The organism is Dickeya sp. MK7, assembly GCF_000406305.1.
Classification (GTDB): domain Bacteria; phylum Pseudomonadota; class Gammaproteobacteria; order Enterobacterales; family Enterobacteriaceae; genus Dickeya; species Dickeya fangzhongdai.
The window spans coordinates 4,664,942-4,720,619 of record NZ_CM001984.1 but is presented as its reverse complement, the minus strand read 5'-3'; the positions used below and the strand labels follow the sequence as shown (position 1 = coordinate 4,720,619).

Below are 55,678 nucleotides of genomic sequence, written 5' to 3'. Positions count from 1 at the left end.
AGCCGGGCGATCGGGGTGCGGCGACTGGCGCTGCAGCTCACTGAGCAGCCGGTGGAACACCGAGGCCAGCGACACGTCGCTACCCAGCGCCGCTACCTGCCGAAAGCCGAACAGTTGCGAGAAAACCCGCGCTTCCGAGGCGCTGGCGCCCGCGGCGCGAATAATCTCGCTGGCGTTCAGTCTCTGCTCCGGCACCCAGGTCACAAAACGGGTCAGACGCACTGTTACTCTACTCCCTGCAATTACTTAACCCCTTAGCAATTACTTAACCCCTTGCAATTACTCCATTCCCTGCAATGCGACGGCGCTGAGCTTGTCCTGATAATGAACCAGCAGCAGATAATCGCAGCCTGGCTGGTAATTTTCCGCCAGCGCTACAAACGGCGCGGCGCACACCAGATGCGGATTGGTGGCGATGCCGGTCAGCGCCGGCGGCAGCGCCGCCAACAGCAGCGGCTCCGCCACTACGCATAAGCGGTCTTGCCGCAGCGTAAAGCGTTGGCATAACTGGGCTACGGTTTGCGCCAGAGTGTCGGCCGCGGGTTGAGGATGGCGACAGAAACCCTGATAGCGCAGCGGCTGCTCATGGCAACTGACGGAAAACAGGCAGGCGTTGTTTTCCGGGGCGAGTGATTCAAGCAGGGAAGAGTGATACGGCAGGCTGCTCTGGTCGGCGATCAGCAACAGCGAATCATGGTCGTCTTCCTGCTGGCAATTGGCGATGCTGGAGAGCGCGAATAGCGCCGCGTCCGGCCCGCGATCGCTGATGGTCAGCGCCAGACAGGCCGGCAGCCTGAGCGATTCGATCACATAGTTGATCACCGAACTACCAAGATGTAAGTCCGGCGTCCAGTGCGCCATCAGCACGCTGTCGATATGCGACAGATCGTTTCTGGCCCGATAAACGGGCAGCAACTGACCGATCATGTTGATGAACGATGTCAGGTCGCTGGTCCGGCTGCCGCATTGCAGGTTGGCCATCCTCTCATGCCAGTCAAGACCGTTGCTGTCGAAGAACCGGGTGGCGTAGCTGTGCCAGTAATACTCCTGCGCCGGGCTGATCGCCTGCCGCGGCATGCTGGCGGGCGACGTAAAGCGGCGGTGCAGTATCGACCGTGGGTCAAGATACGTGGGCACAGACGCCTCCCCTGGCAGTGTAGCAACGGAAACTGTTCATCAGATGGATATTGGCGGTGCCTTCCATGTATTCGAACGCCAGCGCGTCGCGACAGCGGCGGCGTAACGGCGCGTCTTCCAGCCACGCCTGCTCGCCCAGCAGATGCGGCATACGGTGCGCCACCGTTTCCACGAACAGGGTACAGCGCCGTTTCAACTGGCTGGTGGCGTGGTATTGCGGCTGACCGGACTGGTAGCGCCCGGCGATTTCCGACAGCTGCTGTCGCAGCAGATGGTAAGTGCGCCACTGCTGGGCGCGCCAGCGTTGCTGTTCAGCGTTCAGCGTAGTGTCGTCCAGCACGCGCAGCAGCCCGTAGGCGGTGCCGAGCGCCATTGCGCTGACCATCGGGCGGTGGCGTTCAAACACTTCTCCCAGCGCGGTCAGCCCCTGATTCAGTCCTTTGCGGTCATAACCCAGAATGCGATCCGGCGTGATCGGTAGCCCGTTGATCTCGATTTCCGTCAGGTTAGAACCCTGTAGCCCGAACTGCTCAAGCGGCGTGATCGTCATATGGGCGGTGGCCTGTTCCGGTTCCACCATCACCAGCCGCTGGAGGTTGCCTTCGCGGGCGAAAACCAGCCCGACGGACGCCAGTTGAGCGCCGCCGATGAATTTCTTGCGGGCGTTAAGTAAGTAGCCGTTGTCGGTCGGCGTCAGCGAGGAAGTGATCGATTGCGTATCGGAGCCGACTTCAGGCTCGGTGACGGCAAAAAACGCCCAGCAAGGCGGCTGGTTAAAGCGGGAGAAGAAGAACGCCTGTTGTTCCGGCGTGCCCAGCACCGTGACCGCTCGCGCCGACAGCGAAGCGCCGGGCAACATCATCAGACCGCTGGCGTCAAAGCGGCTAAGGTACTCCAGCATGTCGATGTGATCGCTATAGTGGCAGGCCTGATAGTCCCAGCCCCGGAACGGAATGAATTCGGGCGGAATGCCAATGTAGGCGATGGTATAAAGCAACTCATCCTCAAGACAGGATAACGCCCGGCTACGATCGGATTCTACCTGACTGGCCGCCTGCCGTAATTTTTCGCCCAGTGCATCCAATTCTTTTAATACATTACTGAACGTAAGAGCCTTCATGTTCTGTCCTGTTAGTCGAGTCGCAAAAAATACCATTCGCACGATAATTATGTACCTTATCGGGAATAGCAGTGGTGTATTGCCCGATATTGCGTTTTGGTTAAATCTTGATCAGTAACGATGAGTAGGTCGCGCCCAGCCCCACGCTGACCAGCAGCACGGTATCGCCTTTGCGCAGCAGCTGCTGTTGCTGCAACTGGCGCAGGTTGATAAACGGGTCGGCGCCAAAGCAGTGACCATAGCGCGGGATGTTTTCCAGAAAGATTTTCTCCCGTGGAAAATTCATCAACTGCGCCAGACGATGCCACGACGAGAGATTGACGTTATGAGGTGCGATCCAGTCAATACAATCAATGGTTACGCCGGCTTTGTCCAGCGCTGCCTGCAGGTGTTGGCAGGTAAAATCAATATAATGCTGCCCAAAGTCGGAGGTCTCGTGCTCGTCAGCGCCTTTCTGAATACTGAAGCGTCCGTCCTGACCGGTATAACGGCTCAGGATCGCCGGGCCGTCGCCCTGGCGGCTCAACAGCACCGCGCAGGCGGCTTCGCCCATCAGGGTGGTGTCTTTGATCAGCCTGACTCTGGGGTGAAAGGCTTTCTCGCCGATCAGTATCAGGCCGAAGCCGCCGGGCGAAAGTTGTTTCAGCAGCCATTCCGCCGCGGTGAGCGGGGTGGCGCAGTGGCCCATGGTCAGGCTGGCGAATTCGGTCTGGGGTGAAAAGCGATCCAGCCAGGACGGCGTCTGGCTCACGGTTTCAAACACCCGCACGCAAGGTACGGTATGGCAGTGCACGACATGGCTGATGGCGGCGAAAGCCTGCGGTCGGCTGTGCTGCATCTGGTCGATCACCGGCGTCAGCAGTTCGTCCAGCGTGCCGGGGCCGCCGTGAAAACGGCGTAACCCGTAAAAACGGTCAAACATGCGGACATCAAGCCGGGTCAGGCCGACTTCCTGCGCGACCTCGTCCAGTGATTGTATTTCGGGCGGAAACGCGACTTCTATCGCCTCAAGGTGTCCTAGCACAAGCGCACTCCTGGCGTTTAGCGGGGGGAAAAAGGGCGAACAGCGTGTCCGGCGTCATGATATGGAGCGTGTCATGGTAGCGGCGCGACGGGGCTAGCGCGGGTAAAGCCGGCAGTAACGGTAGACGACCGGCTCGGCGTCGGCGCACGGGCTGATGCGGCGCAGCGGATCGCTCAGATAAAGCACGGCGCCGTCGTGGTCCAGCAGCGTACCGGCCAAATCACGCTCGGCCTGTATCCGCCCTTGCGCCTTGATCCCCAGACTGTGATGAAAACCCGGCGCGGCATAGAGCAGGCTTTGCAGCAGCGGGGTACGGAACTGGAGCGGCGCGCCGTAATACTCGTACAGCAGGACGCTGTTGGCATGGCTGGCGCAAAAATGACGGCAGAGCGCGATGACGTTGGCGGCATGCAGGCCGAATTCGTCGCTGTGGACGGGCTCATGCAGAAACCAGGGAATAGCGGGGTCGGCATGATTGAGGGCAAACCAGGGAGACAGCAGGGCATGCTGCTCCGCCGTCAATGGGGTGGCGCGGGTTTCCACCGCCAGACTACCGGTCTCCTGCACTATCGAACGGCTAACGGGGACCAACGCCGGGTATGCCATGCTATGCCCCCCGATAACCGTGGTTAATCAGGTGGATAAAGGTGGTGCCTTCGGTGTACTCGAAGGCTTTCACGTCACGCCAGGCTTTCGCCAGACGCGGATATTCGCCCAGCGCGGCGGGCGGCGCATGATGAATGACCGCCATGACCACCTGCTCGGCCACCCGGGTGGCGGTGATTTTCGCCAGCCCGGCGTCGCGCCCGCAGGTTTCCCCCAGTTCGAAACGTTTGCAGACCATTCGTGCCTGCGACATAGCCGCCTGCAACTGCCGCCGGGCTTTCAGCAACCAGGCGGAGCGGGGCGTGGCCCAGCGTTGCTGCAGGGCGAGGTCGAGCGTGGAGCGGGCGACGCCGAGCGCAATCGCGCCGACGCAAGGACGCAGCGAGTCGAAGGTTACCATCGCGGAGCGGGCAAAACGCTCGGTCGGTCTTAGGTGTTGCCCCAGCAACGCGTTGTCCGGTACGAACAGATCCCGGAAGGTCAGGTGCGACACGTTGCAGCCCGGTACGCCGTTGATCGGGATACGTTCGGCGAACACGCCATCCTGATGGCGCGGCGCAAAGGTGAAAACATTGATGCCGAGTGGACCGGATGCGGTGCGGGCAAACAGCACTCCGGTGTCGGCAATGACGCCATTGCCGATCAGATACTTCTCGCCGTTGATCAGCCAGCCGCCGTCTACCTTGATGGCGCTGGTCTGGATTTGCTGCGCATCGCTGCCCACTTCCGGCTCGGTCATGGCAAAGCAGCTCCAGGTCAACTCGCGGCTAAACTGGGAAAAGAACGCATCCTGCTGTTCCTGGCTGCCCATGTTTTCCACCACCAGCGCCGCCATGCCGGGCCCCGGCGCGGCGAACAGCAGGTTGGGGTCGATGTAGCCAAACGATTCATAGGCTTCGCACCGTAGCGGCAACGGCAGCGTTCGCAGGGCGACGCCATCATTTTCCAGCCAACAGGCTGGCCGGTAGTCGGCCGGCACGCCCAGCGTATTGAGCATCGGCGCCAGCGAATACTGCGCAGTAAGGCGCGCTTTCTCCGGGGCGATATCTATTTGCCCGCCAAGATGGCGCCCCTCGGGTAGGGTGTCTTCAATCAGGCGTTTTAGCGGCTCAAGGAAAAGGGCGTAATCATTCACGCGGTTTCTCCTTGTGCGATCAGATTGGTACTGCCGGACATGATCTCCATGATGCCAGCCTCCGGTTTATACAGGTGGCTGGCCAGCGGCCCCTGCGGATAGGCATGAAACGGGCGCGTCAGCGCCAGCCAGCCATCGTCGCGCAACTGCTGATATTTTTTATCGAAATCATCCACTTCAAAGCAGATGTGGTAGGGCAGGCACGCTTTGTTTTCCTTGTCCAGCATGCCGCTCAGCAGCCGGTTTTCCGGCAGCGGTTCCACCAGTTCAATCTGCATATCGTGGCGGGTGGTATTCATGAAGGTGACGTAAATCTGCTGCGCGCTGACTTTTTTGCGGTGCACGGTGATATGCGGGAAAAAAGTCGCCATTGCCGCAATAGTGGTATCACTATTTCTGACGATGTATCCAAGATGGCTGAATTTCATGACTTTTCCCCCGTCAATACCGTTTGTACCAGACTACCGGCGACAGAGGTTTTTTTTTATGCCTGCTTGCAGGTCGTACCGCTATTTTGGCGACGTGTTACTTCGGCAGGGTTTCCGCGTCGGTTTCGAATTGCCGCATCAGCGCCTGGCGATCGGTTTTGCCGTGCAGCGTCAGTGGAAACGGACCGGTGAACCGGATGATGCGCGGCACCATGTAAGCGGGCAGCCGCTGCGCCAGCTCGCGTCGCAGGCTGTCGCGCCGCTCGTTGGTGTCGATGCTCAAGTGGACGCATAACACCAGTTCAGTTACGACGTTATTGTTTTTTTCTATGATCACCGCTGCTTGTTTTACCTGATCGCATTGGCTGGCGGCTTTCTCTATTTCGGCCAGATCGATTCGATTACCGCGCCATTTGATTTGGCTGTCATTGCGCCCCTGAATGAACAATTGTCCCTGCTCGTCCAGATAGCCGATATCGCCGGTACGGTAATAACGTTCATTATCCTGATAACCAAATGCCTGATTAGCAGGTAGATCACTTGGTAAATAACCTGCCCCGACCTGAGGACCCAGAATGACGATTTCGCCATAGCGACCAGCTGGGAGTGGTTTTTCCCACTCATCACAGACCACAATGCGGTTTTTGCCTTGTGGTCGCCCCAATGGCAACGCGTTTATCGCTTTGGCGTCAATAATGGGAGGTAAGCATAAGGCGTGGGTGACGCAGGTAGTTTCGGTAGGACCATATGCGTGCCGTACCTCTGCCTGAGGAAACCGGGTTTGTAATGTTTGCACCAATGAGGGAGAAACCGGCTCCCCACCAACGAAAATCACGCGTAGTTCAGGCAGGCTTTTGGCGTTGAATTGGCGATCCATACACATAATGTCTAAAAAGCTGGGCGTGGAAAACCAACTGCTGGCTTTTACTGCGGATTCGGTGAGCAACTGCAGGTTCTTGCGGGGGCGGATATTATTAGCATGATTGAGCATCAAGACCGGCTTACCGGCAGCCAGTGAAGGGAAAAGATCCATAACACCCATATCAAAAGACAAACAGGCATGATTAACGTGACTGCCTGGGAAGCGTTCCGCGTCAAGACTGGGAATGTACCAGTCAGAAAATACAGCAAAATTCCCATAACTGATTTTCACCCCCTTCGGTTCGCCGGTGCTGCCAGAGGTGGTCAGGATATAAAAGAGTTGTTCTGATGTCGGTATAACCGCCGGGAGTAGCGGGCTACCGTCCGCCAGGCTGGTCGTGATGATGGTCGGCGCTGACAATAAGGGAAATGAGGTTCGCGGTTCGCACGCAATCAGTACCAGATCTACCTGAACCATCGCAGCGATACGTTCGATACGGGCGGCCGGGTTGGCGATATCGGCAAAGGTGAAGGGAATGGCTTCAAACGCGCAGGCCAGCATGGCGGCGGCGGCGTCCAACTGCTTGTGGCCGTAAATCATCACGTAGCGCGGCGTGTGTCGGCGCAGCGCCTGACGAATGCCTTCCACCCGACGTCCCAGTTGCGCAAAGGTATAGCTGCCGCTGTCGTTGACGATAGCGAGATGCTGCGGGTTTTCCCGCATCTGTGTCTGAATCGGATTAAGAACTGACGAAAACATAGCGTTTGCCTTTGTCGAGCGCCTGCCGGGCGACGCGCTGGCGATCCAGCTTGCTGTTGTGATTGAGCGTGGCGTCGTCCACCGGATACCAGAATTTGGGCACCATATAGAGCGGAAAATAGCGGCGCAGATAAGCCGCCAGCGCCGGGAAAATATCCGTCTGGCCGGACAGGATAAACGCCTGCAGTCCCTGGGGCGTGTCGTGCAACAGCCAGGGCGTGACGATCGCGTCCTGTACCTGCGGGTGTTCCCGCAGCGCGTTTTCGATGTCGCTGAGGACGATGCGGTAACCCTGAATTTTCAGTTCGCTGTCTTCCCGACCGTGAAAGTAGAGCAGGTTATTTCGCAGCGAACCGATGTCGCCGGTGCGGTAACTGCGGGTACCGTCGGGTTCGATGACGAAACGTGCCTGCTGGACGGGCGGCGCGTTCAGGTAGCCTTCGCCGACCGCCGGGCCGGCGATGACGATTTCCCCGCGTTCGCTGTTCGCCGGGGCGTTGATGCGCAGTTCGACGCCGGGGCGTACATAGCCCAGCGGCAGCGGCGCGTCGTCATCCAGCATGCCGGGGGTAATGTCGCAGGCGGTGACGGCGACCGTGCACTCCGTCGGGCCGTAGGTATTGACGATGCGACAACCGGGAAACGCCCGCCACAGGGCGCTGACGATCTCTTTCGTCAGCACCTCGCCGCAAAAGATAAAGGTGTTCAGCCGCGGCAGGTTATCCTGACGAAACTCCCGGTCTCTCAGATAATTACGGGTCAGCGACGGGGTGCTGACCCAGGTTTGTACCCCGGCGTCGGCATGGCGGGCGATCATCTTGCGGGTATTGATGAAGTCGCGGTAATCCAGCACCGAAAGCGGCTGACGATAATGCCACGCCAGCCACAGCTCATATTGGGACACGTCGAAGCAGTAGCGAATGTTGCCGCTGATCGGGCCGGGAGCGGGAAACGCATCCGCCGCCCAGCGAACGAAATGCGCCAGATTGGCGTAGCTCACCCGGATGCCTTTAGGGGCGCCGGTGGTGCCGGAAGAAAACATGATGTAGGCAATGCCGCCAATCGCGTCCCGACCAAACGCCAGCCCCATCTGGCGGCAGTGCTCGGCCAGCCGGGCGGCGGGCATATCGCATACTGCCGTTGAAACCGCCAGCGCGGGAATGCCGATATCTGGCGCCGCCTGCCCGGTGGCGTTGAGCAACAGTGCGGCCTGAATGCTGCCGGCGATAAAGCGCAGGCGCTCGTCGGTGTTGTCGGTTTCCACCGGAACTACCGGATGACCGGCCAGCAGGCAGGCCCACCAGGCGATCAGGCAGGCTGGGTGTTTGTGGCCGTACAGCAGCAGCGGCGCGCGCTGGCGATGCCCGCCGGCTTCATGCAACGCCTGCAACCGCTCCGCCAGCGCCAGTGCGCCCTGATAAAGCTGGTGATAGGTCAGGTCGCCTTCGGTGTGATGGCAGGCAGGAGTGTGTACGCCGTCAAAGCGGGCGAACACGGTAGTCAGGTACTGCCACGACGCGATCATGCACAAGGGACGCCGTGCTCCAGCTGTGAGTGAATGAAACGGCCGAGCGAGTCGATGGTGCTGATCTGCTGGCTGTCCAGCGTCACCGGGTCGATGGACAAGCCTTCGATCATCTCTTCCAGATACATCATCAGTTCGATGAAGATGCCGCTTTCGAAGCCTAAATCCCGCTCCAGATCGGTGTGCGGATGCAGTTCCGACAGGTCGTCGGTTTCCAGCACCATGCCGATCGCCGTGACGATTTTCTGGTAGTAAAAATCCGGGCTGTGGCCGGTTTGGGGCGCGTAATCCGTGTTGAATGACATCGGCGTTACTCCATCAGGCCGGGTTGCGGGCAAACCTGAGCCGTTGCGTCCGCCGTCAGTTGTTCCTGCAGCAGCGAACGGTTGATTTTGCCATTATGGTTTAGGGGCAACTGCGACATCAGCCGGAAGCGGCGCGGCACCATGTGCGACTCCATCTGGGTTTTGCTCCAGCGCGACAGCGCCTTTTCATTGAGGTCGCCGCGAGTCACCACGCAGGCGATGATTTCGTCGCCGTAAATCGGGTGCGGCACGCCGAGCACCACCGCCTGTATCACCTGCGGATGGCGGTTGAGCACCGCTTCCACCTCTTTCGGCGACACTTTTTCGCCGCAGCTTTTCAGCATTTCGTCCCGGCGGCCGACAAAATAGAGCAGCCCCTGCTCATCCAGCCGGCAGATATCGCCGGTGTACAGCACCCGCTCGCCCGGCAGCAGACCGGGGCGCAGCTTTTCGGCGCTCTTCTCTTCATTGCGCCAGTAGCCGCACATGACGGTCGCGCCGCGGATCACCAGTTCGCCGGTGGCGTTGCGGGTATGGCGCTGGCCGTTGTCGTCCACCACCCATAGTTCGGTGTTGGGAATAGCGATGCCGACGCTCTGCGGATGGGTGGCGAGGTATTCCGGCGGCAGGTAGGTGCAGCGGTGGCACTCGGTCAGCCCGTACATCGAGTAGATGCGCGCCTGCGGAAAGATGGTATGCAACTGATCGATATCACCGGCATGCAGCGCGGCGGCGGTGTTGGTCACGGTGCGGATGGCGCCGAAGTTATAGCGGGACGCCAGCGGCGCGATCAGCCGCAGCATGGTCGGCACGATCGGCAATACGGTGGCGCGCAGGGTGACCATGCGCTGCAACGACAGCAGCGGACGCCGGAAATCCGGCTCCACGATCAGCGTACACTGCGCCAGCGCCGACATAATCACCTGATACAGGCCGTAATCGAAGCTCATCGGGATCATCGACATGATGCGGTCGTCACCGCGCAGTTGCAGGTAGCTGGCCACCGAGCCGGCGGCGGTAATCATATTGCGCCGGCTAAGCATCACCCCTTTAGGATGGCCGGTAGAGCCGGATGTGTAGATGATACAGGCCAGATCGAGATCGATGCCCGCCACCTGCCGGTCGCGTTCAACGGAGATGCGGTACGGTTCTTCCGCCAGCACAGCCGCTATATCGTTGCTGAAGCAGACGCGGGTGTGGCGATTGTATTGCTGCCAATGCTCGCTGGCCTGAGCGATGCCGATTTCCTCTTTCAGGGCGCGATCGGCAATCAGCAACCGGCAACCGGCGTTGTCCACCAGCCAGCTCAGTTTGCCGGCTTTGGTGTCCGGATTCAGCGGAATAAAGATCGCCCCCAGATACTGCAACGCCCAGAAATAGAGTACGAACGTCAGTGAATTCGGCATGCAGACGATCACCCGGTCGCCTTTTTCCACTCCGTTTTCACGCAGGTGGTCCGCCAATTGCCGGGCCTGCAGGCGCAGCATAAACCAGCTGACCTCGCGGTCGGTGTCGATGACCGCGGTTTTGTTGGCGGCTTCTTTGGCTGCCCGGTCAAGCCAGGTGGTCAGGTGGGTAATATTGGTCATGGAGCATCCTTATCAGGTACGGGAAGGGCGGGTGAACGGCCCGTCGTGGCAAGGTTGGTAGCGCAACACACCGGCGGTAAGGTGACGCGATTCCGGCACCGCCAGCAGATAACGCCGGCCCGGCTGCGCATGGTGTTTCAGGTAGACGAACGGAGCAGCGCACAGTAACGATTCCGCCACGGCCGCAGTCTGGTGTTCGGGGAATGCGCCCTGCAACGCCGCCGCCAGCGACGGGTTGCCCAGCAGCGTCAGCGTGTCTGCCGCGGGCAGGCGCGAAAGCAATTGCCGCATGGTGTCGATCGGGTCGCCGTTTTCGGCGTAAGGCTGGCGATAATACCCTTCAAATATCAGCCCGCTGGCCTGATGGGGCGGACGTTTTTCTATCCGTATCAGACAACAGTTCTTTTGGGGACGCAACTGCGCCAGCCGCTCGCTGGGATAAGGCGCCAGATCCTGATCGGCGATCATCAGCAACGCCTCGCGCCGGTTTTCATCACTGGTCAGATAGTCGTCGATGGCGCTTAGCGCGAACAACGGCGCCGCCAGCCCGCGATCCGACACCGACAGCCCGAACGCCTGTCGGGCGTCGCAGGCGTGGATCAACGCGTTGGATACCGCGCAGCCGAGATCGCTATCCGGCGTCCAGTGGGCGAACATCACCAGATCAAGCCGTTGCAGCGTATGACGCGCCTGCAATTCGGGCAGCAGCGCCTGCATCATCGCGGTAAAAGTATGACGGCTGTTGAGCCAACGGGTCAGCAGGGCGTCGTCCGGTTCCTGCGGTTCGTCGTGGGAACGGAAAAAAGCACGCAGATAATCCGCCATCAATGCCTGACTGGGATGCGGGGCCAGTAACGCGGCCTCGTTCTCGGGCGCAAAAGCGCGCCATACCAGGTCATCCGGCTGGATACACAACGTCATGGCGTATCCCCGCGCCAGATCTCGACCGGCTGTTGCCGGGCCAGCAACTGCTCGGTGGTTTCCGGCTGGCGAATCAGGGTCAGGCGGCGACCGTCCACCATCACTTCCGCCGGGTAACCGAAGCTAAGGAACGAGCCCGGCGACGCGGTCAGCCCGTAAGCGCCGGAGTGGGTGATGCCGATCAGATCGTCGACCGCCAGCGTCGGCAGCAGCACATTGTCGCCCAGCAGATCGGTTGGCGTGCAAAGCGGCCCGCTGACCTGATAAGGCTGCAACGGCCGCTCCAGATTGTCGCCCAGCCGCAACAACGGAAAGTTTTTGCGCAGCATGCTGTTCAGGCCGGCCGCCGCACTGTGGCAATTAGCGCCGCCATCGCAGATAGCGAACGTTTTCCCGCCGGCGGTTTTCAGGGTGTTGACCCGGGTGACGAACAGGCCGGCTTCCGCTACCAGATAACGCCCCAGTTCGATGATGATCTGCGTGGCGGCGGCCTGGCGGCGGAAGTCCGCCACGATTGACGCGATGGCCTCGGTTAACGCCGGCAGATCCAACGGCGTTTCCTTCGCAAAATAGGGGACGCCGAAACCGCCGCCGACATCGACAAAATCCAGCGTTAACTGGTGCGTATCGCGCAGATTTAGCGCCAGTTGCAGGATATTTCGGGTGTTGTCGGCGATAGACTGGGCGTTGAGGATCCGGGTGCCCAGATAAACATGAAAACCGCGCAGAGAAACCGAGGGCCAACGGTGCAGGCTGGTCAGCACGGTATGCAGGGTATCCAGCGTCATGCCGAACTGGGTGGGTTTGCCGCTCATCACCAGCCGGGCGTGTTCGCTGCTGAAATCCGGATTGATGCGCAGCGCCACCGTCTGCACGGTATTGGCCTGCGCGGCCAGCCGGTTGAGGTTATCCAGCTCCGCTACCGATTCCACCACAATCGCCCGGATGCCGCAGTCAATAGCGAATTTCAGCGCGGGCAGGGATTTGCCCGGCCCGACATACAGGATGTGCTGCGGCGAGACGCCCGCCGCCAGCGCGGTTTTAAGCTCGGCAGGCGAGCAGACCTCACATCCCGCTCCTTGTTCCGCCAGCACGCTGACCACCGAAAGATTGGGATTGGCTTTCAGAGAATAGTAAATCGCGGTTCCGGTTGGCAGTTGCTGGCGGAGTTGCTGGAACTGGCCGCGCAACTGACGGGCGCTATAAACATAGAAAGGCGTACCGATGCGGTCGGCAATATCGGCGACAGGCACCTCTTCTATATAGCCGTTGGCGAACAGCGAGTCAGCCTCGGAACGGGCAACGGGATGGGCGGGGTCAGCCATGATGAAGCCGCTCGCGCAGGAAGCGCGTCAGACTGGTCAGATTCTGGAAGGCATCAAAAACGCGGTCGTTCGTCAGGTCGAACAGATCGCCGCTCAGGTTGTAGGCCGCTTCGCAGTGGTCGCTGAGCACGGCAATCAGGGTGACGATGTTGATGGAGTCCAGACGCCCTTCTTCGCCGAACAGGGGGGCTCCCTGAAAGATCTCGGCAATACGGCCTTTATCGACGCCAATCGCGGTGAGTTTGTCACGCAGGAGGGTATGCAAGGTGTCATCATCATGATGAGTCATTACCGGATAATCCATTCTACTCCCCTTATCTGTCTCTTTGACGGGAGTATAACCAGCGTTATTCAGGCGTTTTGTTTGAAATTGCACGCTCGCTGATATGAAGGGATTAATGTCGTCAGATCGGCGGTAAAATCGGCATAATTTATTCTGATAGCTACGTTATCGCGTTTTTTGTCCGAATGTTTCCATCATCGATATTCTGCGGGGAGCGCGTACGGGATATAACAGGATGCGGTCGGCATTCCGTCACAGACAGGCAGGCTGAAGGGAGAGTTGGGCAATATCGGGATACAGAGCGAAAATAATAGAGAGGGAGAAAATGACCTTTCTCTCTCCTGCGAGCCTTGTGGGATAACAAGAGAGAGAAGGGCTAACAATATAGCATTATTGCCTGCCATACTCCGGATTACAGAGAGGTGACCGCCTGCATTCATCCCCGTCGCTGGCTCATGCCAGTTTCCGGTGATTCACTGGGTTGCCGCCTTTCTGCCGCCCGAATTATTTAGGGCATATACCCGTCATACTTCAAGTTGCAGGTGTGTTGGCTGCGTTACTCGGCCCATTTCATGGGCCTTGCCCCTTCGGGGCCGCTGCCAGCAGCGTTCAAATCGGCTTACGCCAATTTGTCACTCACCCCAGTCACTTACTTATGTAAGCTCCTGGGGATTTACTCGGTTGCCGCCTTCCTGCAACTCGAATTATTTAGGGTAGAGAATTAATAAACTAACAGATATTTCCCTGGTGTGCGCCAATTTGGCTTTCCGATCTTTAAAACGGATCAGATGTTTTTATTTTGGTACTTGATGTTATTTTTTGAAAATTCTAAGGATTTTGTACCGGGAAAGATAGTTAGACTTAGGTATAGGTTGATACTATACTTTCGTGCCGTTATGGTCAGGCTGGGCTGTCGCACGCGATTTTGGGAGAGTTGGATGTCTATATCATTCTCTAACGTTGACTTCATCAATAGCACAATACAAACCTATCTTAACAGAAAGTTAAAAAGCTATGGCGACCCCAAGTACGCCTATTTGATCATGAACAAGAAGAAACCGACGGATGTTGTGATCATCTCCAACTATCCGACGGAATGGGTTGATATTTACAGAAATAACAATTATCAGCATATTGACCCGGTAATCCTGACCGCCATCAACAAGATTTCTCCTTTTTCCTGGGATGATGATCTGGTCATCAGTTCAAAGTTGAAATTTTCCAGAATATTCAATCTCTCCAAAGAATACGACATTGTTAATGGCTATACCTTTGTGTTGCACGACCCGGGCAACAATTTGGCCGCCTTGTCTTTTATGATTGAAGAGCATCGCAGCGAAGAACTGGAAGAAATTATTCAGAACAATAAAGATAAATTGCAAATGCTGTTGATTTCAGCTCATGAGAAACTCACCTCTCTTTACCGAGAGATGAGCAGAAACAGAAACAACAGCAAGTCGCAGGAAGCCGATCTTTTCTCACAAAGAGAAAACGAAATTCTCTACTGGGCAAGCATGGGGAAAACCTATCAGGAGATTGCGCTTATTCTTGGTATCACCACCAGTACAGTAAAATTTCATATCGGCAACGTTGTAAAAAAACTGGGTGTGCTGAATGCCAAGCATGCAATCAGGCTCGGCGTTGAAATGAATCTGATCAAGCCAGTGGGACCAGCAAAGGCAAGGTCTTAAGCTGCTCGGATTCGGCCGTTGTTATCTGTGTAATGCGTTCGATCAGCGCGTATCGGCTCTCATCGTCTGTGGGCAGGTGCAGCAGATAAATTTTCTCCTGCTTTTCCGACAACCCCTGCTGAATGATGGAAATGCGCCAGCCTGAACGTTTTAACAAGGTCAGCATCGGGTGGCTGACAATCGTGAGTATCCCGTCATAATGGCATTTTCTGGCGTAATTAATCATGGCAAGAAATAACGTCAGGCAAGCTGGGTTACGGGTGCCAATCAAATTTCTCACTCGGTCACGGTCGACGAAAAACCGGCTGGACTCAATGTAATTTCCTTCGGGGATGTTGAGACCGTCGAAATAAGAGAAAAACGTGCCAGTAATCATGTTGGGATATTTCATTTCTATAAATCTGACACTGCAAATGATTTTTCCTTCCTTGACGCCTAACAAGTAGGTCGTGTGTTCATTATCGTACTCGTCAAATTCCATCCCGTTAATACAGTTGACGGTCCAGTCCAGACGGTCCTTAAATGTCTCTTTGCGTAGTGTAAACACCTCGTCCAGCTTGTTATTTGACATTAAGCTAAAACTCACATCAAATATTTCTAACATATTTCCCCCTGTCATCAATTTTATGTCTTTTTACGCAAAAACTCACCTGGTGGGGATATATGTTAACGTTTTTACCGCTTGCTTTTCCAGCGTGATTATTTGCGTCCATTTAAGGAAAGTTTATTTTCATTAGTTGACATATTATTTCCTTTTCTATCCTCATTGTGGCATCTGCCAGCCGGACAATCTCCCTCCTTGTTGCCGTGATAAAGTCGCCTGGACTTAGCGGTGGTCCGATGTGGTTAACGGTCACGTGCCATCTGGTCGGTGTTTTTCAGGCATAGAGCGGCGATAAGATTAATTGGCGGGCAGGGCTGTCATCAATACCGATGCGAGTTCGGCCGTGGGAAATGATGTGCCGTAATCCCGGTTTTCCGGCCTGCTGTTTCCATCTGAATGGAAGGCGGCTTGGGGTATTTAGACGATCGGCGAGAGGACGATACAGAAAAAGTATCAATAGCGACGAGAAGTTGTGATTAATTAATGGAAATAATAGCGTGGTAATGATGTGGGTTCCGTCACTGCCATCTGATATGGCTGCACGGATGATAGCAAACTGAAAAAAAGGGACTGACATATGCAGAAAAACACAACGTTCAGACAGGCGTGGCTGGTTGCGCTGGCGCTGGCGGCCACAACGGTAAGCCATGCGGCCGTTGCCGCGGAAAGTTCGGGTTCAGGGGCCGCTTCGTCATCGGCCGCGGCGATTGCAGTGGGGACGATTGATCAGGTTTCGTTTGGTGACAGCGCGTCGGAGAAAAGCCATAGCCTGGTAGAAAACAACAGCCAGACACTCTCCGGCGGGCTGGGCGAATCTGCCCGCAGATTACTGCCGCTCAGCCCGGCAGGCGTTTATGGCGGTAGTCTGACGGTTACCCTGCGGGTGGATCCGCTGCGCCGTAACTACGTTTCCGTCAAACTGTGGGGAGAGGATGACGGCAACTATGATACCGGCCGCCTTTATCTGTACATCGTCAAAGATGGTGTGGAATATCAGGTCGGCTACCGTCATGAGGGCGACTATATGCCACTCAGCGTGACCCACTGGAGTAAACCGTTGCCCGGGCGTTTCTTCTATTCGACCACCTTGCTGCCTTATGCGATGACCAAAGGCAGCAGCACCGTTACCCTGAAAATCGTTTCCACCGGCCGTCTCTATCCGTTCGGCAGCGGCGGTCCGGATGCCAGCAATCCGTATCAATATGCGATGAACGTGCCGAGTCGCGGAATTTACCGGGCTTATACCCATGTCGATCCGTTCCTCGACGTTTCGGGCGAAAGGCAGGGCAGTGCGCCGGCGGTCACCACCCGTCCTGCTCCGGGCGATGAGATTCTGGGCGCGAATGGCTCGTTCCGCGTCGCCATCAATAACCGAATCGCCAGCCTGCTTGGCAAGGCGCCGACAACGGCGAATCTCTCCGGCGGCGATTTGCGCTATCTTGCCCGCGCATATTCCGTTGCGGAACTGAGCAGTTATCAGAACCCGGCGGTAGTGAGCCAGGTTGTCGCCGCGCTGGATGCTTACGCCGCGCAGTACTATGACGACAACAATACAGTGAAAAACTGGGGCGGGAGTTTTGGCTCGCAGGGACAGGCGATCTATTACCTGCGAGATCAGCTGACTGGCGATATTCTCAATGCCTCTGTCAGCTATGGCGCTGCCGGCAAGAAAACGCGCCGCGCCGCCTGGGCCGATATGCTGTTTGCCAGCCGTGAATACGGCCGATTGCAAAATCGTCTTAGATTGAGCAACCAGAACCTGATTGCCAATACCAGTATCTATTTCGCCAACAAAGGTATGTTGGTGTTGAAAGATTCGCGCGCTTTCCCAGAGGAAACCGCGCAGCGCTATATTAAGGAAGCCGTCGGACTCTTACCCTGGAGCGGCGATGATAAGGCGGACAGTAATGGTAATGGCCTGCCGGATGATGGCGGTTGGAAACCGTTTGGCGGCAGCTATTATCAGGTCACCGATAAAGGCCAGACCCGTGAGTGGGGCTATGTTGGCGCAGGTTACGGCGAAGTGCAGTCATACCTTGCCGAATTCTACCGGGTTACCGGTAATGAGGATTTCCGCACGCAGATGGTGAAAATGACCAAAGCGCGTGCGCCGTTCCGCCGCCCGGCGATTGAAATCAGCAATAGCGCCAACTACCGTTCGATGGAAGCGATTGGCCTGCTGGCCTGGCGCGGTGCGCATGAAAGCGACGGCAACTTCGCCGGCTACATCGCTTATGCCGACGCGGTGAATACCAATGAACGCGCCAAAGCGTTGCGTGTCGCCGCCGCCAGCAAGGACGCGGCGCTTATTGGTTACGCCAGACAAATGCTGGAAGACAATCAGTTCTTCGCCAACCTGGCCGGTTCGGAGTCCGCATTTGAGGCGTTGGACGTGTTCGCCGATTATCGGACAGTCAAAATGGCGAGCGACAACGGTGTGCGCCTGCCGATGACCGATGGACAGCCTGACTTTGCCTGGGTGGATGAAGAGAACGCCATCGCGGCGATCAAAAAAGGGGACGAACGCCTGTGGCTGAGCGCTTACTGGCAGGCCAAGGCGGGGACGGGCATCAACGGTCTGGCGCGTTTCCACTTCAGTACTTCCGGCTATGACCAATACGGCATACTGGAAACCACGCCGATCTTCCGATCCACCGCGGTGTATGCGCGCCCCAACCTGATCGATATGCCGGAGAAGACTCCTTACACGCCGCCTAATCCGCCGGGCAACGCCTATGCCGGAGAGCTGCTGCCGCTGGGTCCGGTGCCTGCCGATGCGTCCAGCGACGATCCATTCCGGGGTAAGGCCGATTTTTACGCCTTGCGCTTCGGCCGCTATCTGATGGGGATTAACGCCAGCATTAGCAACAGTTATGCGCTGAAAACGCCGGTTGGCTTCAACGCGGCGGAAGACCTGGTGTCACAGCGAACGCAATCGGGCGGTGTGACCGTGGGGCCACGCGCCAGCGTGGTGCTCTATCTGGATGGAACCCGTGATGCCAAACCGGTACCCGGCACGCCGCTGTACCTGAAAGCGCAGCGCAGCAATGATGTAACCGGGCTATCCTGGACGGCGGCATCCGGCGCCGAGCGCTACAAAATACTGCGTGCCGCCAGTGAAAACGGTGATTACCAGACGGTCGCCACCGTTACCGCCAACGCCTACAGCGACAGTTCAAAAGTACCGACCGGCGGCTACTACTACCGGGTCGTCGCCGTGAACGGCAATGGCGAAAGTTATCCGTCCATGTGGAGCCATCCCTGATAGGACGGCGCCGGCGACGGCTGCCTGACGGGGTTTGAACTCCTCGCCACACGTGTCTGGTCTGACGGCTGGCGCGTGTGGCGTTTTACTTTTTTCGCCGGCTCATCCTGCATGCTCATGCGTATCCCGCTGATTTCCTTCACTTCCCGGCGTATTTCATAAGCTGGATGATTTTGCTGGATGGTTTTCCTGCGCAGACTTCTTCGTGATACCGCCAGAATGCGCCTGCCGACCCACCTAAAAAAGTTCGTGATAATGAAAGTTGGTAATCCGTTGAATGTCTTGTTCTTTCATATTCATGACATAAGAGTGTGATATGGATCGCACTTTTTGTGAAGTGGGGTATAGTTACTATAGTGATAATTGACTTGTCATTTACGAGCATCATCAACAACGAAAACGTAAAAAAGGAAGCAATCATGAATATGAAAACTGTCTTTACCGCCATCGCACTGAGCACACTGTCTGTAGGCGCTTTTGCTGCAACGGAAATCCAGTACCCGCAGGGTCAGGAAATCGGCAGCATCTCCGCCAGTGCCAACACGCTTGATAGCCTGCAGGCTAAACTGGCCGCCAAAGCGGATGCCGCCGGTGCAAAAACGTTCCAGATCACGTCCGTTCAGGGTGACGACACGCTGCACGGCAACGCTGTTCTGTTCAAATAAAATCAATCAATGAGGCAGGGGAGCGTACCCCTCTCCCATCCCTGACATCATTGATAACCCTCCCTTTGTGTCTGTCTTGATACCTATTTTAACCGGGCCTTGCGCCCGGTTTTTTTATGCCGTGTGCATGACTGACGGATACTATTCAATCCGGAATACCTGGGGATATTTATCGCTGGCGGCTTCGTGAAATATATCGTCCAGCCAGACAGGGATTTCCTCTTCCGTCGCATCGTCTGGTATAACAACGCCGTGAAGCGGAGAGTGCTTTCGTTCATTTAGATCGATGCGGAATACCTGCCACTGTTGTTGGTGTCGTTTTACGCCGATAATTCTGCCAAATACGTTATAAATCAGCACAAGCTTCTCCTGTGATATTATTGATTCAAAGAGCGATAAGTTCGTGTTGTACTGGTGATATTTTTAACAAGGAGAACCGGGTAATGAAAGGAATGGCGATTATTTTGTTTTCATGTGTCTCATTTTCATGTTTTGCGAGAAGTGATTATGACATGACGATGTGCCGCAATGGCGCGTTTCCCGGTTATCCCGGCCAATATTCTGTCGCCAGAATCAACGCGCCTAATGGCGCTAAAGTGCATTTTTACGATGATGACAGTGACAAAGGATGCCCGGAGAATCAGGCGCTTTGCCAGCAGAAAGCCTATCTGATTAATGGTGACGGCGTGATAGTGGCGCAGGAAAAAAGCGGCTGGTCTTGTGTGTGGTATTTTGGCCGGAAGTCTGAATTTGTCGGCTGGCTGCAATCGACTTATCTTGAAAAACAGGCTATCGAAACGGTTGGAGTCAATGCCTGGATCGGTTCGTGGAGTGATGGTTACAGTAAGATAAATATTACCCGCGGGAAAAATAGCACGCTTCATATAAAAGGTAATGCCACCTGGAATGGTGGGGTATCCGGTTATGGTGAATCGATTGTTCATATCGGTAGCATTTCTGCCTCGGCGACACCGAATGGTAATACGCTTCAATGGGGTGATACGCGTGAAGAGTTTGAATGTAGCGGTGTGATGCAGCTAATTAACGGTAATTTGATCGTTGAAGATAATGGCGAATGTGGTGGAGCAAATGTCAGCTTCAGCAGTATTTATCGTTTGAAAAAATAATGCGCTGACTAATATATCATTGCTTTATTCACTGGACTATACAAAGTCAGTTAATCCGACGGGAAATATTTGCTCGTGCTGCCAAAGGGAATACTATGACCGAACCGATGTGTTGGACCGCATTTTAGATTGGATATTATTCAATCAAATGAAATAAGGAGAGTGGTATGCCAGGAGCGGCTCGCTTAAATGATATTGGAAGCGGACATGAGTGCTTTCCAGATACTCCGATAATAGAAGGCAGTTCCGACGTATTGATTAATGGTCTGCCGGCGGCGCGGGTTGGCGATACGGTTCAGATGCACGGATGCCCTTGTCCCCAGGCGCCTCATGGCGTGCATGGTAGAAAAATATCGTCAGGATCCGCTACGGTATTGGTTAATGGGAAATCCGCCGCGCGGATTGGTGATGATATTGACTGCGGCGGTCTGATTGTTTCAGGCAGCGGCAATGTGATTATTGGTGATACGCCCTATCAATCTCCGGTACAACATTGTGTGGAAGCGGCGGTAAAAAGACGCGATCCGTTGATCTCTTTTTCGGATATCATGAAAAATATAACCCCTCCACCCCGATGGAGTCGATAGTTGATTAAATAAAATCCCTGATACAGGTGGTATCAGGGACTATCATATTGTCATCTATATAGAAAATAGTGACATTTAATCGTAGACAGGCTTGAGTCGATGGATAATATCAGATTACTTCTCATCTAATGAGAAATCATCAGAGTTAATCCATGCTGTTAAGATCTTACCTGATTTCATTTGATAGCTTATTTTATAAAATTCGCCGTTATCGCTCATATCTAGCAGCTTAAAATGATCGCCAGCAATCAGGTATGAATTTTTCCGGTCTGTCATTATTGGTGAGTTTAACAATACGGTTTTCTCTACCGATACGGTGCCAAAAATTGGCGCTCTTTTCGTATAGATACTTTCATCTTTTAGGAGTGCCGTTTCGGTAGCTACACCTTCTTTAAAATAGGTGCGTTTAACTATGCCGCAGCCTACGCATGCATCACGAAACATCAGCGTCCATTTTTCATCTGAGACCTGATAAATGTCTTCATTCCATTTTCCTTCATCCTTCCATGAGCTAATCACATTGTTTTTATTGATAGAGTAATTACATATTGGATTCTTTTCTGGAAGAACAGGTTTTTCCTTTATTCCGGTTGCTGTTATCTGAAAGAGAGTAGAACATTTGTTAATGTCGTTTCCCGTCGTTATCATTAGGTATTTTTTTCCTAATATGATATCTGATTTTATTTTTTCATAGCCATCTTTTGCTATTTTTTTTATAGAGTCAGGGACCGGGAAACCCTCACAATAGCTATTATCGCATAGCTCATTTTCTGCAAGTGTTGAATTTGAAAAAAATAGTAAAAAACTTAATGCGAAAATGTTGAGATAATATTTCATTTACACTAACTCCCATTTTTTCTTAATCTTCTCGAAATGGCTTATTCTTTCATCAAGACCATTGTAACCACCATTAACAGCGAGTGTTATTAGTCTTACATTATTTTTTTCATTGTCTATAAGGACATTTATATCACCCATCGCAGCATATTTGACGTGGATGCCACCATTGTGTCGCCAAAACCAGCATGATGCCCTAATTGCATTTTCCATGTCTGATGCTATTGATTCAGGATTGGAAATAAAATCAATCCCTGAGTATTCTGAAAAAAGGCGATAGTTTTTCTTCCAGGTTAATTGTATTAGTCCTCTTCCTTTATATTTTTGACCATCTCCGATAGTTATATTCTCATATTTTACAGCATCTTTGTGCCTGTCAGGATCGTAATTTCTGCCAGAACCAAACTCTAGTGTTGTGTCAAGATGCGATGACTCATGAAGACATTGTGATAAAAAATGAGCTTTGTAATATGGTTTGTTAATTCCATACTCGCTCATGATAGCATTAAGAGACTTAACGAAAGCTTGCTTGTCATAATGATATACGTTTGAATATTTCATCTTAAAGTTTGCTTCAAAAATTTTATTTCCACTTTTTCCTGTAAACCAAGGTCTGGTGTGACCTAATAGAAATTCAATCAGCTCAACTGTTATTTCGTAATCAGATGATTTATTTAAGTAGTATGGAAATAATAAAGGATGAAAATGCCAAACAGGTTTGCCCGATTTAAACTCGGGAACCTCACTCATCCACGCCATATCATCCCGCCACTTTTTCAGATACGGCATCATCTCAGGGTAACTGTCGTTGTTAAGGAAAGATTGCCAGTGTTTATGTTTGCTGTCGCCAAACCATTCGCTATCATGTTTGACTATCAGCCGACGCACCAGGTCTGGTACGTTATTTTCTCCGGAATGTAAATTTTCGAAGATACGTTTTTCAAATGCAGCCAGTTCGTACTGTGATAAATTCCCGTCATTGTTCTGGTCTATGACTTTCACCAGCTTCTTATACGTCTCGGATCCCTGTTGGCCTTCGAACTCGGTATCTCCCCGCAGGGATTTTGATACCCAGTCAAAAATGCCTTTGAGAAAATTCTCTTTTAGCAGAGAACCGAAATCCTCCGTCGAGGCTTCTTCCAGCGTAATAAAGCCAAGTTCAGACAAATCATGTTGGCTCAACACGTCCACATCATGGCCTTTCACCCAGTTATCCGGCGCAATTTGAAACCACGTTGTTCCCTGCGCGTCTATCGGGCTGGCTTTATCACGAGGCAGAATTCTTCCGTCATCCGTACTTTTGGTCACCGTATTTGTTGGCGTAAATGTTGTTTCGTCACCTTCACCGGATTTCTGATATAACGGCTTTCCTGCTTTTATCTTCACAAAGGTTCGGCCGGTTTTAATCTGTTTGGGATTAGAGAGAAAACCGGGCATATTGTTATCGACACTGATGACTTCAATGTGCGAATAAAAGTCTATATCCACACCACCAGAACCGGATTTGGCGGGGGAGTTATCTTCTGCTAAAAAGCCGATCGCGTCTCCGGCGTTGATCGTCAGTTTCTCTCCGGGGATGACCACCGCATTATATTCCCCATGCTCAACAGCTTTAGTCATCCATTCCGGCATACGGTGATAGCGAGGGGTAACCGGCTCGACAAATCGATCCTCCAGGGAAACCCAGAATTTTTTTTCACTCACACTCCCATCTTTCAGGCGTTGGGCCAACCCGAAAACACCGTTAGTAGTTTCGTGCCCTATTTTGAATGTTTCCTGTTTTGAAACCACCAGTAAATCATTTTCTTTGAGTGTGATATTTCCCGCTTTAGGCAATTTTTGCCCGCTGATTTCCCGGCCGTTGTATTCGCTTGTCGATAAGTTATTTATATTGGGTTTGACACGATAACAATTCATCAGCGTTGGGTAAGCAGAAACTGGGGCGAGGTGCATATACAGCGTGTAAAACGTCAGCCAGGTGCTCTGGTCGTCCGGATTCGGTTGATGTTCCGAACGCACCAGCAAAAACGTGCTGGAATAGCGCAGCTGATATTTGTCATACGGCGCGGTGCAGTAGTTTTTGTTGATGCGCCATGCCGCCACTTCCCCGCTGACGATACACTGAAGTGGAACCGCTCTGTCGGCGTTCGTTGAGGTCAGCACTGATTCCGGGGCGCTACGACGGCTGATATGGATGCCTCCATGCCACTGTCGGTTACTACTCGCCAGCCACCAGCCGTCCGGTTCATTCCGCAAGACGTTCAGTAACGTATCCAGACTGTCGTAATCCTTTCCATCCGCTTTCCGTATCGGATAACGCGTGTCCATCCTGCTCTCCCTTGCACCGTCAGTGCGATCGGCCTGATCGTAAACGGTTTCTTCCTGAATGCAGACGGTAACATACGCCTTATCCACACATCATGCCAGATGATTGCGGTGTGGGCTGGGGTTCCTGAATCGCTGGTGATAAGTGTGATTCTATCCCTGTCAGTGTAGAAAAACTGAGCGCTGATTTACTACCCAACCGTTTTCACTAACGCCAAAATCTCTGCCCGTTTCTCTGGTGACAGCCCCAAAAACGCCAGCATCAATTCTGCCAGTTCATCATCAGCGGTGTAGAAGAATGCCAGCGGGACGTCGAGCGCGTCCGCGAGTTGTTGAGCAGTGTCAATGCTGGCTTCGTGCACGCCCTTTTCATAACGGTTAATACGGGGGCTTGCCACAAATTCATCGATCCCGGCAGCGATGCCGAGTTTTTTTTGTGACAGGCCTTTCGCGAGCCGGGCTTGCTTAAGTCGTTGACAGAAAACGTCATGGTAGTTTGGTCTTGATTTCATGACTACGAGAATCGTAGTTTTTGCTTGAGTGAGATACTACGAATAACGTAGTATTTGCTGTGTATGTTCCTTTAACAGTGACGAGTTAGGAGGCTGGATGAAAAAGGATTGGCATCAGGCGGACATTATCGCCGCTTTACACAAGCAGCGTACCTCAATGGCGGCGCTTTCCCGTTCTGCCGGTTTGAGTGCGTCAACATTGGCAAATGCATTGGTCAGGCCCTGGCCCAAAGGTGAATGGCTGATTGCGGAAGCATTGGGAATTCATCCGGCCGAAATATGGCCGAGTCGATATTACGATCGGAGTGGTGAATTGATTGATCGTAAAATCAGGATAAGAGCGAAGTCGCGTTAAGCGAGTTTTACTTTGTCTCGGGTTGGTTATTGTCTAACGATGCAAGCAACCTAGCTTGCTGTTCTCTGGGCAAGTCGGCGAACAGTAGGATCATTTTTGCCAGATTGTCATCGTCAGCGTAAAAATAGGCCAGAGGGACATTCAATGCATCCGCCAGACGGCTGGCCGTCACGATATTCGCTTCATGCACGCCTTTTTCATAGCGATTAATACGTGCGCTGGCAACAAACTCATCAATCCCGGCTGCGATACCCAGCCCTTTCTGGGACAGCCCCCGCAGTAAGCGAGCATCCTTGAGGCGTTGACTGAAAATATCATGGCGTTGTTGGCGAGTGTTCATGGCTACGATATTCGTAGTCATGGTGAGTTTTAGATACTACGATTATCGTAGTTATGGTCGACATTGCTGTTTAGCGTCGATGCGATCAGGCGGAAAACGGAGTATAGTAAGCAGCAAAAACGCCCTGAAAACAGGGCGTTGTAATAGTCGGTAGCGCAGTACAGAAATCACTCGATATTCTGAATCTGCTCCCGCATCTGCTCAATCAGCACTTTCAGTTCGATGGCGGAGGCGGTGACGTCGGCGTTGATGGATTTGGAACCCAGCGTGTTCGATTCGCGGTTGAATTCCTGCATCATGAAGTCCAGACGGCGGCCGACGGCTTCCTGCTTGTTGAGGATTTTGTAGGTTTCCCGCACGTGGGCTTCCAGCCGGTCGAGTTCTTCGGCTACGTCGATGCGCTGCGCCAGCAGCACCAGTTCCTGCTCCAGCCGGTTGCCGTCGAGCTGCACCTGCGCTTCATCCAGCTTGCTTTGCAGCTTTTCCCGCTGCCATTGCAGAATGTTCGGCATGTGGGCGCGAACCTTGGCGACTTCGGCGCTGACGCCCACCAGCCGCTGTTCAATCAGCGCTTTGAGCGCGTTGCCTTCGCTTTCGCGGGCGAGGATGAAGTCGTCCAGCGCGGCTTCCAGCGCCTGCATCAGTTCGGCGCTGATGGCGTCCAGATCCTGCTCCTGCGCCGACATCACCCCCGGCCAGCGCAGGATGTCGAGCGGGTTGACCTCGCCTTCGTCGCTCTGCATTTTCACCCAGTTCGCCGCCGTCACCAGCTGTTTGGCCAGTTGCTCGTTGAGGATGAGTTGCCCTTGTGCGCGCGGGTCCAGCTCAAAACGCAGGCCGCACTCGATTTTGCCGCGGGTCAGGCGGTTGCGGATGCGTTCGCGGATTACCGGCTCTAAGCTGCGGAACTGCTCGGGTAAACGGATGTAGGTTTCCAGATAACGCTGGTTTACGGAGCGAAGCTCCCAGGCGGCGCTACCCCAGTCACCCTTGATTTCTCGCCGGGCGTAAGCGGTCATGCTACGAATCATCGGTGCATACCTGTTAAGAAGTGATGGGGTAATTATAACGGGCGACCGGCTAAAAGCGACAGCGGTAACGGACTGACAAATCACGGCTTCCGGCCAAACCACGCGATGGCCGAAAGCGTACGGCGGCGGTTATGCCGCTTCCAGCAGCGGCAGACACTGGCTGGCGAGTTCGCGGCACTTGCTTTTCAGCACCTGTTTGAGCTGCAAGATCTCGCGGGATTGCGGGATGTCGCGGCGGCTGATCAGCATCACCTCAAACGGCAGCGGCTGGCTGATGGGCACGATTTTGAGTTGATCGGCATAACGGCGCGCGGTGAACAGGTCGACGATGCCGGTGCCGCCGCCCGCCAGCACCATATCGGCGATCACCGAGTAGGTCTTGATGTACAGCGAAGCCGCCGGTTTGAGGCGACGATCGCGCAGCGCGCGGTGCACCACCTGGCCCAGCGGGTCCTGCTGCTGCATCATCAGCAGGTTGTTGTGGCACAGCCATTCCAGCGACACCGGCCCCTGTTGCGGGCTGTCTTTCGGCAGAATCGCCACCATCCGCGACTGGCACAGCGGCTCGGCCAGCAAATCCGGCGGCACCTGTTGGCCGAACACCAGCGCCAGGTCGAGCTGATGCTGCTGAATATTCTGACACAGGGTGCTGAAATGCTCGGTGACCAGCTCCATATTCACCAGCGGCGCCTGCTGCTGAAACTCCACCATCGCCGGGGCGACAATCATCTGGCCAAAGGCGTGCGCCGCACCGAGCCGCACCGCCTCGCGCTGGCCTTTGCGGATCTGTTCGGTCAGGCGGGAAATACTCTGTAATTGGCTGTAAAGCTGTTCGATTTCCGGCATCAGCCGTTGCCCTTCCACCGTAGGCACCAATCCTTGCGAACGGCGTTCGAACAGCGCGAAACCCAGTTGCTGTTCGGCGTGATTCAGCACCCGGCTGACGTTGGGCTGGGAAACGTTGAGTAACCGCGCCGCGCCGCTGATGGTGCCGGCCTGAACGATCGCCTGAAAGACTTCGATGTGGCGTAAACGCATAACCTGAGTCCTGTTGTGTGATGTGTGCCCGACCGGCCCGATGGAGCACGATCCAACGCATAAACAAGCAAGATCCACGCCATGTTATTGAAAAACGCGGCCGGATGGCGGCAGGCCGCGTCCGCTGGCTATTCGCCCCAGGTGGCTTCCAGCACCCGCAGCCAGTTGCCGTAACAGATTTTCTCCAACAGAGTGCGTGAGTAGCCGCGATCGGCCAGCGCCTGCACCAAAATGGGGAAACCCGCCACATCCTTCAGGTCGCCCGGGATGGTGGTGCCGTCCAGATCGGAACCGAAGCCGACGCCATTTTCGCCCAGTTTTTCCAGCAGATACTCCACATGACGCACGATCTCCTGCACCGTGGCGGACGGGTCTTTCTGGCCGTCGGCACGCAGGAAGGAGGTACCGAAATTGACGCCGACAAAGCCGTCGCGCTCGCGGATAGCCGCCAGCTGGCGGTCGGTGAGGTTGCGCGACTGGGCGCACAGCGCGTGGGCGTTGGAGTGGCTGGCTACCAGCGGCGCGTCGGAAACCGCCGCCGTCTGCCAGAAGCCTTTTTCATCCATGTGGGAGAGGTCCACCAGAATGCGTTTGGCGTTGCAGGCGCGCACCAGCCGCAGCCCGGCGTCGGTCAGGCCATCGCCGGTGTCGGGCGAGGAAGGGAAACGGAACGGCACGCCTTGTCCGAAGATATTCGGCCGGCTCCACAGCGGCCCCAGGCTGCGAAGCCCGGCGGCGTAGAGAATATCCAGCAGCTCCAGGTCGGCATCCAGCATCTCGGCGCCTTCGATGTGCATTACCGCCGCCACTACGCCGTCCGCCATGCAGCGGCGGATATCGGCCGCACTGCGGCACACCCGCAGTTGCCCGGCGGATGCCGCTTCAAGGCGCAGCAGGGTGGCGAGCATCCAGAAGCTGACGTCGCGCGCCTGCGCCATGGACGGGGTGGTTAATAAAACGTTGCCATCTGGTATGGATGTTGCATCACTCTGGTTCGAGGGAACGTAGGTGGCGAACAGGCCGCCGGCGAATCCGCCCTGCCGGATCCGGGGCAGGTCAATATGACCCTGCGACGGCCCGTTCAGAAAGGCATCGGTCGGATTATCGCGATGAAGTCGCCACAGGCGTGACAGCACGTCGTTGTGGCCATCGAAGACAGGGAGAGTATGTACAAGCGGCTTGTCTGACATGGGCGAATCTGACATGGAAGAAAGTACCGATACTGGATTGAAAGAAAAATGATTTTCTGAAATGGAACCTGCTCTGCACCATGCTGGTGCGGTTCATTCAGGCGGAGAAATTTTGTTCGCCGCAGCACCATTTAAGCCAGCGCCTGTGATATCTGTCAAGCCGCAGACAGAAAAAATATATTTTATTTTATTTTAAAATCAGACACTTGGGGGATTAATGGTCACCAGAAGACGTTTTCTTGCCGGTTGCGCTACCGTGCCTTTCCTGTCCTGGCTCAATCTGAACACCGCGTTTGCCGATACGCCGCCGTCCATGCTGGTGATGGCGATGCAGCTCGATAACATGACCAGTCTCGACCCGCAGGAAGGGTTTGAGGCGGTAGGGACCGAAATCATCGGCAACCTGTACCAGCGTCTGGTGATGCCAAACCCGGCCAACCCGCAAGAGGTGATTGGCGATCTGGCCGTCAGTTGGGAGGTTGGCAACGACAGCAAAACCTTCACCTTCCACCTCAATCCGAAAGCCAAATTCGCCGACGGTTCGCCGGTTACCGCCGACGATGCCGCCTTCTCGTTGCAGCGCGCGGTCAAGTTGGACAAGAGCCCGGCGTTCATCATCAACCAGTTCGGTTTTACCAAAGACAACGTGGAGCAGCGCATCACCGCGCTGGATGAAAAAACGCTGGTGATAAGCCTGGATAAGCCGGCGGCGGAAACCTTCCTGCTGTACTGCCTGTCTGCGCCGGTGGGCAGCATCGTGCAGAAAAAGGCGGCGCTGGCTAATCAGCAGAACAACGATCTGGGCAACCAATGGCTGAAACAGAACAGCGCCGGCTCCGGCCCGTTCTCGCTGGTGAGCTGGAAAGCCAGCGAAAGCATCATCCTGCAGAAGAACGATCACTTCCCGACCGACAACGCCTTTAAGCGCGTCCTGCTCAAGCACATCGTCGACCCGTCCGCCCAGTTGCTGATGCTGCAGAAAGGGGACGTGGATATCGCCCGCAACCTGACCACCGAGCAGATTCGCCCGCTGGTGAACGACAGTAACTACCATCTGGTGCGTCAGAGCATCGCCAGCGTGATGCTGCTGTCCTGTAACACCGCCAACGAATTCCTGAAAAAACCGCAGGTGTGGCAGGCCATCAAGTGGGCGCTGGACTACGACAGCATCCAGAAAAACATTCTGCCGCTGACGCACAAGGTGCATCAGAGCTTCCTGCCGGGCGGTTTTCCGGCGGCGCTGGACGACACCCCGTTCCATCTGGATGTCGCCAAAGCCAAAGCGTTGCTGAAAGACGCCGGTTATCCGGACGGCTTTGAGATTACGATGGATCACTACTCCGCCCAGCCGCATCCGGATATTGCGCAGGCGATCCAGACCCAGCTTGGCGCTATCGGCATCAAGGTGAAGCTGATTGCGGCGGAAAACCGTCAGGTACTCACTAAAATGCGCGCCCGCCAGCAGCAACTGGCGCTGACGGTGTGGGGCGCGGACTATTTCGACCCGAACTCCAACGCCGAAGCCTTCTGCGTCAATACCGACAACAGCGACGGCGCCCGCAATCGCACGCTGGCCTGGCGTTGCGGCTGGTCGGATGAAAAATTCAACCAGTTGACCGAACAGGCGCTGCATGAGCAGGACCCGGCCAAACGCATCGCGCTGTACGAAACCCTGCAACGCAACCACCGCGAACTGAGCCCGTTCACGCTGATGATGCAGGATGAGAAAACGCTGGCCTGCCGTAAGAACCTCAGCGGCGTCACCATGACGGTATTGAGCAAAGTGCCTTACCAGCAGGTGAAGAAAGCCTGATGCAGATACTGATCCGTTTTTGCAGTACGCTCGGCAGCCTGTTGCTGACCCTGCTGGGGTTATCGGTGCTGACCTTCTTCATCGGTCGTATCATGCCGACCGACCCGGTGCTCGCCGCCGTCGGGGACAATGCGCCCCAGGCGGTGGTGGAGCGGGTACGTCAGGAAATGGGGCTGGATCAGCCCCTGTGGATGCAGTACGGCCACTACCTGAACCAACTGCTGCACGGCGATCTGGGTCGCTCGGTGCTGACCTCTAATCCGGTGACCACCGATATCGCCCGCTACTTCCCCGCCACGCTGGAACTGGCGACCGCCGCGATCATCGTCGCGGCGTTGGTCGGCATTCCGCTCGGGGTGTGGGCGGCGGTGCGACAAGGACGCTGGGTGGATCAAACCATCCGCGTCGTCTGTCTGGCCGGGCATTCGCTGCCGGTGTTTGTGCTGGCGCTGCTGAGCCTGCTGATTTTCTACGCGGTGCTGGGCATTGCGCCGGGGCCGGGGCGGCAGGACATCATCTTTCAGGACATGGTGCCGCACGTCACCGGGCTGCTGACGGTGGACTCGCTGCTGGCGGGCGACTATGACGCGTTGCGCGATGCGCTGGCGCACATGGTGCAGCCGGTGCTGATTCTGGCGTATTTCAGTATGGCCTACATCACCCGCATGACCCGTACTTTCATGCTCAATGCGCTCGGCGGCGAGTTCGTGATCACCGCCCGCGCCAAAGGGCTGTCGTCCCGTCGGGTCGTCTGGCGGCATGCTTTCCCCACGGTGGCGGTGCAACTGGTGACGGTGCTGGCGCTGACCTACGCCGGGCTGCTGGAAGGCGCGGTGGTGACGGAAAACGTCTTCTCCTGGCCGGGACTGGGCCAGTACCTCACTACCGCGCTGCTCAATGCGGACATGAACCCGGTGGTGGGCGCCACATTGCTGGTGGGCGCGACCTACGTGCTGCTGAACCTGCTGGCTGACATTCTCTATCGACTTTTGGATCCCCGCGTAACATGAGTTTTCTTGTCTCACGAGCCTGGTTGCTCGACGAAACGCCCAGCACACGCCGTCAGGCGGTGTGGGGGCAGCGTTACCGCCTGTGGCTGGGGTTTCGCACCAATCCGATGGCGATGCTGGGGTTGATCATCATCGCCGCAGTCATGCTGTTGTCGCTGGCCGCGCCCTGGCTGACGCCGTACGACCCCGGTTTTCAGAACTTGTCCAACCGGCTGGCGGCGCCGTCCGCTGCGCATTGGCTGGGTACTGATGAACTGGGGCGCGATGTATTCAGCCGTATTTTATATGGCGGTCGCACCACGCTGGGCATGGTGATCGCGGTGGTGGCGCTGACCGCGCCGATCGGTCTGCTGGTCGGCTGTATCGCCGGTTACGCCGGTGGGTTACTTGATAAAATCCTGATGCGGCTGACCGATATCTTTCTGGCGTTTCCGCGGCTGGTGCTGGCGCTGGCGTTTGTGGCGGCGCTGAAACCGGGGGTGGAAAGCGCCATTCTGGCGATCGCGCTCACCGCCTGGCCGCCGTATGCGCGGCTGGCGCGGGCGGAGACGCTGCAGTTTCGCCACACCGATTTTATCGCCGCCTGCCGCCTGACCGGCGCCGCGCCGCTGCGCATTATTCTGCGCCACATCATGCCGCTGTGCGTGCCGAGCCTGATTGTGCGGGTGACGCTGGACATGAGCTCCATCATCATCACCGCCGCCAGCCTGGGTTTCCTCGGCATGGGCGCGCAGCCGCCGTCGCCGGAATGGGGCACCATGATCGCCACCGCGCGCCGTTTCCTGTTCAACGCCTGGTGGGTGCCGCTGGTGCCCTGTATCGCCATTTTCCTCACCTCGCTGGCCTTCAACTTTCTCGGCGACGGCCTGCGCGATCTGCTGGACCCGAAGGAGCGCTAAATGCTGGTGGAAATTGAGAACCTCCGTATCGCGTTCGCCAACCGGACGGAAACTTTTGAGGCGGTGCGCGGCGTCAGCTTCAGCGTCGGCAAGGAGAAGTTCGCCATCGTCGGCGAAAGCGGCTCCGGCAAGTCGCTGACCGCACGCAGCCTGATGCAGTTACTGCCGGGCAGCGCCCGCATTCAGGCCGACAAACTGAGTTTTGACGGCATCGACCTGCGCGGCGCCAGCGAGAAAACGTTACGCCAGATTCGCGGCAAGCGGGTCGGCTTTATCCTGCAAGACCCGAAGTACTCGCTGAATCCGGTGATGACCATCGGCCAGCAGGTGGCGGAAGCCTGGCGCGAGCACAAAGGCGGCAGCCGCCGCGCGGCGATGGACGCCGCCATTGACCTGCTGAATCAGGTGCGCATCCGCGATCCGCAGCGGGTGGCGACGTGTTACCCGCACGAAGTGTCGGGCGGCATGGGGCAGAGGGTGATGATCGCCATGATGCTGGCGCCCGACCCGGAACTGCTGATCGCCGATGAACCGACCTCGGCGCTGGACGCCACGGTGCAGGCGGAGATCCTGTGTCTGATCGACGATCTGGTGTCGCAGCGCGGCATGGGATTGATCCTGATCAGTCACGATCTGCCGCTGGTGTCGCATTTCTGCGATCGGGTGGCGGTGATGTACGCCGGGCGGATCGTCGAGATGCTGCAGGCCAGCGAACTGTTGCAGGCGCAGCATCCGTATACCCAGGGGCTGCTGGCCTGCCTGCCGTCGCTGAAACATCCGCGCGATCGACTGCCGGTGTTGCAGCGTGACCCGGCCTGGAGAAACGCATGATGGGTGGAGTGCATGACGGGTGTAACGCATGATTAAAGTAGAAAACCTGCGCATCGCCTTCGGCGGCGTCGAGGTAGTGAAAGGGGTGTCCTTCGCGCTGGAAAGCGGCGACAGCTTCGGTATGGTCGGCGAAAGCGGCTCCGGCAAGTCCACCATTTTGCGCGCGCTGGCCGGGTTAAATACCCAGTGGCGCGGGCGCATCGAGTTTGGCGGCATGGCGCAGTCGGCGCGGCGGGATCGCAGCTTTTTCCGTCAGGTGCAGATGGTGTTTCAGGATCCGTACGGATCGTTGCATCCGCGCCAGACCATCGATCGCATTTTGCATGAGCCGCTGCTGGTGCACCGCTTCGATCGCGCCGAGCAGCGTATTACCCGGGCGCTGGAAGAGGTGGGCCTGCCCGCCGCGGCGCGCTTTCGCTTTCCCCACCAGCTCTCCGGCGGCCAGCGACAGCGGGTGGCGATTGCCCGCGCGCTGATCGCCGAGCCGGAAGTGCTGCTGCTGGATGAACCGACCTCGGCGCTGGATGTGTCGGTGCAGGCGGAAATCCTCAATCTGCTGACAGACCTGCGTCAGGAGCGTAGGCTCACCTACATCATGGTCAGCCATAATCTGGCGGTGGTGTCCCATCTGTGTCAGCGCGTCGGCGTGATGCAGCATGGCGAGATGGTGGAACAGCTCAGCGTGGAGCATTTGCGCTCGCGCAACCTGCATCATCCGCACACGGCGGAGCTGTATGATTTAAGCATGACGCTGGAGGAACCGGCATGAGATTACACTGGCAGCGTGCCGTCGATGAGGCGCACGCAATCACCCAGTCCTGGAATCAGCCCGGCCAGCCGGGCGGCGCCATCACGCTGTTCGACGGCGAGCAGATTCGCGCCGCCTGCTGTGGCGGGCTGGCGGATCTGGCGCAGCAAACGCCATTCACCACCCAGAGCGTGGTGCGTTTCGCCTCGGTCACCAAGCATCTGTTCGCCTCGCTGGTGACAGGGGCCGCCAGCTCGCAGCTTGCGCTGACCGACCCGCTCAGCCGGCATCTGCCGCAACTGACCGGCGAGAATGGCAAGGTGACGGTCGGGCAGGCGCTGGACATGACCTCCGGCCTGCCGGATGTGCGTGAAAGCCTGTCGCTGCTGGGGTTGTCGGTGTACAACGCCACCTCGGCCGACAGTCTGCTGGCGTTTCTGGCGGACAATGGCCGTCTGAATTACCCGGCAGGCAGCGAGATCTCCTACACCAACACCGGCTACCGGCTGGTGGAGGAAGCGCTGAAAGCCAAAGGCATCTATTTCGCCGACCTGCTGCGCCAGCACATCAACCAGCCGCTGGGGATTGCGCTCAGCGCGCCGGAAACCTGGTTTGATATCGTGCCCGGACTGGTGCCGGGCTACTGGCCATCGCCGCAGGGCTGGCAGTTGTCCTGCGCCGGGCTGCACCTGTCCACGTCCGGTTGCGTTACCGGCAATGTGCGCGATTTAACGGTCTGGCTGCAGTCGCTGCTGATGAATCAGGGGCCGGGCGAAGGCGTGCTGGCGCGCCTGTCTCAGCCGCGTTGCCTGAGCGACGGCCGCGTCACCGGTTACGGGCTGGGCGTGGCGCACAGTCGCATCGGCGATGCGTTGCTGGTGGGGCATGGCGGCTCTCACGCGGGTTATAAGAGTTACTTCCTGCTCGACCCGGTATTGCAGGTCGGGGTGGCGCTGGTCGCCAACCGGGAAGATGTCGCCACCTACGACAGCGTGCTGCGGGTGATGTCCGCCTTGCTGGACCAGCCGCTGCCGGCGCGCGGGCATGACCTGACGCCGGGGCTGTACGCGGCGGAGCAGGGTGGCCACTGGCTGGAGGTGAAAGGCCCGGGCGCCTGCTGGCTGGGCGCGACCGAAACGCTGTATCGCAGTGAGACGCCGGGTGTGACGGTGTCGCTGTCCAGCCATCTGCCGATGAAACTGCGGCAGCACGGCATGGCGATCGAAGGGGAAATCGGTCACGCGCCGTGCCGCTTTCTGCCGGTGGAGGCCGACAACAGCATGGCGCAACTGCAAGGCCGCTGGTACTGGCCGGACACGCGCAGCGAACTGGTGATTGACGGCGATAGTATCGTGATGGGACTCGGCCCGGCGGCGATCGCCGGCTCTCTGCAATCGCTCGGCAACGGCCGCGCGCTCGCCACGGTACAGGACGGCCCGTGGGAAAAACGCTTCTCGCTGCTGGTACAAGACGGCTATCTGACTTTATTGCTTAATCGCAGCCGGGTGGTGCGGTATCAGCGCGGGTGACGCGGTTTTTTGATGGCTATTTAGCCGTGGTCTGGCTTTTTTTCTGCGACCAACCCCCTAATCAGCAAAGACGATGATTAACCTACTGCCCAATGGCGGAGGGGGAGAGCTCTCCCCTCCGCCATGATGATGATCACTTCATCAAAAACGATATCAGCTGATTGCAAAAGCCGCGTTCAAATCTGTTTCAGGCCGATTTACCCGGCTGTCGCTTTCCCTTTTCTGAACCCGAACTAGTTAAAGTATCGGTTCTGAGTAATTTTTTTCCGAGCATATTTCCCGGCACCTCAATAAATCGATATGTTCCCGCAGAAATTAAGGTGACAACGATGGCCACAGCTACTAACAATAATCGCCGCCAACAATAAATATTGATTCTCATTACATATATTAGCCTCGAAAAAATGAGAGGCGAACGATCGGCAGTTTCTAACTTGATAATCAAACGACTGATTGCCTGCTTTTAATTAGCATATTCAGGCTATTCAAAAAGAATGGGTCAAATAACGGCAGGCAATCCGCTTGTTGAAGCGGCAGCCATGCTGTGGCCTTCCATAGGGTGGAAGGGCCGACAGCATGGATGTTGGGGTTTACGTTGGTGTGAAGGCGTTATTGCATCAATCGTTTCTGCTGGTTGATATTCCCCGCAGACCGCGCGCGTTAGCAGGCGTACCCGGTGACTGGAGTATGAAGGCATCCGATGGACCGACTTCAATCTCACAGATCTCAAGGCCGAGCTGACGACCATCGCTTGACGTGTCCATGGTAATTGTTTCGGCGCAGTCAATCGTCAGCCGCAGAATGTCGTTAGCTTGGTTTAGTTCTTGCTGCGGTATAAGCGCATCAAAAACCACAACGAACGTACTTTCTGACCACCGATGCAGGGGCGCGGCATAGTCATCGACCTTCAATGTAAGTTCGTCGACCTGGCGTGTAGACAGTATGTTCGTGACCCTAAATCGCACCAGAATATCCCGGTCCTTGCGGAATGGAATATCGATTGTCGCAGCCGGCGTCGGGCCAATCCAGCGGCTGAATTTGCGGTCATTCTGCTCACGGCAATGCCACCCTGTGCCATTCAATGGTTGCGACATGTCCACCACAGTCCAGCCAGCCGGGCGAATCAAGGCTTTGCGGTAGTTATCCTCAACGGCGCTCGCAAAATCCACGCCATAGGTCGCCTGGAAACGCGCCATTTGCTCGTCGTAAAGTTCGCGGGCAATAGCAACGATTTCCTGATCAATATCAATCATCCGATTGGCAGCTGCTATCGCCTCTTCGCTTAAGTTCGGCTTTTGCTGGTCACTGGCGTGTATATTGAGCGGCTGCGGCCGATCGAGAGGGAGCGCCAGCCATAATTGCAGCGCGGAGAGCGAGCGCCCAAAGTCCTCTTTGAAGCCAATAAAGGAAAGCGAGCGCAGCGTTTTCTCTGCCCGCTGCCGGACGAACGCCCGAAAATCCTTACTATCGAGAGAACCCGCTCGCCAGACTTCCCGGTACTCATGGGGCGCGCATGCCAGATGGCGACTGATTCGGTTCCAGTTAAGGTATTGGCACTGTGGATGGTTGGAGGAAAAGAATAATGCCGGATTATTGCGGGCCAAATCACGGATCAGTTCACCATCAGGGAAAGCCGCTGCTTCTTCGTCAGTCCAACGATGCACCATCCACCAGTTAGATACCAGCCTGTCCAGCGGGTCTCGTAAAAAGCACAGCGTTGCCGCATTCGATATGTGATCCGGCCAAGTCCTGCCGCCGAACGGATCATGAATAAAACGCGCGCGCGCCAACCGGTTCGGGTCCAGCTCAATGTCACCGGCGTTTATCCAATCGGTGTGTTCTTCTAAATAAATACACTCATCGGACGGAAAAAAGTTTTGCAAATACTTGAGTAACGATGTGCCTGCACACTTATCAATATGATGAAAAACAATACGAGGCATGCCCTATCCTTACTTCCCGTAATTAACGTTATATAAAATAAATTTTATGATAATTATTTGTATCATTATAGTGATAACATGTTACTTATTGTGGCTTTAACCACTGGTGGCGAGCTGGTATCCGCGATCATCCACTGCCCAGTGGGTTATCGTTATTACAAAACGTGAGTGGCTGGTGACTGACAGAAAATTGAGGTACTGACGGGTAAAAATGGCGAGTCTGGTACAAGGTCCAGATTCGCCACTTTGGCAGATATCCGCCAGTGAATAAATGGTGTGGGATATAGCCTGACTAACATGCCGACACGGCGGGGATTGTTGTTACCGATAAATCCCCACTACCGCGTCTTCGCCGACGTAACCGTAACCGCGGTACATGCCTTCGCTGTTGAACGGCAGCGCGATGTTGCCCTGATGGTCGACGGCGATTAGCCCGCCGCTACCGCCCAGCGCCAGCACTTTTTCCATAACGACTTTGTCGGCGGCCTGCGACAGCGGCAGGTTGCCGTATTCCATCAACGCCGAGACGTCGTAAGCGGCGACGGTGCGCATGAATACTTCGCCGGTGCCGGTGCAGGAGACGGCGACGGTGCGGTTGTTGGCGTAACAGCCTGCGCCGACGATCGGCGAGTCGCCGACACGCCCGGCGCGTTTGTTGGTCATGCCGCCGGTGGAGGTCGCTGCCGCCAGGTTACCGGCTGCGTCCAGCGCTACCGCGCCAACGGTGCCGAATTTGCGATCCGGATCGAGCGGATCGGCGCCCTGCGCCTGACGTTCGCCGTCGTGATCCAGCAGGATCTTGCCGTCGCCCGCCTGCGCTTTCAGCAACTGCTGGTAACGCTCGTCGGTGGAGAAAAAGTCCGGTTCGACCATTTCCAGCCCCTGCTCGCGGGCGAAGGTTTCGGCGCCGTCGGCGGTGAACATCACATGCGGACTGCGCTCCAGCACCGCGCGGGCCGCCAGAATCGGGTTGCGGATATGGTTAACACCGGCGATGGCGCCTGCTTCCAGCGAACGGCCGTCCATGATGCTGGCGTCCAGTTCGTGGGTGCCGAGGTGGGTAAACACCGCCCCTTTACCCGCATTGAACAGCGGGCACTCTTCCAGCATACGCACCGCTTCGGTGACCGCATCCAGCGCGCTGCCGTTGGCGGCCAGAATTTCCTGCCCACGGTTCACAATCGCCTGCAACGCGGCGCGATAGCGCTGTTCTTTCTCGCTGTCCATCGCCGTGCGGCTTAACGCGCCTGCGCCGCCATGAATCACAATGACCGGTTTCATCTTTTCTTCCTTTAATGCACTGAGCGCTTAGTTTTGCGTGGTTGCCAGATAGGAAAATGCTCCCAGCAGGCTGACGATCGGCGCGATGGTCGGGGATTGATAGCCGACGGTGATCGCGTCTTTGCGGACGACGCCTGGAATCAGGCAGAACAGGTCTGCCAGCACCGGTTTGGCGACCATCAGCTCCAGTGCATACGGCGGCTGCAGGCGGGTGGTTGTCTCTTTATGCGCCTTTTGCACCGCTTGGGTCGCCGCCAGCCGGATGGCGTTGCGCGCCGCTTCCGGACTCAGCGACTCCGCTGCGGTCTGGGAAATGGCGCGCTTGACGCAGGCGTAGTCCGCCGCCGGGTAGTAACGATTGATCCATGTTTGCAGCGTATCGTCGCCGCTCACCAGCCACAGCGGGGTGTTCAGTTCCGCGCCGGCGGCGGCGTAGATATCGCTTTCGCCCATCACTTCGCCGTTGATGCGCACCCGATAAAACGCCCGGCCGTTGATGGTGTGCGCCAGCACGCCGTGTTCTCCGGCGGCGCTGTGGTAGCCGATGAACATCAGGCCATCGAACTGTTGCTGTTGTAAGCCTTCCACCATCGACAAACCGCGCGGTTTGCCCTGCACCAGCCGGGCGCGCGGGTCGATATTCTCGGCGCGTAGGTTGGTCATGGCGGCGTGGCTGTCGGCGACGACCACTTCGCTGGCGCCGCCGGCGAAGGCGCCTTCAATGGCGGCGTTCACCTCCTGCTCCATCAGCCCGCGGGCTAACTGGTATTCCGGTGTGCCGGGGCTGCACTGTTCCGGGCGCATCACGCCCGCGATGCCTTCGATATCCGCAGAAATAAATACTTTCATGTCAGCGTCCTTAGCGCCTGTTTCATCAGGCGGTTATGCGGGGAAATCCTGTGCCAGACGGTCCAGCACCTGCGTCAGGGCCGGGCGATGGTGGCCGCGAAAACCGGTGACGGCCTCTGCCTGCAGCAGGGCATCCAGCACCGCGTGTTCGGTGGCGTCGGCCGCCGCATTGAGCAGCGCTTCCAGCTGTGCGTCTTCCGGCGGTTGGGGCGTCGGCTGGGTGGAAAAGGCCACCGCGATATCGCCGGAGCCGTGCCCCCAGTAGCTGCCGAGCCGCCCAAGACCGGCGCCGGCGCGACGGGCGATGCGGGTCAACTGACGGGCATCCAGCGCGGCGTCGGTGGCCATAATAATGATGATGGAACCGGCGTCGCGCTGGGGCGCCAGTTCCGGCAGCAGCGGCGCGATCGCCTCGCCGACCTGTACGCCGTCCAGCGTCAGGGCGGAGAGGGTGCCGAAATTGGCCAGCACCAGCACGCCGAGGGTGGCGTTCAGTTCCGGAATCAGCCGGGAGGCGGTGCCGATGCCGCCTTTGAGCGCAAAGCAGCTCATGCCGCGCCCGGCGCCGACGCTGCCGCGGGCGAAATCGGCCGTGGCGTTATCCAGCGCCGCGCGCGCCATCTCTTCGCTGACCGCCAGCGCCTGAATATCGTTGAGCCAGCCGTCGTTGCACTCCAGCGCCAGCGGGTTAACGGTCGGCAGGTTACGGCCCAGTTCCGGGTTGCGGCCAATGGCGTCGCGCACCAGCGTGGTAAACAGCGTGCCGACAGACAGGGTGTTGCTGAGCAGGATAGGTGTCTGCAATCGTCCCAGCTCTTCAATCTGCACCAGCCCCACCGGTTTGGCGAAGCCGTTGAGCACCGCGGCGCCGCAGGGCAACGGTTGTGTAAACAGGTTATCGCCGGGCGGCACGATGGCGGTGATGCCGGTCTGAATCTCGCCCTGCGCCAGCGTATGGTGGCCGACCCGTACGCCGGGCACGTCGCTCAGGCGATTGTGCGGGCCAAGCGGCGTACGCGGCGTGCCGAGCTGTCGTTCCGAGCGCCAGCGTTGCAGCAGCGGCGTCAGTCGTGCCTGTTGGTAACATGTCATGGTGTGTTTGCTCAGCTTTTCAGTTTCGGGTCCAGCGTATCGCGCAGCGCGTCGCCCAGCAGGTTGAACGCCAGCACGGTGCAGAAGATAGCCAGACCGGGGAACACGCTGACGTGCCATTGTCCCGCCATCATCATGCTGCGGCTCATCGCCAGAATGTTGCCCCACTCGGGCACGTCCGGCTCTGGCCCCAGGCCGATGAAGCTCAGGCCGGCCGCGGTCAGGATACTGGTGCCGATGCGCATGGTGAAATAAACGATCACGTTCGACAACGTGCCGGGCAGAATATGGCGCAGCAGAATCACCCGGTCCGGCGCGCCGGCGCAGCGTACCGCTTCGACATAGGCTGCCTGTTTGAGCGACAGCGTGGAGGCGCGCACGATACGGGCGAACACCGGCACGCTGAACACCGCCACCGCGATAATCACGTTATTGAGGCCGGGGCCGAGGATCGCCACCACTGCGATCGCCAGCAGCATGCCGGGAAAGGCGAACAGTACGTCGCAACCGCGCATGATCAGCATGTCGATGCTGCGGCCATAATAGCCCGCCAGCAAACCGAGGGCGATGCCCGCCAGCATGCCGAGCGTAACCGAGACGATGCCGATGTAGAGCGAGATGCGCGCGCCGTAAATAATGCGGCTCATTACGTCGCGGCCCAGATCGTCGGTGCCCATCCAGTGGCTGGTGGTCGGCGCCTCGCCGAGCGCCATCCAGTCCGGATCCATCGGATTCCAGGGCGCCAGCCAGGGGGCGAACACCGCCACCAGCACCAGCAGCAGGACAAAACCGCCGGAAGCCAGCGCCATCGGGTTGCGGATGAACGCATGCAGAAAATCACGCCACGGTGAACGAATCGCGCTGTCGTTCAGGGCGGATGAGGTTGCCACGGTCGGCTCTTGAGAAGTGTTCATCGCAGCTCCTAACGCAGACGAATGGCCGGGTTCACCACCGCGTACAGCAGGTCGACCAGCAGATTAATCAGAATAAATTCAAACACGAACAGCATCACCAGCGCCTGAATCACCGGCTGATCCTGCGTCTTGATGGATTCGATCAGCAGCCAGCCGAGCCCCGGCCAGTTGAACACGCTTTCCACCACGATGGAGCCGCCCAGCAGAAAACCGAACTGCAACCCGAGCATGGTGATAACCGGAATCAGCGCGTTGCGCATCACGTGTTTCCAGACGATCAGCCGCTGGCGCAGCCCTTTGGCGCGGGCGGTGCGTACATAATCTTCCTGCATCACTTCCAGGAAGGCGGAACGGGTAAAACGCGCCATCACGGCGGCCACCGAGGCGCCCAGCGTCAGCGCGGGCAGGATGATGTCGGCCGGTTTGTTGTAGCCGCTGACCGAGAACACGCCGAACGGCATGGCGACGAACTGGATCAGCAGCAGGCCGAGCCAGAACGGCGGCATCGAGATACCACCCACCGCCAGACTCATCAGCGACCAGTCCTGCCATTTGCCGCGTTTAAGCGCGGCAAACACGCCGATCAGCAGTCCGAGGATCACCGACCAGGCGAAACCGGCCAACGCCAGCCACAGCGTCGGCATAAAACTTTTCTGGATGACCGTCAGCACCGGCTGCTGGGTGCGGTAGGTGATGCCGAGATCGCCGTGCACCAGCCCATCCAGCCAGTTGAGGTACTGCTGCGGCAGCGGATCGTTCAACCCCAGACGCTCACGGGCGGCTTCCACCGCCTCGATGGGGGCGTCGGGGCCGGCGTAGATCCGCGCCGGGTCACCCGGTAACAGCTTGATAAAACCGAACACCAACAGGGAGATCACCAGCAAGACCGGGATCATTTCCAGCAAACGTCGGACGATATAAGCAAACATGGCGATCCCCTGTGCGATTACTTGAACTCAGCCTGATCGAAGATCAGCGAACCGTCAGCCAGCATGTAAACGCCGGACAGATTTTTCACTTTGCCCACCAGGTTGTCCGGCACGCCCAGGAACACCACCGGCGCGTCTTTCCAGATCAGCTTCTGAGCATCGGCGTAAGCGGCGGCGCGTTTGTCGTTATCCGGAGTCGCCAGACCGGCCATGATGGCTTTGTCCACGTCCGGGTTGCTGTAGTAAGAGACGTTGTAGGCTTTCGGCACCCAGGACTCGGTAGCGAACAGCGGACGCAGCGCCCAGTCGGCATCGCCGGTGGACGGCGACCAGCCGCCGTAGTACAGGTCAAACTCGGCCTGTTTCGGGTCTTTCACGCCCCACAGTTTTTCGTTGCGCGCGCCGGAGTCCATCGGGGTGACGGTCGCCTTGATGCCGACTTGTTCCAACTGCTGTTTGAAGAACTGGGCGCTACGCACCGCGGCGGTGGTGTTGGTGGTCCACAGTTTCAGCTCCAGCCCTTTTTCGTAGCCGGCTTCCTTCAGCAGTTCTTTGGCCTTGGCCGGGCTGTAGGTGTAGTTCGGTTCGCTCTGGCTGGTGAAGAACTGTACGCGCGGCGCCATGGCGGAGGCGGCGGGCAAGCCCATGCCGGCAAAGCCGACTTTCAGCCAGATGGTACGGTTGATGGCGTAGTTCAGCGCCTGACGCACACGCACGTCGTTCAGCGGCGCGTGCTGGGTGTTGATCGCCATGTAGTACAGATAGATGCTGGGGTCACGCTGGATAGCCAGCTTGGCGTCGCCTTCCACCGTGCTTACCAGGTCGGACGGCAGCGGGTAGATGGCGTCGGACTGACCGGATTTCAGCGCCGCGACGCGGGTGGCGTCTTCCGGCGACGGGTAGAAGGTCACGCTGTCGACTTTCGGCCAGCCTTTCTGCCAGTAGTTGTCGTATTTCACCAGCTTGACGTCTTTACCCTGCTGCCATTCGGAGAACTTGAACGGGCCGGTGCCGACCGGATGCACGCGCAGCTGGGTTTCGTCCGGATACTGTTTCAGCGCCGCCGGGCTGTGCATCACCGCCGACGGGTGGGCCAGCGTGTTGACGAAGGCGCCGAAGGATTTGTTCAGCTCGATTTTCACCTGCGTCGGCGACAGTACCGTCACGCTTTTGATCATGTTGAACAGGCTGTTGCGCTTGAGCCCTTTGGTCTGGTCGGCCAGACGGTCGAGGTTGGCTTTCACCGCATCGGCGTTGAACGGCGTGCCGTCCTGGAAGGTGACGCCTTCGCGCAGGGTGATGGTGAATTCGGTGGCGTCGGCGTTGCCGGTGTAACCGGTGGCCAGCCGCGGTACCAGTTTCATCTGGTTGTCGAACTGGAACAGACGCTCGAAGATCCCGCTCTGGATGGAGTAGCTCAGGGTGTCCGAGGTATCGTGCGGGTCCAGCCCGGTAATATCGGCATACATGGAAATGCGCAGATCCTGTGCCTGAGCCGCAGCGGCCAGACACAATGACAGCCCAAGAGCGACAGCGGAACGGCGTGAAGTTACTGTGGATAGTAACGGTTTCATGGTGTCTCCTGTAAATGGTGTGTGTTGCTGGTTGTGATTGCTGCTTTTATTAACTTTTTGTTTTTTATGATGTAATCAACCGTTCGTGTATGACGGTTTGTTATTGCTCACGGTGACGTGAGGTGTCCCTGGTGTTGGACGGCACTACGATTTACAACTAACTACGGTTTATAACTAACTACGGTTTATAACTAACTACGGTTTATAACTAACTACGATTTACTACTGGCGGACGGTCCGAGCCCGGCTTCGCTCACCCAATGGTGCGGGGCGACTTCGCGGTAACGGGCTTTTTCCACCACCTCGTTCGCCTTGCGCAGCGGCGAGGGAATTTCGCTGTCGTCCAGCTCGCGCGCATAGCGGCGGCCAGGGTCGGCGATCGGCACCGAAGCCAGCAGGCGTCGGGTATACGGATGCTGCGGATTGTTGAATACCGACTGGCGCGGGCCGATTTCCACGATCTGACCGAGGTACATCACCGCCACTCGGTTGGCGATGCGTTCCACCACTGCCATGTCGTGGGAGATGAAAATCCACGACACGCCGGTTTTCTGCTGTAAATCCATCATCAGGTTGACCACCTGCGCCTGAATCGACACGTCCAGCGCCGACACCGCCTCGTCGGCGATGATCACCTGCGGTTGCAGCGCCATAGCGCGGGCGATGGCGATACGCTGGCGCTGGCCGCCGGAAAATTCGTGCGGATAGCGCTGGGCGTGTTCCGGTTGCAGGCCGACGCTTTTCAGCAGCGCCTGCACCTGCGGCGTGGCATCTTCTAGCGATTTCACCAGCCCGTGCAGCAGCAGCGGCTCGGCGATGGTGAAACCGACGGTCAGACGCGGGTTGAGCGAGGCATACGGGTCCTGAAACACCATCTGCATTTTGCGGCGCAGCGGCTGGAAGTCGCGGTCGCGCAGGCTGGCGATTTCCTGCCCGTCGAACAGCAGGCTGTCGGTCTGGCTTTCCACCAGACGCAGCAAGGCCCGCCCGGTGGTGGATTTGCCGCAGCCGGATTCGCCGACGATCGCCAGCGTTTCACCCGGCCAGACGGCGAAATCGATCTGCTCCACCGCATGTACCCGGTGGGTGACGGAGGAGAGAATGCCGCTGCGTATCGGGTAATAGACTTTCAGACCGCGGATATCGAGCAGCGGCGGCGCGTCATAACGCGCGGTGGTATGGTCCTGTTCGGGCGCGGCGCTTTGCTGCCCCAGCAGCGGGAAACGGCGGGGCCAGGCGCTGTCGCGCATGTCGCCCAGCCGCGGCACCGCCGCCAGCAGCGCTTTGGTGTAGTCGTGCTGCGGGCGGTTGAAAATGGCGTCCACCGTTCCCTGTTCCACTACCTCGCCGCGGTACATCACCACCACGCGGTCGGCGATTTCCGCTACCACGCCCATGTCGTGGGTGATGAACAACACCGACATGTTGCTCTGGCGTTGCAGGTCGCGCAGGATTTGCAGGATGCGCGCCTGCACCGTGACATCCAGCGCGGTGGTGGGTTCGTCGGCGATCAGCAACTGCGGGTCGCAGGCCAGCGCCTGAGCGATCATCACCCGCTGGCGCATGCCGCCGGACAGCGAGTGCGGGTAGCTGTCCATCACCCGGTCGATGTCGGCGATGCGCACCTTGCGCAGCAGCTCGCGCGCTTTGTTGTCGGCGCTGGCGGCGTCGCACATCTGGTGATCCAGCAACGCCTCGGTGAGCTGGTCGCCCACTTTCAGCACCGGGTTGAGCGAGGTCATCGGCTCCTGAAAGATCATCGCCATATCGCGGCCGCGCAGCCGACGGCGGGCGTCGTCCTTCATGCTCAGCAGGTCGTGGCGGCGACCGGCGCTATCGATAAAGCGGATACCGCCGCGTTCAATGCGGGCGGAAGCGGCCAGCAGCCCCATTACCGTCAGAGAGGTGACCGACTTGCCGGAGCCACTCTCGCCGACCACCGCCACCACTTCCCCTTTGTTGAGGCTGAAAGAGACGCCCTTGAGCGCCAGATGGGTGCCGGAGCGGCCGCTGAAGCTAACGCTCAGGTCATCGATCTCCAGCACCGGTTGCGGCGCCGGGTCGGACGCGATCGCAGCAGGGATTGCGGTTGAGGTGGTATCCGTCATCGTCACTCCGGTAGGTTCTGTCACAGCCAGATGCGGCCGAGGTTATACGTCAGGTACGGCGAGCTGTCCGCCGCCAGCCAGATCGGGCCGTCCAGATCCACGTGTTCGGCGGCCAGCGCCGCCGGCATGGCGGCTTCCATCGCCAGCGAGGAGCCGAGCATGCAGCCCACCATGATGCGCATGTCGTACTGGCGTGCTTCCGCCACCATCGCCAGCGCTTCGGTCAGCCCGCCGCACTTGTCCAGCTTGATGTTGATCATTTCGTAGCGGTCGCGCAGGGCGGCGATGTCGCCGCGGTGATGGCAGCTTTCGTCGGCGCACACCGGAATGGCGTGTTCAAACGTCGCCAGCGCGCTGTCCTGCCCGGCGGGCAACGGCTGCTCCACCATCGCGATGCGATGCGCGGCAAGCTGGCGCAGCAGCGGCTCCAGTTCCAGTCCGCCCCAGGCTTCGTTGGCGTCCACAATCAGCGTCACGTTGGGCGCGGACTGGCGAATCGCCGCCACTTTTTCCAGAATCAGTTCCCGATCGAGCTTGATTTTCAGCAACAGCGCGCCGCGGGAGACCGCGTCTTTGGCGGCGTTCGCCATGTTTTCCACGCTGTCGAGACTCAGGGTCTCGGCGGTGATGATCGACTGCGGCGGCGCAATGGCGAGGTGTTGCCACAGCGTCTGTCTGGCCAGCGCGGCGTTCAGCCGCCATAGGGCGCAGTCCAGCGCGTTGCGGGCGGAGCCCGGCGGCAACGACTGCTGCAATGCTTCCAGGCCGATGCCGTTTTCCACCGCCTGACGCACGGTTTCCAACTGGCGGGTCACGCTGTCGGCGGTTTCCTGATAGTGCGCGGTGGGGGTGCATTCTCCCCGACCGATAAAGCCGCGCTCTTCCAGCGTGACGCGCACCACCGTGACGGCGGTGCGGGTGCCGCGGGAGATGGCGAAAGGACGAGCCAGCGGCAATTCCACGGTTTCGATTTGCATCTGTCGCATGGGCTTACCCCCGGGTTTTCAGCAGCGTCGCAATGTCATCGATACCGAAGCGGATCGGGTCGGTGGCCGGCACGCCAAAGCGTTCGCTCAGGTCACGGCAGTAATCGCGCGCTTCCTGTTCGCCATAGTTGGAGGTGTTGATGGCGAAACCGGCCAACTGTACGTCCGGATTGGTGACGCGGGCGGCGCGCAGGTTGGCGTCCACGCAGTCGCCCAGTTCCACCATCGGCTGATGGGGCAGGTGGCGCATGTGCGGGCGGCCCATTTCGTGGCACATCACCAGCCAGTGCGGCTGTGCGCCGTGGATAAGACCGGTGGTCACCCCGGCGTAGGACGGATGAAACAGCGATCCCTGGCCTTCGACGATATCCCAGTGGTCGTCGTCGTTGGCCGGAGACAGCGCTTCCGCCGCGCCGGCGATGAAGTCGGCGATCACCGCGTCAATGGCGATGCCGTCGCCGGCGACCAGCACCCCGGTCTGACCGGTGGCGCGAAAATCGGCTTTCAGCCCCTGCGCGCGCATGGCGGATTCCAGCGCCAGCGAGGTGTACATCTTACCGACCGAGCAGTCGGTGCCGACGGTCAGCACACGCTTGCCGCTGCGTTTTTTGCCGCTGCCGACGGTCAGTTCCGGGCGCAGGTGGCGAATATCGAACAGCTGTACCTGATGCTGTTCCGCCAGCGCCTGCAAACCGGGGACGTCGATCAGGCGCTGATGCAGGCCGTTGGCGACGTTCATGCCGGCTTCGATAGCGGCGCGCACGGTATCCAGCCAGTGAGGCGGCAAAAAACCGCCGGCGTTGGCGGTGCCCAGCACCAGCGTTTTGGCGCCGCGCGCCACGGCGGACGGAATATCCAGATCATCGAGCCCCAGCGACACCGTGCTGCCCGGCAGGCGCAGCTGACCTACGCACTGTTCGGGGCGCCAGGTGTGAATGCCGCGCGCCGTTTTCACCGCCAGCGGGTCGGTCACGTCGCCAAGAAAAAGCAGGTAAGGTTGTGGAATCAGCATGATGTCTTATCCGTGGTTGCATAGTGGTTGCATAAAGGTGATGTCTAAGACTATTCCACGATGCTTTTTTCCTGACGAATGCTTGTTTATGGGTGTGGTATAACCTGACGTTATAGGGGTGATTTTATTTAATTTATTGTTATTTAAGGAATAGTGTTTGCAAATGCCGGCAGGGTATAGCGGCGGGTTATGTCGAAACAGGCAGATCAAAATCTTTTACATCGGTAGGAAAACGCTTCGCGGATTACGTGTAGAAGACCACCAGCCCGAGCAGCAGACTCAGTGCGGTTGCCACCACCGTCAGCATCAGTAGCCGCATCATCCACATTAATTGCCGGGTACAGGGGTAGCCGCTGCGCAACAGGGCGCGCAACCGCAGGCGTGACCAGATATAGGTAATCAGCGTCATCAGCAGCAGAAACAGCCCGACAACCAGCATCAGCGGCTGGCTTTTCATCGATCCGGCTTTCAACAGCAGTACGCTGTTGACCAGCAGCACAAAAGCGGTCCGCGACCAGGCAAGCCGCGTACGTTCAGGCTGCAGACCCGGATCGCGCGGCGGGGTATCGGCAGAGGGAATCATGGCGGCCTACAGCAGCAGGATAACCAACGCCAGCGCGACGGAAATGGCGCTCACGCAGCTGGCGATGATAATCAGCATACGGGTATAAGGCAGCGCTTGCCCGGTGCGCATCGCCCGCTCGTTGTCGGCCCAGCGTCGATAAGCCATCCACGCCAGCAGCGCCGCCGCCAGCGACAGCACCACCGCAATGCCGCCCCGGACGGCGGGCGGCGCCAGCGTGGGCGCAAACTGGTCAATGGCGACCGCGCCCGCCAGAAACGCCAGCGCGGTGCGGATCCAGGCCAGAAAAGTACGCTCGTTGGCCAGCGAAAAGCGGTAATCCGGCGTCGAGCCCTGCTGCTGCCAGGGGATTTTCTTGTCGGACGACGTCGGTGAAGTGGGTGAAGCGGCTGGGTCACTCATGGGCATCAACGGCCAGCGGATAGACAATGCCCGCATTCTACATGGCCGGGCCGCGGCTCTCCAGCCAGTGAGGCGGATGGCGGCGGAAAAATTGATGAAATTTTAATCGTGACTGGCGGTAGGCAGGGCAGGGGGAAGACCGTATAATGCGCGCCAGTTTAATGAACCTGCCCGGAGACGAGCCATGCGCCCAACAGGCCGAAATGCCCAGCAAATCCGCCCTCTTACATTAACCCGCCACTACACCAAACATGCCGAAGGATCGGTGCTGGTTGAGTTTGGCGATACCAAGGTATTGTGCAACGCCACGGTGGAAGAAGGGGTACCGCGTTTTCTGAAAGGTCAGGGACAAGGCTGGATTACCGCTGAATACGGTATGCTGCCGCGTTCTACTCACAGCCGTAACGCCCGTGAAGCGGCGAAAGGCAAGCAGGGCGGCCGCACGCTGGAAATCCAGCGGCTGATCGCCCGTTCGCTGCGCGCCGCGGTCGATCTGAACAAATTGGGTGAATACACCATCACGCTGGATTGCGATGTGCTGCAGGCCGATGGCGGCACCCGCACCGCGTCCATCACCGGCGCCTGTGTGGCGTTGGCCGACGCGCTGAATGGCATGGTGGCCAGCGGCAAGCTGAAAACCAGCCCGCTGAAAGGCATGGTGGCGGCGGTATCGGTCGGGATCGTCAACGGCGAAGCGGTGTGCGACCTGGAATACGTGGAAGACTCCGCGGCGGAAACCGACATGAACGTGGTGATGACCGAAGACGGCCGTATGATCGAGGTGCAGGGCACCGCCGAGGGCGAGCCGTTCAGCCACGATGAGTTGTTGTCGTTGCTGGCGCTGGCGCGCCGGGGCATCGAAGATATTGTCAACGCGCAGAAGGCCGCACTGGCCGACTGATTTTTCAAAGCGACCCCAGTGGTCGCTTTTTTATGCCATCATTTTTTTATGCTATGTCGTCAGGACGGCGGGGTGCCCCGCGGTCGTTACAGGAGAGGGAGTCATGAAAGCCTACCAGCGCCAGTTTATCGAATTCGCACTCAGCAAGCAGGTATTGAAGTTCGGCGAATTTACCCTGAAATCCGGGCGTATCAGCCCTTATTTCTTTAATGCCGGGCTGTTCAACACCGGGCGCGATCTGGCGTTGCTGGGGCGTTTTTATGCCGAGGCGCTGGTGGACGCCGCCGTCGAATTCGACGTCTTGTTCGGGCCGGCCTACAAGGGCATTCCGATTGCCACCACCACTGCGGTGGCGCTGGCGGAGCACCACGACCGCGATGTGCCGTACTGCTTCAACCGTAAGGAAGCCAAGGATCACGGCGAGGGCGGCAATCTGGTCGGCAGCCCGCTGAAAGGCCGCATCATGCTGGTGGACGATGTGATTACCGCCGGCACCGCCATCCGCGAGTCGATGGAAATCATCGCCGCACAGGGGGCGACGCTGGCGGGCGTGCTGATCGCGCTGGACCGTCAGGAACGCGGCCGCGGCGAACTGTCCGCCATTCAGGAAGTGGAACGCGACTACCAGTGCAAGGTTACGTCGATCATCACTCTGGAAGATCTGATTACCTATCTGGCCGAAAAACCGGAGATGGCCGCGCATCTGGAGGCGGTGAAAGCCTATCGCGCGCAGTTCGGCGTGTGAAATTCAGGGCGTGAAATAAGCGGCGTGGCGAGTTGCCACGCAGTGCGGTTACTGAAGCTGGGCAGCCAGCAGCGGCCAGCGGGTATCGAAATCCTGCGTGGGCAGGGTGCGGAACTCGGAGCGGGTAAAGCGCGACAGCATGCCTTCGCAGAACGCCAGCAACTGGCTGGCCAGCAGCGTTTCGTCATGGCGGAACGCTTCGCCGCTACGCAGCTTGTGTTCGCGCAGCACCTGACGCAACTGGGATTCGATGCGGTCAAACAGCTGGTTGATGCGGCCCTGCAACCGATCCTGCTCGAACATCAGCGCGTGACCGGTGAGAATGCGCGTCAGGCCGGGGTTTTTCTCCGCAAAGCCGAGAATCAGCAACAAAATCAGCCGCAGCCGGTTAAAGGTGTCTTTTTCATCCTGCAGAATCAGGTTGATGCGAGTGGTCAGGCTGTCTTCAATAAATTCGATCAGGCTGTCAAACATCCGCGTTTTGCTGGGAAAGTGCCGGTAAAGCGCGGCTTCTGAAACGCCGACGGTGGCGGCCAGCTTGGCGGTGGTAATGCGTTGACTGCCGTCGCTGGATTCCAGCATCTGCGCTAGCGCCTGCAGAATTTCTTCGCGACGATTCCTTTTCGTATTTTCTTTCTCTGCCATGTCAGAAAAGACCCTTGATAAAAATGTGACGGACAAACACCAGATAGCGCCACAATCGCCTTAACGCTGTGGCTTTATAGTTTTCCTGGGAGGCAGGGATGGGGCGTATCAGTGACGGCCGGAATGGCCGAAACCACCCTCTCCCCGTTCGCTGCCGACAAAATCGTTAACCAGATTGAATTCGGCCTGCACCACCGGCACGAATACCATCTGGGCAATGCGTTCACCGGGTTCGATGGTGAAAGACTGGCTGCCGCGGTTCCAGACCGACACCATCAACTGACCCTGGTAGTCGGAATCGATCAGACCCACCAGATTGCCCAACACTACGCCATGTTTGTGGCCGAGGCCCGAACGAGGCAGGATCACCGCAGCCAGCGACGGGTCGCCGATGTGGATAGCCAGACCGGTCGGCACCAGCGTGGTTGCGCCAGCCGCCAGTTCCACCGCGCTGTCCAGACAGGCGCGCAGGTCCAGCCCGGCAGAACCCGGCGTTGCGTAGGTCGGCAGCGGGAACTGTTGTCCGATACGCGCATCAAGAATTTTTACGTCGATTTTTTTCATCATAACGGCTGACAATCTCGTCGATTAACTGTTGGCCCAGCAGGTGTTTGCTGCCGTGCGGCAGGCGCTTATCCCCGCCTGGCCAGAAAAGATGCAATGCATTATTTTCCGAATTAAACCCTTGATCGGAAAGGGATACATCATTCGCGCAAATCAGGTCCAGCTGTTTGCGGGCCAGTTTCTGGCGCGCGTATTCTTCCACATTACTGGTTTCGGCGGCAAACCCGACAACATAAGGACGGTTTTCGCTCATGGCGGCCACATCGGCGATGATATCCGGATTTTTGACCAAAGTGACACTGATTTCATCACCCTGTTTTTTGATCTTTTCATCGGCGATCGCCTGCGCCCGGTAGTCCGCCACGGCGGCGCAGCCCACCACGATATTCTGCTGCGGCGCTTCACGCATCACGGCCTGGTGCATTTCCTGCGCGCTGATGACATCAATACGAGTGACGTTATCAGGCGTCGGTAAATTAACCGGGCCTGCCACCAGCGTCACGCGAGCCCCGCGCGCGGCGGCGGCGGCGGCGATGGCGAATCCCATTTTCCCGGAACTGTGATTGCTGATGAAGCGCACCGGATCCAGCGCTTCACGCGTCGGCCCTGCCGTCACCATAACACTGAGGTGTTGCAGATCATTGACATGAGAGAAGTGCGCGTCGGCGTTCGCCACAATCTCCAGCGGATCAATCATCCGGCCGGGGCCGACATCGCCACAGGCCTGACTGCCGCTGTCCGGACCCCAGATCAACGCGCCGCGGGCAGCCAGCACGCCCAGATTGTGCTGTGTGGCGGCGGCGCGGTACATCTGCTGGTTCATGGCCGGTGCGATGGCGACAGGCGCCGCCGTCGCCAGACAGACGGTAGTCAGCAGATCGTTGGCCATGCCTGCCGCCATCCGGGCGATCAGGTCTGCTGACGCAGGAGCCAGAATCACCAGGTCCGCCCATTTCCCCAGCTCGATATGGCCCATGGCGGCCTCGGCGGCGGGATCCAGCAGATCGGTCGATACCGGATGACCGGACACCGCCTGCAGCGTCAACGGCGTGATAAACGCGCTGGCGGCGGGCGTCATCACCACGCGCACCTCGGCGCCTCTGTCGCGCAGGCGTCGAACCAGTTCCGGGCATTTGTAGGCGGCGATGCCGCCGCTGATGCCCAGTACGATATGTTTTCCTGCAAGCCGTTTTTCCGCAAGCAGCGTGCCGGAAAGCCCGTGCAGACTGGAAGAATCTGTCATCGTTATATCCGTTTGTCAGCCGAAAAGAGGCTGCATTTTATCATAAGCTGCCGCAGGTCGAGGAATGTTAGGTATCGCATTTCCTGATACAGAAAAAATTGCGGAACGCCTCGCAACCCGCGCACCGGCCTGTCGTCCCTTTGGCGGACGCATGGGATGATAAGCCACCGTTCGGCAAGGAGAGCAGCAATGGCATGGAATGACGGGTGTGCGCCGCGTGAAAAACTGATGACGCTGGGCGCCGGGGCGTTGAGCGATACGGAACTGTTGGCGATCTTTCTGCGTACCGGCATCGCAGGTACGCATGTGATGCAACTGGCGGAAAGTCTGCTGGTGCAGTTTGGGTCGTTGTATCAGCTCATGATGGCGGACAAAGACACCTTTTGCACCGCACGGGGCGTGGGGGTGTCCAAATATACGCAGTTGCAGGCGGTGGCGGAGCTGGCCCGGCGGCTGTTTTCTTCCCATCTGGCGCGGGAGGACGCCATGCTTAACCCGGAAGTGACGCAGCAGTATCTGCAATTGCTGCTGGCGCATCATGAACGGGAGATCTTTCTGGTGATGTTTCTGGATAACCAGCACCGAGTGATTCGTCATCAGGAAATGTTCGCCGGCACGATCAGCAGCGTGGAGGTGCATCCGCGCGAGATTGTGCGTGAGGCTCTCAAAGCCAACGCCGCCGCGCTGATTCTGGCGCATAACCATCCGTCCGGTCGAGCGGAGCCCAGTCAGGCCGACCGTTCCATCACCGGAAAAATCGTGCAAGCCTGTCAGTTGCTGGAAATTCGGGTGCTCGACCACCTGGTTATCGGGCGCGGCGAGTACGTTTCTTTTGCCGAGCGAGGGTGGATTTGAAAGATATTTCCGCGATCCTGTGGGATCTTTAGCTGTTCGGGACTTGAGCGCATACGCTTCAGAGCGTATACTACGCCACCTTTGAGAATCTTGGGTGTGGCGTTAAGAGCCTATCTCAGCAGGTTTACCCTGATGACAGAGTCTTTTCAGTGAAGTTGCTGAGATGGGCTCTAAAGCCTGACGAGGCGGCCGACACCCTCTACGAAGCTCGAGCTGATTTGATTTTTGGAGAATAGACATGTCCCGAGTCTGCCAAGTTACTGGCAAGCGTCCGGTGACCGGTAATAACCGTTCCCACGCAATGAATGCGACTAAACGCCGTTTTCTGCCAAACCTGCATTCCCATCGTTTTTGGGTTGAAGGTGAGAAGCGTTTTGTAACGCTGCGCGTATCTGCTAAAGGTATGCGTGTTATCGATAAAAAGGGTATCGAAGCGGTTCTGGCCGATCTGCGTGCCCGTGGTGAAAAGTATTAAGGAACTGAATCATGGCTAAAGGTGTTCGCGAGAAGATCAAGCTGGTTTCTTCTGCTGGTACTGGTCACTACTATACCACTACGAAGAACAAACGTACGATGCCGGAAAAACTGGAACTGAAAAAATTCGATCCAGTCGTTCGTCAGCACGTCGTCTACAAAGAAGCTAAAATCAAGTAATTTTAGTGGATCTGAAAAACCCGGCTTCGGCCGGGTTTTTTTATCGCTTCAGCAGGACGTTTCACCGGAGGACGCATGCCAGAATTACCCGAAGTGGAAACCAGCCGCCGCGGCATTTCACCCTGGCTGGTCGGTCATACTATTTTGTATGCCGAGGTGCGTAATGCGCGCCTGCGCTGGCCCGTCTCTCCTGAAATTCTGTCGCTGAGCGATACGCCGGTGCTGAGTGTGCAGCGGCGCGCCAAATACCTGCTGATTGAGCTGACGACCGGCTGGATAATCGTCCATCTTGGCATGTCCGGCAGTTTGCGGGTGTTGCCGGAATACAGCGAACCGGATAAGCATGACCACGTCGACCTGGTGATGGACAGCGGTAAGGTGCTGCGTTATACCGATCCGCGTCGTTTCGGCGCCTGGCTGTGGTGTGATGACCCGGCGACCAGTTCGGTGCTGGCGCATCTGGGGCCGGAACCGCTCAGCGACGATTTTTCCGGTCGCTATCTGTTCACCCAATCCCGCGGTCGTAAAACGCCGGTCAAGCTGTGGATTATGGATAACAAGCTGGTGGTGGGCGTAGGCAACATCTACGCCAGCGAGTCGCTGTTTAACGCCGGTATTCTGCCGAACCGGTCGGCGGGTTCGCTGTCTGAGGTTGAAGCGGACCAACTGGTACGTTCCATCAAGCAGGTATTGCAACGCTCGATTGAGCAGGGCGGCACCACGCTGCGGGATTTTCTGCAGTCCGATGGCAAACCGGGTTATTTTGCGCAGGAGTTGCAGGTCTATGGCCGAAGCGGCGAGCCCTGTCACCATTGCGGCACGCCGATTGAGAGCATCAAGCAGGGCCAGCGCAGCACTTTTTTCTGTAAGTGCTGTCAGCGTTAAGCGCAATCCGTTCCGGAGTAATTAAACAACGATAGCGTAGCGCTCAGCCTAATTTTTCCAGCAGAGCAGCGGCGACAGGTCGTGGCAAAAAGTGTGA

General features: G+C 57.6%; 56 protein-coding genes and 1 pseudogene (2 of these 57 cut by a window edge). 18 read left to right on the top strand and 39 right to left on the bottom strand.

Going from position 1 to position 55,678, the window contains the following annotated elements:
• From DXXMK7_RS20530 to DXXMK7_RS20465, 14 genes are all read right to left on the bottom strand, one after another.
• Positions 1 to 222, bottom strand: partial view of a 3-oxoacyl-ACP synthase gene (locus DXXMK7_RS20530; RefSeq protein ID WP_038920607.1) — the 5' portion only. It extends 717 nt beyond the left edge of the window; the window shows 222 of its 939 coding nt (coding positions 1–222); it begins with the start codon at positions 220 to 222; its stop codon lies beyond the left edge, outside the window.
• A gap of 57 nt (positions 223 to 279) precedes the next feature.
• Positions 280 to 1,137 carry a hypothetical protein gene (locus DXXMK7_RS20525; protein ID WP_038920605.1) on the bottom strand — a complete coding sequence of 286 codons (858 nt, stop codon included), beginning with the start codon at positions 1,135 to 1,137 and terminating at the stop codon, positions 280 to 282.
• Positions 1,121 to 2,257, bottom strand: a complete 1,137-nt coding sequence (locus DXXMK7_RS20520; protein WP_038920604.1) for an acyl-CoA dehydrogenase family protein — start codon at positions 2,255 to 2,257, stop codon at positions 1,121 to 1,123. Before DXXMK7_RS20520 ends, DXXMK7_RS20525 begins: the two co-directional genes overlap by 17 nt.
• 100 nt (positions 2,258 to 2,357) lie before the next feature.
• Complete coding sequence (locus DXXMK7_RS20515; RefSeq protein ID WP_038920603.1) at positions 2,358 to 3,281, bottom strand: 3-oxoacyl-[acyl-carrier-protein] synthase III C-terminal domain-containing protein; 924 nt, start codon at positions 3,279 to 3,281, stop codon at positions 2,358 to 2,360.
• Positions 3,282 to 3,374: 93 nt separating this feature from the next.
• The gene (locus DXXMK7_RS20510) at positions 3,375 to 3,887 is read right to left on the bottom strand and encodes a hypothetical protein (RefSeq protein WP_038920602.1); all 513 of its coding nucleotides are present in this window, start codon (positions 3,885 to 3,887) and stop codon (positions 3,375 to 3,377) included.
• Position 3,888: 1 nt separating this feature from the next.
• Positions 3,889 to 5,022 carry an acyl-CoA dehydrogenase family protein gene (locus tag DXXMK7_RS20505; protein ID WP_038920601.1) on the bottom strand — a complete coding sequence of 378 codons (1,134 nt, stop codon included), beginning with the start codon at positions 5,020 to 5,022 and terminating at the stop codon, positions 3,889 to 3,891.
• The gene (locus DXXMK7_RS20500; RefSeq protein ID WP_038920600.1) at positions 5,019 to 5,450 is read right to left on the bottom strand and encodes a VOC family protein; all 432 of its coding nucleotides are present in this window, start codon (positions 5,448 to 5,450) and stop codon (positions 5,019 to 5,021) included. Before DXXMK7_RS20500 ends, DXXMK7_RS20505 begins: the two co-directional genes overlap by 4 nt.
• A gap of 97 nt (positions 5,451 to 5,547) precedes the next feature.
• Complete coding sequence (locus DXXMK7_RS20495) at positions 5,548 to 7,071, bottom strand: AMP-binding protein (RefSeq protein ID WP_038920599.1); 1,524 nt, start codon at positions 7,069 to 7,071, stop codon at positions 5,548 to 5,550.
• Positions 7,052 to 8,596, bottom strand: coding sequence for an AMP-binding protein (locus DXXMK7_RS20490; protein ID WP_038920598.1), 1,545 nt, complete (start codon positions 8,594 to 8,596; stop codon positions 7,052 to 7,054). The genes DXXMK7_RS20495 and DXXMK7_RS20490 overlap by 20 nt, the downstream gene beginning before the upstream one ends.
• Positions 8,593 to 8,901 (bottom strand): acyl carrier protein, encoded by a 309-nt coding sequence (locus DXXMK7_RS20485; protein WP_038920597.1) that lies wholly within the window; start codon positions 8,899 to 8,901, stop codon positions 8,593 to 8,595. The genes DXXMK7_RS20490 and DXXMK7_RS20485 overlap by 4 nt, the downstream gene beginning before the upstream one ends.
• A gap of 5 nt (positions 8,902 to 8,906) precedes the next feature.
• A complete protein-coding gene (locus tag DXXMK7_RS20480) occupies positions 8,907 to 10,490 on the bottom strand; it encodes a class I adenylate-forming enzyme family protein (protein ID WP_038920596.1) in 1,584 nt (527 codons plus the stop codon).
• A gap of 12 nt (positions 10,491 to 10,502) precedes the next feature.
• A complete protein-coding gene (locus tag DXXMK7_RS20475) occupies positions 10,503 to 11,411 on the bottom strand; it encodes a hypothetical protein (RefSeq protein ID WP_038920595.1) in 909 nt (302 codons plus the stop codon).
• Complete coding sequence (lysA, locus tag DXXMK7_RS20470; protein WP_038920594.1) at positions 11,408 to 12,736, bottom strand: diaminopimelate decarboxylase; 1,329 nt, start codon at positions 12,734 to 12,736, stop codon at positions 11,408 to 11,410. Before lysA ends, DXXMK7_RS20475 begins: the two co-directional genes overlap by 4 nt.
• Positions 12,729 to 13,040, bottom strand: coding sequence for a hypothetical protein (locus DXXMK7_RS20465; protein WP_038920593.1), 312 nt, complete (start codon positions 13,038 to 13,040; stop codon positions 12,729 to 12,731). Before DXXMK7_RS20465 ends, lysA begins: the two co-directional genes overlap by 8 nt.
• A 917-nt stretch (positions 13,041 to 13,957) precedes the next feature.
• Between DXXMK7_RS20465 and DXXMK7_RS20460 the strand changes: the two genes are divergently transcribed.
• Entirely contained in the window at positions 13,958 to 14,710 is a 753-nt protein-coding gene (locus DXXMK7_RS20460) for a LuxR family transcriptional regulator (protein ID WP_038921165.1), read from the top strand.
• Here the strand turns inward: DXXMK7_RS20460 and DXXMK7_RS20455 are convergent.
• A complete protein-coding gene (locus DXXMK7_RS20455; protein ID WP_038663597.1) occupies positions 14,676 to 15,314 on the bottom strand; it encodes an acyl-homoserine-lactone synthase in 639 nt (212 codons plus the stop codon). The genes DXXMK7_RS20460 and DXXMK7_RS20455 overlap by 35 nt on opposite strands.
• Before the next feature lie 577 nt (positions 15,315 to 15,891).
• On the opposite strand from DXXMK7_RS20455, the gene DXXMK7_RS20450 reads away from it, so the two are divergent.
• Both DXXMK7_RS20450 and DXXMK7_RS20445 read left to right on the top strand, forming a co-directional pair.
• Positions 15,892 to 18,579 carry a fibronectin type III domain-containing protein gene (locus DXXMK7_RS20450; RefSeq protein ID WP_231348830.1) on the top strand — a complete coding sequence of 896 codons (2,688 nt, stop codon included), beginning with the start codon at positions 15,892 to 15,894 and terminating at the stop codon, positions 18,577 to 18,579.
• Positions 18,580 to 18,998: 419 nt separating this feature from the next.
• Positions 18,999 to 19,244, top strand: a complete 246-nt coding sequence (locus DXXMK7_RS20445) for a YdgH/BhsA/McbA-like domain containing protein (protein ID WP_049842698.1) — start codon at positions 18,999 to 19,001, stop codon at positions 19,242 to 19,244.
• A 141-nt stretch (positions 19,245 to 19,385) separates the two neighbouring features.
• On the opposite strand, the gene DXXMK7_RS20440 is transcribed toward DXXMK7_RS20445, so the two are convergent.
• Positions 19,386 to 19,604 (bottom strand): hypothetical protein, encoded by a 219-nt coding sequence (locus tag DXXMK7_RS20440; RefSeq protein ID WP_038920592.1) that lies wholly within the window; start codon positions 19,602 to 19,604, stop codon positions 19,386 to 19,388.
• Positions 19,605 to 19,687: 83 nt separating this feature from the next.
• On the opposite strand from DXXMK7_RS20440, the gene DXXMK7_RS20435 reads away from it, so the two are divergent.
• Positions 19,688 to 20,371, top strand: coding sequence for a hypothetical protein (locus tag DXXMK7_RS20435; RefSeq protein ID WP_038920591.1), 684 nt, complete (start codon positions 19,688 to 19,690; stop codon positions 20,369 to 20,371).
• A gap of 167 nt (positions 20,372 to 20,538) precedes the next feature.
• Positions 20,539 to 20,922, top strand: a pseudogene (locus DXXMK7_RS22185) (type VI secretion system PAAR protein); the annotation flags it as partial.
• 150 nt (positions 20,923 to 21,072) lie between these two features.
• On the opposite strand, the gene DXXMK7_RS20425 reads toward DXXMK7_RS22185, so the two are convergent.
• From DXXMK7_RS20425 to DXXMK7_RS20415, 3 genes are all read right to left on the bottom strand, one after another.
• Entirely contained in the window at positions 21,073 to 21,795 is a 723-nt protein-coding gene (locus DXXMK7_RS20425) for a hypothetical protein (RefSeq protein WP_049842697.1), read from the bottom strand.
• Positions 21,796 to 24,210 (bottom strand): glycoside hydrolase family 19 protein, encoded by a 2,415-nt coding sequence (locus DXXMK7_RS22870; protein ID WP_049842696.1) that lies wholly within the window; start codon positions 24,208 to 24,210, stop codon positions 21,796 to 21,798. It lies immediately after the preceding gene.
• Positions 24,211 to 24,311: 101 nt separating this feature from the next.
• Positions 24,312 to 24,632: a helix-turn-helix domain-containing protein gene (locus DXXMK7_RS20415; RefSeq protein ID WP_038920589.1), complete on the bottom strand. Its 321-nt coding sequence runs from the start codon at positions 24,630 to 24,632 to the stop codon at positions 24,312 to 24,314.
• Positions 24,633 to 24,729: 97 nt separating this feature from the next.
• On the opposite strand from DXXMK7_RS20415, the gene DXXMK7_RS22180 reads away from it, so the two are divergent.
• Positions 24,730 to 24,987, top strand: a complete 258-nt coding sequence (locus DXXMK7_RS22180) for a helix-turn-helix transcriptional regulator (RefSeq protein ID WP_071604581.1) — start codon at positions 24,730 to 24,732, stop codon at positions 24,985 to 24,987.
• Positions 24,988 to 24,994: 7 nt separating this feature from the next.
• Here the strand turns inward: DXXMK7_RS22180 and DXXMK7_RS20410 are convergent, their stop codons facing one another.
• The 4 genes from DXXMK7_RS20410 to DXXMK7_RS20395 form a co-directional block, all read right to left on the bottom strand.
• Complete coding sequence (locus DXXMK7_RS20410; protein WP_038920588.1) at positions 24,995 to 25,327, bottom strand: helix-turn-helix domain-containing protein; 333 nt, start codon at positions 25,325 to 25,327, stop codon at positions 24,995 to 24,997.
• A 167-nt stretch (positions 25,328 to 25,494) separates the two neighbouring features.
• Positions 25,495 to 26,358: a YicC/YloC family endoribonuclease gene (locus DXXMK7_RS20405; RefSeq protein WP_038920587.1), complete on the bottom strand. Its 864-nt coding sequence runs from the start codon at positions 26,356 to 26,358 to the stop codon at positions 25,495 to 25,497.
• Positions 26,359 to 26,487: 129 nt separating this feature from the next.
• Positions 26,488 to 27,396, bottom strand: coding sequence for a LysR family transcriptional regulator (locus tag DXXMK7_RS20400; RefSeq protein WP_038920586.1), 909 nt, complete (start codon positions 27,394 to 27,396; stop codon positions 26,488 to 26,490).
• Between the two features lie 128 nt (positions 27,397 to 27,524).
• Positions 27,525 to 28,601 carry a dipeptidase gene (locus tag DXXMK7_RS20395; RefSeq protein ID WP_038920585.1) on the bottom strand — a complete coding sequence of 359 codons (1,077 nt, stop codon included), beginning with the start codon at positions 28,599 to 28,601 and terminating at the stop codon, positions 27,525 to 27,527.
• A gap of 202 nt (positions 28,602 to 28,803) precedes the next feature.
• On the opposite strand from DXXMK7_RS20395, the gene DXXMK7_RS20390 reads away from it, so the two are divergent.
• Genes DXXMK7_RS20390 through DXXMK7_RS20365 form a run of 6 tightly spaced genes read left to right on the top strand, consistent with a single transcriptional unit; the run spans position 28,804 to position 35,416 of the window.
• Complete coding sequence (locus DXXMK7_RS20390; RefSeq protein WP_038920584.1) at positions 28,804 to 30,399, top strand: ABC transporter substrate-binding protein; 1,596 nt, start codon at positions 28,804 to 28,806, stop codon at positions 30,397 to 30,399.
• Positions 30,399 to 31,409, top strand: a complete 1,011-nt coding sequence (locus DXXMK7_RS20385) for an ABC transporter permease (RefSeq protein WP_038920583.1) — start codon at positions 30,399 to 30,401, stop codon at positions 31,407 to 31,409. The genes DXXMK7_RS20390 and DXXMK7_RS20385 overlap by 1 nt, the downstream gene beginning before the upstream one ends.
• Positions 31,406 to 32,308 carry an ABC transporter permease gene (locus DXXMK7_RS20380; RefSeq protein ID WP_038663569.1) on the top strand — a complete coding sequence of 301 codons (903 nt, stop codon included), beginning with the start codon at positions 31,406 to 31,408 and terminating at the stop codon, positions 32,306 to 32,308. Before DXXMK7_RS20385 ends, DXXMK7_RS20380 begins: the two co-directional genes overlap by 4 nt.
• Positions 32,309 to 33,139: an ABC transporter ATP-binding protein gene (locus DXXMK7_RS20375; protein WP_038920582.1), complete on the top strand. Its 831-nt coding sequence runs from the start codon at positions 32,309 to 32,311 to the stop codon at positions 33,137 to 33,139.
• A 28-nt stretch (positions 33,140 to 33,167) separates the two neighbouring features.
• The gene (locus tag DXXMK7_RS20370) at positions 33,168 to 33,908 is read left to right on the top strand and encodes an ABC transporter ATP-binding protein (protein WP_038920581.1); all 741 of its coding nucleotides are present in this window, start codon (positions 33,168 to 33,170) and stop codon (positions 33,906 to 33,908) included.
• Positions 33,905 to 35,416 carry a serine hydrolase gene (locus DXXMK7_RS20365; protein ID WP_038920580.1) on the top strand — a complete coding sequence of 504 codons (1,512 nt, stop codon included), beginning with the start codon at positions 33,905 to 33,907 and terminating at the stop codon, positions 35,414 to 35,416. The genes DXXMK7_RS20370 and DXXMK7_RS20365 overlap by 4 nt, the downstream gene beginning before the upstream one ends.
• Before the next feature lie 617 nt (positions 35,417 to 36,033).
• On the opposite strand, the gene DXXMK7_RS20360 is transcribed toward DXXMK7_RS20365, so the two are convergent.
• The 12 genes from DXXMK7_RS20360 to DXXMK7_RS20305 form a co-directional block, all read right to left on the bottom strand.
• The gene (locus DXXMK7_RS20360; protein WP_038920579.1) at positions 36,034 to 37,359 is read right to left on the bottom strand and encodes a sulfotransferase family 2 domain-containing protein; all 1,326 of its coding nucleotides are present in this window, start codon (positions 37,357 to 37,359) and stop codon (positions 36,034 to 36,036) included.
• A 321-nt stretch (positions 37,360 to 37,680) separates the two neighbouring features.
• Entirely contained in the window at positions 37,681 to 38,640 is a 960-nt protein-coding gene (locus DXXMK7_RS20355) for an isoaspartyl peptidase/L-asparaginase family protein (RefSeq protein ID WP_038920578.1), read from the bottom strand.
• A 27-nt stretch (positions 38,641 to 38,667) separates the two neighbouring features.
• Positions 38,668 to 39,489: a M55 family metallopeptidase gene (locus DXXMK7_RS20350; protein ID WP_038920577.1), complete on the bottom strand. Its 822-nt coding sequence runs from the start codon at positions 39,487 to 39,489 to the stop codon at positions 38,668 to 38,670.
• Positions 39,490 to 39,522: 33 nt separating this feature from the next.
• On the bottom strand, positions 39,523 to 40,581 hold the full coding sequence (locus DXXMK7_RS20345) for a P1 family peptidase (RefSeq protein ID WP_038920576.1): 1,059 nt from the start codon (positions 40,579 to 40,581) through the stop codon (positions 39,523 to 39,525).
• Between the two features lie 11 nt (positions 40,582 to 40,592).
• A complete protein-coding gene (locus DXXMK7_RS20340) occupies positions 40,593 to 41,495 on the bottom strand; it encodes an ABC transporter permease subunit (RefSeq protein WP_038920575.1) in 903 nt (300 codons plus the stop codon).
• Between the two features lie 8 nt (positions 41,496 to 41,503).
• On the bottom strand, positions 41,504 to 42,424 hold the full coding sequence (locus DXXMK7_RS20335) for an ABC transporter permease (protein ID WP_038920574.1): 921 nt from the start codon (positions 42,422 to 42,424) through the stop codon (positions 41,504 to 41,506).
• Between the two features lie 17 nt (positions 42,425 to 42,441).
• Positions 42,442 to 43,998, bottom strand: a complete 1,557-nt coding sequence (locus DXXMK7_RS20330) for a glutathione ABC transporter substrate-binding protein (RefSeq protein ID WP_038920573.1) — start codon at positions 43,996 to 43,998, stop codon at positions 42,442 to 42,444.
• 212 nt (positions 43,999 to 44,210) lie between these two features.
• Complete coding sequence (locus DXXMK7_RS20325) at positions 44,211 to 46,106, bottom strand: ABC transporter ATP-binding protein (RefSeq protein ID WP_038920572.1); 1,896 nt, start codon at positions 46,104 to 46,106, stop codon at positions 44,211 to 44,213.
• A 20-nt stretch (positions 46,107 to 46,126) separates the two neighbouring features.
• Entirely contained in the window at positions 46,127 to 47,092 is a 966-nt protein-coding gene (gene dgcA, locus DXXMK7_RS20320) for an N-acetyl-D-Glu racemase DgcA (RefSeq protein WP_038663533.1), read from the bottom strand.
• Between the two features lie 4 nt (positions 47,093 to 47,096).
• Positions 47,097 to 48,104 (bottom strand): N-acetyltransferase DgcN, encoded by a 1,008-nt coding sequence (gene dgcN / locus DXXMK7_RS20315; protein ID WP_038663531.1) that lies wholly within the window; start codon positions 48,102 to 48,104, stop codon positions 47,097 to 47,099.
• 244 nt (positions 48,105 to 48,348) lie between these two features.
• Positions 48,349 to 48,687, bottom strand: coding sequence for a DUF202 domain-containing protein (locus tag DXXMK7_RS20310; protein WP_038920571.1), 339 nt, complete (start codon positions 48,685 to 48,687; stop codon positions 48,349 to 48,351).
• Between the two features lie 6 nt (positions 48,688 to 48,693).
• Complete coding sequence (locus DXXMK7_RS20305; protein ID WP_049842701.1) at positions 48,694 to 49,095, bottom strand: YidH family protein; 402 nt, start codon at positions 49,093 to 49,095, stop codon at positions 48,694 to 48,696.
• 178 nt (positions 49,096 to 49,273) lie between these two features.
• Here DXXMK7_RS20305 and rph point away from each other — a divergent pair, with 178 nt between their 5' ends.
• Both rph and pyrE read left to right on the top strand, forming a co-directional pair.
• The gene (gene rph / locus DXXMK7_RS20300; RefSeq protein WP_033568040.1) at positions 49,274 to 49,990 is read left to right on the top strand and encodes a ribonuclease PH; all 717 of its coding nucleotides are present in this window, start codon (positions 49,274 to 49,276) and stop codon (positions 49,988 to 49,990) included.
• A gap of 103 nt (positions 49,991 to 50,093) precedes the next feature.
• Positions 50,094 to 50,735, top strand: a complete 642-nt coding sequence (gene pyrE / locus DXXMK7_RS20295; RefSeq protein WP_038920570.1) for an orotate phosphoribosyltransferase — start codon at positions 50,094 to 50,096, stop codon at positions 50,733 to 50,735.
• 48 nt (positions 50,736 to 50,783) lie between these two features.
• Here the strand turns inward: pyrE and slmA are convergent, their stop codons facing one another.
• The 3 genes from slmA to coaBC form a co-directional block, all read right to left on the bottom strand.
• A complete protein-coding gene (gene slmA / locus DXXMK7_RS20290; protein ID WP_013319939.1) occupies positions 50,784 to 51,380 on the bottom strand; it encodes a nucleoid occlusion factor SlmA in 597 nt (198 codons plus the stop codon).
• 108 nt (positions 51,381 to 51,488) lie between these two features.
• Positions 51,489 to 51,947, bottom strand: a complete 459-nt coding sequence (dut, locus tag DXXMK7_RS20285; protein WP_038920569.1) for a dUTP diphosphatase — start codon at positions 51,945 to 51,947, stop codon at positions 51,489 to 51,491.
• Positions 51,916 to 53,187, bottom strand: a complete 1,272-nt coding sequence (gene coaBC / locus DXXMK7_RS20280) for a bifunctional phosphopantothenoylcysteine decarboxylase/phosphopantothenate--cysteine ligase CoaBC (protein WP_049842695.1) — start codon at positions 53,185 to 53,187, stop codon at positions 51,916 to 51,918. Before coaBC ends, dut begins: the two co-directional genes overlap by 32 nt.
• Positions 53,188 to 53,376: 189 nt before the next feature.
• On the opposite strand from coaBC, the gene radC reads away from it, so the two are divergent.
• From radC to mutM, 4 genes are all read left to right on the top strand, one after another.
• A complete protein-coding gene (gene radC / locus DXXMK7_RS20275; protein WP_038920568.1) occupies positions 53,377 to 54,042 on the top strand; it encodes a DNA repair protein RadC in 666 nt (221 codons plus the stop codon).
• A gap of 238 nt (positions 54,043 to 54,280) precedes the next feature.
• Positions 54,281 to 54,517: a 50S ribosomal protein L28 gene (rpmB, locus tag DXXMK7_RS20270; RefSeq protein ID WP_012763801.1), complete on the top strand. Its 237-nt coding sequence runs from the start codon at positions 54,281 to 54,283 to the stop codon at positions 54,515 to 54,517.
• An 11-nt stretch (positions 54,518 to 54,528) separates the two neighbouring features.
• On the top strand, positions 54,529 to 54,696 hold the full coding sequence (rpmG, locus tag DXXMK7_RS20265; RefSeq protein WP_012763802.1) for a 50S ribosomal protein L33: 168 nt from the start codon (positions 54,529 to 54,531) through the stop codon (positions 54,694 to 54,696).
• Between the two features lie 75 nt (positions 54,697 to 54,771).
• Positions 54,772 to 55,581: a bifunctional DNA-formamidopyrimidine glycosylase/DNA-(apurinic or apyrimidinic site) lyase gene (gene mutM, locus DXXMK7_RS20260; RefSeq protein WP_038920567.1), complete on the top strand. Its 810-nt coding sequence runs from the start codon at positions 54,772 to 54,774 to the stop codon at positions 55,579 to 55,581.
• Positions 55,582 to 55,624: 43 nt separating this feature from the next.
• On the opposite strand, the gene coaD is transcribed toward mutM, so the two are convergent.
• A protein-coding gene (gene coaD, locus DXXMK7_RS20255) for a pantetheine-phosphate adenylyltransferase (protein WP_038920566.1) crosses the window boundary here: on the bottom strand, positions 55,625 to 55,678 show its 3' end. It continues 426 nt past the right edge of the window; 54 of the gene's 480 nt are visible here — the last part of the coding sequence; the start codon falls outside the window, past its right edge — the gene reads right to left on this strand; its stop codon occupies positions 55,625 to 55,627.

What these genes read in the sequence shown, in the direction of transcription:
- DXXMK7_RS20520 (WP_038920604.1), bottom strand. Translation starts at nt 2,257, where the DNA reads ATGAAGGCTCTTACGTTCAGTAATGTATTAAAAGAATTGGATGCACTG.
- DXXMK7_RS20510 (WP_038920602.1), bottom strand. Translation starts at nt 3,887, where the DNA reads ATGGCATACCCGGCGTTGGTCCCCGTTAGCCGTTCGATAGTGCAGGAG.
- DXXMK7_RS20500 (WP_038920600.1), bottom strand. Translation starts at nt 5,450, where the DNA reads ATGAAATTCAGCCATCTTGGATACATCGTCAGAAATAGTGATACCACT.
- DXXMK7_RS20495 (WP_038920599.1), bottom strand. Translation starts at nt 7,071, where the DNA reads ATGTTTTCGTCAGTTCTTAATCCGATTCAGACACAGATGCGGGAAAAC.
- DXXMK7_RS20490 (WP_038920598.1), bottom strand. Translation starts at nt 8,596, where the DNA reads ATGATCGCGTCGTGGCAGTACCTGACTACCGTGTTCGCCCGCTTTGAC.
- DXXMK7_RS20485 (WP_038920597.1), bottom strand. Translation starts at nt 8,901, where the DNA reads ATGTCATTCAACACGGATTACGCGCCCCAAACCGGCCACAGCCCGGAT.
- DXXMK7_RS20480 (WP_038920596.1), bottom strand. Translation starts at nt 10,490, where the DNA reads ATGACCAATATTACCCACCTGACCACCTGGCTTGACCGGGCAGCCAAA.
- DXXMK7_RS20475 (WP_038920595.1), bottom strand. Translation starts at nt 11,411, where the DNA reads ATGACGTTGTGTATCCAGCCGGATGACCTGGTATGGCGCGCTTTTGCG.
- lysA (WP_038920594.1), bottom strand. Translation starts at nt 12,736, where the DNA reads ATGGCTGACCCCGCCCATCCCGTTGCCCGTTCCGAGGCTGACTCGCTG.
- DXXMK7_RS20465 (WP_038920593.1), bottom strand. Translation starts at nt 13,040, where the DNA reads ATGGATTATCCGGTAATGACTCATCATGATGATGACACCTTGCATACC.
- DXXMK7_RS20460 (WP_038921165.1), top strand. Translation starts at nt 13,958, where the DNA reads ATGTCTATATCATTCTCTAACGTTGACTTCATCAATAGCACAATACAA.
- DXXMK7_RS20455 (WP_038663597.1), bottom strand. Translation starts at nt 15,314, where the DNA reads ATGTTAGAAATATTTGATGTGAGTTTTAGCTTAATGTCAAATAACAAG.
- DXXMK7_RS20450 (WP_231348830.1), top strand. Translation starts at nt 15,892, where the DNA reads ATGCAGAAAAACACAACGTTCAGACAGGCGTGGCTGGTTGCGCTGGCG.
- DXXMK7_RS20445 (WP_049842698.1), top strand. Translation starts at nt 18,999, where the DNA reads ATGAATATGAAAACTGTCTTTACCGCCATCGCACTGAGCACACTGTCT.
- DXXMK7_RS20435 (WP_038920591.1), top strand. Translation starts at nt 19,688, where the DNA reads ATGAAAGGAATGGCGATTATTTTGTTTTCATGTGTCTCATTTTCATGT.
- DXXMK7_RS20425 (WP_049842697.1), bottom strand. Translation starts at nt 21,795, where the DNA reads ATGAAATATTATCTCAACATTTTCGCATTAAGTTTTTTACTATTTTTT.
- DXXMK7_RS20415 (WP_038920589.1), bottom strand. Translation starts at nt 24,632, where the DNA reads ATGAAATCAAGACCAAACTACCATGACGTTTTCTGTCAACGACTTAAG.
- DXXMK7_RS22180 (WP_071604581.1), top strand. Translation starts at nt 24,730, where the DNA reads ATGAAAAAGGATTGGCATCAGGCGGACATTATCGCCGCTTTACACAAG.
- DXXMK7_RS20410 (WP_038920588.1), bottom strand. Translation starts at nt 25,327, where the DNA reads ATGAACACTCGCCAACAACGCCATGATATTTTCAGTCAACGCCTCAAG.
- DXXMK7_RS20405 (WP_038920587.1), bottom strand. Translation starts at nt 26,358, where the DNA reads ATGATTCGTAGCATGACCGCTTACGCCCGGCGAGAAATCAAGGGTGAC.
- DXXMK7_RS20400 (WP_038920586.1), bottom strand. Translation starts at nt 27,396, where the DNA reads ATGCGTTTACGCCACATCGAAGTCTTTCAGGCGATCGTTCAGGCCGGC.
- DXXMK7_RS20395 (WP_038920585.1), bottom strand. Translation starts at nt 28,601, where the DNA reads ATGTCAGATTCGCCCATGTCAGACAAGCCGCTTGTACATACTCTCCCT.
- DXXMK7_RS20390 (WP_038920584.1), top strand. Translation starts at nt 28,804, where the DNA reads ATGGTCACCAGAAGACGTTTTCTTGCCGGTTGCGCTACCGTGCCTTTC.
- DXXMK7_RS20385 (WP_038920583.1), top strand. Translation starts at nt 30,399, where the DNA reads ATGCAGATACTGATCCGTTTTTGCAGTACGCTCGGCAGCCTGTTGCTG.
- DXXMK7_RS20380 (WP_038663569.1), top strand. Translation starts at nt 31,406, where the DNA reads ATGAGTTTTCTTGTCTCACGAGCCTGGTTGCTCGACGAAACGCCCAGC.
- DXXMK7_RS20375 (WP_038920582.1), top strand. Translation starts at nt 32,309, where the DNA reads ATGCTGGTGGAAATTGAGAACCTCCGTATCGCGTTCGCCAACCGGACG.
- DXXMK7_RS20370 (WP_038920581.1), top strand. Translation starts at nt 33,168, where the DNA reads ATGATTAAAGTAGAAAACCTGCGCATCGCCTTCGGCGGCGTCGAGGTA.
- DXXMK7_RS20365 (WP_038920580.1), top strand. Translation starts at nt 33,905, where the DNA reads ATGAGATTACACTGGCAGCGTGCCGTCGATGAGGCGCACGCAATCACC.
- DXXMK7_RS20360 (WP_038920579.1), bottom strand. Translation starts at nt 37,359, where the DNA reads ATGCCTCGTATTGTTTTTCATCATATTGATAAGTGTGCAGGCACATCG.
- DXXMK7_RS20355 (WP_038920578.1), bottom strand. Translation starts at nt 38,640, where the DNA reads ATGAAACCGGTCATTGTGATTCATGGCGGCGCAGGCGCGTTAAGCCGC.
- DXXMK7_RS20350 (WP_038920577.1), bottom strand. Translation starts at nt 39,489, where the DNA reads ATGAAAGTATTTATTTCTGCGGATATCGAAGGCATCGCGGGCGTGATG.
- DXXMK7_RS20345 (WP_038920576.1), bottom strand. Translation starts at nt 40,581, where the DNA reads ATGACATGTTACCAACAGGCACGACTGACGCCGCTGCTGCAACGCTGG.
- DXXMK7_RS20340 (WP_038920575.1), bottom strand. Translation starts at nt 41,495, where the DNA reads ATGAACACTTCTCAAGAGCCGACCGTGGCAACCTCATCCGCCCTGAAC.
- DXXMK7_RS20335 (WP_038920574.1), bottom strand. Translation starts at nt 42,424, where the DNA reads ATGTTTGCTTATATCGTCCGACGTTTGCTGGAAATGATCCCGGTCTTG.
- DXXMK7_RS20330 (WP_038920573.1), bottom strand. Translation starts at nt 43,998, where the DNA reads ATGAAACCGTTACTATCCACAGTAACTTCACGCCGTTCCGCTGTCGCT.
- DXXMK7_RS20325 (WP_038920572.1), bottom strand. Translation starts at nt 46,106, where the DNA reads ATGACGGATACCACCTCAACCGCAATCCCTGCTGCGATCGCGTCCGAC.
- dgcA (WP_038663533.1), bottom strand. Translation starts at nt 47,092, where the DNA reads ATGCGACAGATGCAAATCGAAACCGTGGAATTGCCGCTGGCTCGTCCT.
- dgcN (WP_038663531.1), bottom strand. Translation starts at nt 48,104, where the DNA reads ATGCTGATTCCACAACCTTACCTGCTTTTTCTTGGCGACGTGACCGAC.
- DXXMK7_RS20310 (WP_038920571.1), bottom strand. Translation starts at nt 48,687, where the DNA reads ATGATTCCCTCTGCCGATACCCCGCCGCGCGATCCGGGTCTGCAGCCT.
- DXXMK7_RS20305 (WP_049842701.1), bottom strand. Translation starts at nt 49,095, where the DNA reads ATGCCCATGAGTGACCCAGCCGCTTCACCCACTTCACCGACGTCGTCC.
- rph (WP_033568040.1), top strand. Translation starts at nt 49,274, where the DNA reads ATGCGCCCAACAGGCCGAAATGCCCAGCAAATCCGCCCTCTTACATTA.
- pyrE (WP_038920570.1), top strand. Translation starts at nt 50,094, where the DNA reads ATGAAAGCCTACCAGCGCCAGTTTATCGAATTCGCACTCAGCAAGCAG.
- slmA (WP_013319939.1), bottom strand. Translation starts at nt 51,380, where the DNA reads ATGGCAGAGAAAGAAAATACGAAAAGGAATCGTCGCGAAGAAATTCTG.
- dut (WP_038920569.1), bottom strand. Translation starts at nt 51,947, where the DNA reads ATGATGAAAAAAATCGACGTAAAAATTCTTGATGCGCGTATCGGACAA.
- coaBC (WP_049842695.1), bottom strand. Translation starts at nt 53,187, where the DNA reads ATGACAGATTCTTCCAGTCTGCACGGGCTTTCCGGCACGCTGCTTGCG.
- radC (WP_038920568.1), top strand. Translation starts at nt 53,377, where the DNA reads ATGGCATGGAATGACGGGTGTGCGCCGCGTGAAAAACTGATGACGCTG.
- rpmB (WP_012763801.1), top strand. Translation starts at nt 54,281, where the DNA reads ATGTCCCGAGTCTGCCAAGTTACTGGCAAGCGTCCGGTGACCGGTAAT.
- rpmG (WP_012763802.1), top strand. Translation starts at nt 54,529, where the DNA reads ATGGCTAAAGGTGTTCGCGAGAAGATCAAGCTGGTTTCTTCTGCTGGT.
- mutM (WP_038920567.1), top strand. Translation starts at nt 54,772, where the DNA reads ATGCCAGAATTACCCGAAGTGGAAACCAGCCGCCGCGGCATTTCACCC.